Consider the following 44,914-nt stretch of genomic DNA (forward strand, 5'->3'; position numbering starts at 1 on the left):
CCCACCCCCCCCCTCAGCGTGTCCCTGAGCCCGAGCCAGAGCCAGAGCCAGAGCCAGAGCCAGAGCCAGAGCCAGAGCCAGAGCCAGAGCCAGAGCCAGAGCCAGAGAATAAACCTATTACAGCGGCTTTACCTGCAACAGGTGCATGGGCAAGTGATGCATTTACGGCTTTAGTTTGCCAATATGATGCAAGTGCTGAACTACAGGCCCAGCATCTGAGTTTACTCAGTATTATTAGTCACAGTTACAAGTTACGTAAACAAGCTGATTACTGCCAATACGGCGCAGGTTTGACCCAGCGTTATCAGTTAGCTTATCAACAGTATCGCCAGCAAAACGCCACTGCTGCAGATGATAAAGGCATAGGCTTTATGCAATTATCAACCATGCTCAATGATACTAAGCAATTTGATAAAGCCATTGAAGTCTGTCAGCAGGCCATTGATTATCAATTAACAGATGGAACTGTTACCGGTTTTGAAGGTCGAATTAAGCGTATCGAGAAAGCAAAATCTAAAGCGAGTAATTAAGTGAATTGAATAAGACTAGGTAATTGGCTTTAACCATGATTTAGGTTATTAGGTTTTACCATGATCTAGTACAATGGCACTATCGTATGGAAAAGCGGACTTAGGTTCGCTTTTTTATTGCCCTAAAAGTGTTGAAACTGAATGTAGCTACTGGAATCCTGTAGCTAAATATTGAGATTAAAAGTGCAACTTAGGGTGAAAATAAGCATGCTTAAAGAGGTTTAAATGATGAATCGTAAAATGCGTAATACGCTGTTTTTATTCATGGCTATCATGGGGCTAACCGGCTGTATTCGTACCCCAGAATGGACACTGTTTTATTATGCGGATGAAGCCAAAGCGCCGCAGCAACCCATCAACGCCAAATTTATAGCAGGTTATTACGATACGCTTGAACAATGCCAAGCTAAAGCCAAGGGCATGCTGAGATTAAGCGGCAAAAACAGCCATCAACTGGATGCTAACCAGCTAGAGAATGCCACCGCAATACCGGTTGCCATTGATAAAGGCTATCAATGCAAACAGTTATGCCAAGTCAATGATGACAATGTCATTATCTGTCAATAAAACCTTGCCAGTAGTGAGTTATTAGCCTTCGCCATCAGGCTATTGTAGACCCAAGGAACAGGTTAAATGCAGTTTAAACAGGATTATTTTGAACAACTGGAAGGCTTTTATTCGCAGGTCTATCCATTGCCTATCAGTCAACCCCATTGGCTGGCTTGGAGTGATGACGCCGCCAAATTAATTGGCGCGCAAAGAGGCCAACTTAACGCCCAAGGTGATGATGAATTACTGCTGCAACTGTCAGGTAATCACGCTATGCCTGGGGCAAGTTACTATGCGCAAGTTTACAGTGGCCATCAATTTGGTGGTTATAGCCCACGATTAGGGGACGGGCGCTCAATTATTCTCGGCGAAGCGCAGGCAAACCCTAATGCTACAAGTAAAACAGCTAATAACGCGTCAGCTTGGGATGTGGCCTTAAAAGGGGCTGGGCCAACACCTTATTCTCGCAGTGGTGATGGTCGGGCGGTTATGCGTTCCGCGGTAAGGGAGTTTTTAGCATCCGAGGCCTTGGCGGCATTATCGATTCCGACCACCCGAGCATTAGCGGTGATTGGCTCTGACTTACCGGTATGGCGTGAATCACAAGCAACTGCGGCGATTACAGTGCGTTTAGCCAAAAGCCATATTCGTTTTGGTCACTTTGAGTATTTTTGCCATAGCGACCAAGGTGGTAAAGATAAACTAATTCAGTTACTAAACTTCACCATTAAGCAGCATTACCCGCATTTAACTCAAGATTATCAAGGCTATAAAGCCTGGTTTACCCAAGTAGTAAAAGATACTGCTATTTTAATCGGCCACTGGCAAGCGGTAGGCTTTGCTCATGGGGTACTTAATACTGATAACATGTCGATTCTTGGTGACAGCTTTGATTTTGGCCCATTTGCCTTTTTAGATACTTTTAAAGAAGACTTTATTTGTAATCACTCCGATCCCCAGGGCCGTTATGCCTTTGGTCAGCAACCTGGCATTGGCCTGTGGAACCTGCAACGTTTAGCCCAAGCATTAACGCCCGTCATTGAGTCAGATGATTTAGTGGCTGTGCTGAATACTTATCAAGCTGAGTTAGTGCAGCAATATTTACTGCTCATGCGCGCTAAAATGGGCTTGAGTGTCAGTGAGCAAACCACGGCGCAAGCCCAAGAGCAAGATAAAACCGACTTAGATCTCATTGGCCGATTTTGCCATGTGTTACAGCATAATTTATTGGACTATACCAATACTTTCAGGGCGTTTGGTCAGTTAGACATAACCAGTGTCCACGCCAATATTAGTGATGAGATAATCGATAGACCCAAATTTGACGACTGGTATAAAAGTTATCAGCAGCGGGTTGGAAAGGTTGATGATATTGACCAATGGCAAGCACAGCGTAATAGTGTGAATCCCAAGTATATTTTACGCAACTACTTAGCCCAAGAAGCCATAGTGGCGGTGGAAGAAGGCGACAATAGTAAATTGTTAGAGCTGCATACTCTGTTAACTCAGCCCTATGCTGAGCAACCAGAATTAGACCATTATGCCAATAGACCACCCCAATGGGGACAAGGCTTAATCATGTCTTGTAGTAGCTAGTCAGTCATAGTAACAAGGTATTTAAGCAACTTATTTAAAGGAACATCATGTTATTGCGTTCGGTGCAATTAGATAAAGCCTCGCTGAGCATTTTAATTTCAGCAGAAATAGATTTTGAGCAGTTTGAAGCGTTTGCTGAGCCCTTAGCCTTGGCAATGGATTGTGATATTCGCGATCGCTTATGGGGCGCAGATAGGCACCAATGGCAGCTTAATTTTGAAGGCAGTCAGCTGTGGCTTAACTATGAGTTTTACGGCGATATTTGTTGGATATCAACGGAAGTAGAAGCCGATCTTGAAGTGCTAGAATATTTAATCACCTTGCTACAACCGCTGATCACTGCCAATGCGGTAAAGGATACACATGAATAATGACAATGCTGACAACGACTATCTAGATAATGACGAAGATATCGATAGTCAGGAAAAGTCGGGTAATGTAATAGAACCGGAATCACATCTTAACGATTTCGCGCCAAAGGCTTGTGCTGACGAGGCTTGCTTTCATTATCAAGCCTTAACGCCTGATTTAATTCTCGATGCCATTGAGAGTGTTAACATCTATCCTGAAACGGGGTTGCTGGCGTTAAATAGTTACGAAAATCGGGTGTATCAATTTCGCTGCGATCGCGGTAATCGTTATGTGGTGAAGTTTTATCGCCCCCATCGCTGGAGTGATAATCAAATTCAAGAGGAGCATGATTACGCACTCGCGTTAGCTGCTGAAGATATCCCCATTGCAGTACCTGTGATTGTTGAGGGTAAAACCCTGCATGAATTTAAAGGTTATCGTTTTACATTATTTCCCTCTATTGGTGGCCGCGCATTTGAGGTGGATAACCTTGATCAACTTGAAGCAGTTGGTCGCTTTATTGGCCGGATACATCAATATGCTAGTAAAGAGAGCTTTCAATATCGTGAGCCCTTAAGCTGCCAAATTTTAGGGGATGATGCGCTGCAATATTTACAGCAGTCAGGGCAAGTGCCTGAGGCCATTAGTCAGCAGTTTTTCACTGTCACGCAGCAAGTGTTGGCCAAGGCCAAGTCTGTATTGGCGCAGCATCAATTTCCGACATTACGGCTTCATGGTGATTTGCATCCAGGCAATATTTTATGGACCCCAGATGGCCCAGGTTTTGTTGACTTAGATGATGCTCGCCAAGGCCCTGCGGTGCAAGATATTTGGATGATGCTCACTGGTGATAGAGCCCAACGGTTATTACAGCTAGATGTATTACTTGAAGGCTATGAGGAGTTTTGTGATTTTGACCACAAGCAACTTAAGCTGATTGAGCCGCTGCGGGCATTGAGAATGATCCATTACAATGCCTGGCTAACAAAACGCTGGCAAGATCCTGCTTTTCCAAGGAACTTTCCATGGTTTGGTGATATCAAATACTGGGAACAGCAAACATTAGCGTTTAAAGAGCAACTTTCAGCGCTGGATGAAGAGCCATTAAGCTTGATGAGTTTTTAATTGAGTAATTGGCAAACCATAACGTAGATTGTTACAAATGATCCTGATAAGGTCTTGAGCATAAGAGATAATCTACATTATTATAGATTTAGATAAATTAGCGTTAACTATGCTACGGCATAATTGAGATTGCATACTAAAGGAAACAAGATGAAAAAAGCATTATTAATGGCTGCAGCGTTACTATTAGCCCCAATGGCGGCAACCGCAGCAGACTATAAAGAAGGTGTGCACTACACTGTGATTAACGAAGGCCCAGCCACATCAAAGCCTGAAATTACTGAGTTTTTCTCATTCTTTTGCGGGCATTGTTACAACTTCTCAAAAACTGTAGTACCAAAAATTGAAGCGACCCTTCCAGAAGGTGTGGCTTTTAATCAGGCACACGTTGAGTTTATTGGCGCAGATATGGGCGTAGAAATGTCACGTGCTTTCGCTATTGCTCATCAGCTCAATGTTGAAAAGAAAGTTGAACCAGCTATTTTTGCTGCAATCCATGACAAAAAGCAACGCTTCACCAACTTAAATGATATCCGTATGGTGTTTATTGCTAACGGTGTTGACGGTAAAGATTTTGATGCAGCAGCTAAGTCTTTCATGGTGAATGCGCAAATGTCTAAAATGAAGCGTGATACTCAGAATGCAAAAATTTCTGGTGTGCCTTCGTTAGTGGTTAACGGTAAATACCGTGTTGAGACAGGTGCGATTAAGTCTTACGATGAGCTATTAGACATCGCTTATTACTTAGCGACAGCTGACAAGTAACATGAGGGTTTAACCTCCCACGTGACAAAAGGAGCCAATGGCTCCTTTTTTTGTATCTTTAATTTATTAGTGGCTGAAAAAGAGCAAAAAAAAACCGCATGTTTTAAAATTTGCATTTTAAAACAGTGCGGTGTTGAGCCAATTGGCTCGTTATTTACCCTGAGTAACGAAGTCACTTTACCAAGGTGTCAAAAAAATGGCAAGCGTCATTTTACTGGCTTGTTACGTTTTGTTTACATTGAGTTATTTTGAAGCGGAAAAAGATCGATTTTAATGAAACTCTTTTGCGGTTTTTTTGTCCAAATTTGAGTTGTAAAATGAAATATAGCCAAAGGAGTCTCCATGAGAAGGTTTCCGGTATATGCACCTAAACTCATCGTTAAACATGCGCGAATTTTTTTAACTGGGGTGATTTGGGTAAAAGACTTAGGGTGTTTAGAGTTTAGAAAGGGGCGTTTTTTAATGCCGAAAAAAAGCCTGCCAAAAGTAAAGCAGGCTGTTTCTGAGCTTAACCAAATGCTAGTAGCTCAGCATGTTGAAACTAACACAGTTTAGCTTTCGCTATTGAGTAAGCCGACAAGGCCATTCACTTTATCGTTCCAAGAGTTTAGGTCTTGTTGCAATTGCTGATTAGTCTCAGTCAATTGAGCATTCTTTTGCTTCTCTTCTTCAAGCTCCATTTTTAGTAGCTCTGCATTTTCAAGAGTTGCCTGGATTTTGGCTTCCAGTTGGGACAGTAATTCAAGGCTCATATCGGGAGTCCTAATAGTTTCTGGATGGAATGCTGATTCTAGCAGTGACTGGGGTTTAAGGAATAGCCAAATTCGTTAAGTGGTTAAAAAAAGAACGACTTTGGCTACTATTTTGTAAGCTTTATCCATCTGTCAGTGTGAGTGGCTTGTTTTAAGCTAAAAACCGCCACATCCTGTGCTTTTTCAGTGAAATGATAAAACTTTATTTGTTGCGGTTTACCATGCTTTAACGGCTAATTTTATGGTTTTAATTATTGTGAACTTCGATTGACGCTTAATTGTGCTCCACTTTATCCATTTGCTTGACATTACATCTGATGATTCATAGTCTGCTAGCATTGTTTTTAAGGTGGTAGCAAATGGACATCAAATATAATTTAAAAGCGGCATCGTCGCGTCGTACTGAGCAGTTTAAACCAGAAGGCAATGTAGGCTTTGGTAATCTCAGAACCGATCATATGTTTTTAATGGATTATCGAGATGGCCAGTGGTGTGACCCTCGCATTGAGCCTTATGCGCCGTTTGAAATGGCCCCGGGCGCCATTGCGCTTCATTATGGTCAGTCCATCTTTGAAGGTGCTAAAGCGTTTAAGCATGACGATGGTGAAATCTACACCTTTAGACTGGATAAGAATGCCCAACGTTTAAATACCTCTGCAGATATCTTATGTATTCCTAACCTTGCTGAAGACATTCAACTGCAAGCCATTAATGCGCTTATTGATGTCGATAGGCTGTGGTTTCCAATGCAAGATGGCGCATGTTTATATATTCGGCCTTTTATTTTTGCTACCGAAGATCGTTTATCAGTGAGCCCAAGCTTGAACTTTACTTTCTGCGTGATCTTAAGCCCAAGTGGTGCTTATTACGCTGATGGGGTGAATAAAGCGATTCGATTACTGATCAGTAAAAAATTCCACCGCGCGGTATCAGGCGGCACGGGGGCATCAAAAGCGGCCGGTAATTACGCAGCATCGTTAAGAGCGGGGCAAGCCGCTGCTGAATATGGCGCTGCCCAAGTGTTATATCTTGATGCGAACAACAAGCAGATTGAGGAAGTGGGCGCAATGAACCACTTCCATATCCTCAAAGATGGCACTGTAATTATCCCGACGTTTACTGACACTATCTTAAAGTCCATTACCTCGCAATCTATGCTAGAAATTGGCCATTTATTGGGATGTGAAGTGCGCCAAGAAACCATTATGCTGGACAAATTTATCGCAGATATCGAAGCCGGTGAAATTGTTGAAGCGGGCGGATTTGGTACTGCAGCCGTGGTATCGCCAGTGGGCTCGTACATCTTTGAAGATGGCCGTATTGTTACAGTTGGTGATGGTGAAGTTGGCCCTTGCATCAAGCGTATTTATCAAATATTTACCCAACTGCAAAAAGGTGAGCTTGAAGGACCTGAAGGCTGGGTTAAGCGTGTTGAGCGTGTCGCGCCATAGCTAAACTGAATAAATTCAGACAATAAAAAAGGCTCATTTGAGCCTTTTTTATTGCTTGGAGTATAGGGTTTAGCTGTGTCGATTTTTATTGAATCGCTTTAATGCTATGCTAGTTTTTCCTGCTGGTTATCTAATCTTAGCCTTGCTAAACAGTTCTCAGCAGTCAGTGGTTTACTGAGTAAAAAGCCCTGCACTTGATCGCAGCCTTCATGCTTTAAGAAGTCAAATTGCGCCTCAGTTTCAACGCCTTCTGCCACGACATTGAGTTCAAGGCTGTGGGCCAGAGTAATAATGGCGCTGGTAATAGCGGCATCATCAGGATCATCAATAATATCGCGGACAAATTCTCTATCAACTTTCAAGGTATCGATAGGGAAGCGCTTTAAGTAACTTAAACTTGAGTAACCAGTACCAAAGTCATCAATGGCAATGGTAAGGCCTAGGGCTTTTAGCTGGGCTAATACTGTGACTGAGTCTTGCGGATTACCCATGATCATCGACTCTGTCAGCTCTAACTCCAGAGCGCTGGCGGGTAACCCTGATACCGCAAGGGCCACTTCAATAGTGGAAATAATATCGGCTTTAAGTTGTCTTGCTGATAAGTTAACAGCCACAGAAATATGCTCAAAGCCTTGTTGATGCCATTCAGCTAATTGATTGCAGGCCTGATCAATGGCCCAATGGCCAATGCCGTTAATCATCCCGGTTTCTTCCGCTAACGGAATAAATTCCACTGGTGAGATAAATCCAAGGGTTTTACTTTCCCAGCGCAGTAGGGCTTCAACGCCAATAATCCGCTTGGTTTTAATGTCAAACTTGGGCTGATATACCAGATACATTTCATTATTTTGAATCGCCTGTTTAAGGCCTGCCTCAAGCTCTACATGACGGGTGGCATATTGGTTTAAATCTTCAGTGTAAAACTGGAAGTTATTACGCCCTAAAGATTTAGCATGGTACATGGCAGTATCTGCATATTTAATTAATGAGGTACTGTCGCTGGCATCATTAGGGTACAAACTAATGCCGATAGAAGGTGATACGGTAATATTTTTATCATCCAATAAGAACGGACTCTTAAAGGCGTTTAATACTTTTTCTGCCACAACAGCAGCAGATTTTATTTTGCTGAGCCCTTCAAGAATAATGGTAAATTCATCGCCACCGAGACGAGCAACAGTATCGCCATCGCGCACCGAGTTTTGCAATCGAATCGCCACCGCTTTTAATAATAAATCCCCCACATGATGACCCATGGAGTCATTAATGTGCTTAAAGCGGTCTAAATCCAAAAAGAATAACGCCACAATGTCTTTTGAACGATGGGCTTTGGTTATGGCTTGATTAAGCCTATCTTGGAATAAAGTCCGGTTTGGTAACCCTGTTAGTGGATCGAAATTGGCTAATATGCGTAAATCTTCTTCGGCCTTTTTACGGGAAGTGATATCAGTAAATACCGCAACAAAGTGGCTAGTCTCACCTTTGTTGTCGATAACCTGATTGATCTCCAGCCATGCCAGAATGCTTTTTTTATTTTTAGTGCGGATATTAATCTCACCCGCCCAATGTTTTTTTCGTAACAGCTGTAATTCAACGTTATGATAAAAGGATCGAGACTGTTTACCATAAGCTAAATACAGGAAGTGTTTACCTACAATGGCTTTATGGTCAAAGCCGGTAATACGGCTAAACGCGGGGTTGACCGTGCGAATACGGTAATCCAGTTCGCCAACCACTACGGCTTCATTCATGCTGTGTAACACTTGGCTAGAAAGTTTTAACTCATTTTCAGTTTCTTTTCTGACGGTGATATCTTTATGAGTTCCCGCCATGCGAACCGGTTTATCTTGTTGATCCCACTCAACGACTTTGCCGCGATCCATTAACCATATCCATTTACCTGGCTGCTTCTCTACTCGGTATTCTGCCTCAAAAAATTCTGCTTTCCCGGCTAAATGGTCATTTAGCTGTTGAGTCACGCGGGCTTTATCTTCTGGGTGGATATGAGTGATCAGTGCTTGATCGTCATCTGCTACTACCCGTTGTGAGGGCACGGTATTGGTGCGGTAAACTTTATTGTCGCGGATATTCCAGTCCCACATACCGTCGCCAGAAGCCCATAATGCTAGCTTTAAACGTTCTTCTGAAGCGCGGATACTGATTTCAAACTCACGTTGTTTTTCACGCTTTAATTGCTTTAGGTATATGAAAAACGTCATTAGCAACATCATCGCAATGCCATAAACTACGTAAGCGCCTTTACTTAGGTAAAAGGGCGGCACCACAGTAAATTTGATGCTAAAAGGCGGCTCTGTATAGGGATTATCCTCGAGGGTAAAACGCACTAATAGTTCAAATTCTTTGGGGGGTAAGTTGCTAAAGCTGATCTCATTTAATTGATTTAACTCAACCCAATCGTCATTTTGGCCGACTAACTTGTAACTTAACTGCTGTAATCCTGGGTAGTCAAAATTGAGTGCACTGACAGTAAAACTAATGGTTTTATCAGAGAAGGGCATTTGTAATGCTGGCGGCTGTTGCAAATTTAATAATGGAAAATGCTGCTGCCCCAAATGATAACTGGTTAAGGCTATTTTAGTGTGAGGTCTTTTAGCTGGTACCAATAGTGGATTAAATTGATTTATGCCATTAACGCCGCCAAACCACAGCTGGCCATCAGTATCGTTAAATTTAACCCCGCCGTTAAACTCCGCAGCTTGCACTCCATCAAATGGGTTGAAGAACATATACTCTAAACTAGTCGATACTCTGGCGATACCAGAATTGGTACTAAGCCACAGGTTTTGAGCATCGTCTTCTAACATGGCATAAACCGTGTGCTGCTTTAACGGTTCACTTAAGGGCTCAAATTGCAGTTGGTTATTAGTGGTTTCGATAACTTTATCGACGCCGCTATGGGTTGCCATTAATAAGTCACCAGCGGCAGTGACAATAAAATCTCGAATACGATTATCACTGAGTGTGCTAGTGTCGGCTGCTTGGCGACTTTTGAGAATGAGTTCTTGTGTGTCAGGTTTTAGTCTGACTAAGCCTGCCATTGTGCCGAGCCACAGGCTGTTGTTATGGTAAGTAAGGGACAATATTGGGCGCTTACTGGGGGCAAATTCAGTCTGAAAATCAAAATTGTATTGATGAATAACCTCTTCACCTGGCAATACAAAATATAAGCCGTAGTTACTAGCAATCCAAAGTCGGCCGCTATCATCTTGAGCAAATTTACGGATCAGCAGCGAGTCTGAAGCGCTATTATCAGCTAAAGGCACAAATGACAGCTGCTGATCTGGCGTTAATTGTGCCAGCCCGTGATTAGTACCAAACCACAGATTACCGTCTTGGGTTTGGGTGATGGCATGTACAGTTAACGGGTACTCTGCTTCATGTACATTAAGGGCCTGAGCAAATAGGTCGTTGTAGTAATAAAAACTACCTTGCTGCTCATCAAATAGTTTTAAGCCTGCGCTTTCAGTGCCAATCCATAAACGCTGCTGATCATCACGAAAAATCGCCCGGATCATATTGGCCATTTTAGGCTTGCTAGGATGGAGTTCGTAAATATGGTTAAAATACACTTGATTGAGGTTAAGCTTATTAATTCCTGAGTAGCGAGTGCCTAACCATAGGTTACCGTCTTCTGCGAGCATGATGCTTTGTAGATTGTCTTCGCTAATAGATTGGCGACTATTGGGATCGTATTTATGGATGCGGCTGCGCCATGTATCACCAATTAAATCCAATTGAATTAACCCAGCGTTTGCGCCAATGGCCCATATTTGTTTATCACCATTGATGACAAAGTCTTTTATTTGATTGTATTTTTTAGTTTGGTTATTGATCCAAATTGTGGTTTGTTCGCCGCTAATCAGATCGTAGCTGATCAGTCGATTGCTAATCGCTAACCACACTGCGCTTTTATCATGACTGGTTTTTATACTATTGACCCGCAGGTTGGGTGGGATATCTAAGCGGATAATGTTGTTGCTATCAATGGCGTAAGTGCCACTGGCTTGGGTGCCAACAAAAATATATTTGTCATCGATATTGGCGATACTGGTGATATGAGGATCGATAGCATTATTTAAGCTTATTTTTGCTATTTTATTGGTATGCAGTGATAGGGTGAATAAACCTGATTGAGTCCCTATCCACAAACTATTATCAATTAACGTGAGTTTAGTTAGCTTTAAGTCTGTTAACCCTTGGGCACTCCCCAAATGAGTAAACTCACCATTACTGAGGTTTAAACGGCTGAGTCCTTGGGAAAAGGTTGCCACCCATAAGTCACTATCAGATGATTGCAATATATCGGTAATGTAATTGCCGGCAATACTGGTGGGATTATTACTGTCGTTAACAAACACATCAAATTGAATGCCGTTATAACTGTGTAAGCCATCTTGAGTGCCAACCCATAACATGCCTGAGCTATCTTTGAACAGTTTAGTGACAGAGTTTTGATTTAAGTCGTTAGAGGCTTCAAATTGTTCAAACGCTAACAGGTGATTGTCATTAAGTGGGCTAATTGCATAGACGGAAGCTGACATTGAGGTGAAGAGCACCAAAATGCATAAGCATGTTTTCAAGGCTAAGGAAAAACGTAAATTCAATCTGCACCTGTAATAATTATAATGGGTAAAGAATGATGCCAAATTGCACATTGTTAATTAATATCTAATTTATAAACATGCTTACAACAGGGCGTACCGCTAGTTTATTTGTATATGTTGCCAGCGATTTAAAGTTTTTATTGTTGAATTATAACCATATTACGCGAGTAATATAGTTTTTTTCAAATTACATTTAAGTTTGCTGATTTTATGCTTGTTGAGAAACTGTTGTTGGCTTAACTGTTTTGATGAAGCTTGTTGGTTTAAAAACAAAAAACACGCAATTAAGCGTGTTTTTAGGCTGATTTTAAACAGTACTATTTGGGCGTAGATGTGTCATTAAGGTATTTTTTATAAATACCATCTAACTGCTGATCCTTCTCGAACCAAACTTGGTTTAACCAGCGCTGAAATTCAACTCGGGTTTCAGGATTAGAGAAATAATCTTCAGCATCCACTTTAGGTACTGGCATTTGCTCAATTCTGACCACAATTTTTTTAACACGCCCAGACATGACCTCATACAAAGCGCCTTTCTCTGTGTCAGCATCAGGATAAGCTAAGGTCATGTTAAGTAACCCAGTAAATTGCTCGCCCATTGCCGAAAGGGTAAAGGCAATGCCGCCAGCCTTTGGCCTTAACAAATGTTTATAAGGCGACTGTTGGCGCTTGTGTTTATCTGCAGTAAAACGGCTGCCTTCCACATAATTAATAATTGATGTTGGGAAATGCTTAAATTTTTCACATGCCTTGCGGGTGGTTTGTAAATCTTTACCCTTAAGTTTTGGATTCTTCTTGAGCTTAGCAGGGCTAGTTCGGTTCATGAACGGCATATCTAATGCCCAGCAGCCTAAACCCAGAAAGGGCACAAAGATTAGCTCTTTTTTAAGGAAAAACTTCAACATAGGAATATGGTTACGCAAGATATAGGTTTGCGCTGCAATATCAAAGCCACTGACATGGTTACTGATCAACAAATACCAGCCGCGTTCATCCAGGCCTTCAAGCCCCTCAATATCCCACTCTATTTTAGCAATGAGAAATAAAATACCGCCATTACAGCTTGCCCATGCCCACATAAAGCGGTTCATTAAGCGAGTAAGTGCGTTTCTTGCTGCAACTACAGGAACGACCAGCTTAATGACGCCACCAATACTAATGAGACCTGCCCATAGTGTGGTATTGATGATCAATAAACTGCTACTAATAAAAAAGATGACTGGACCTGGTAAAAAACCTAGCATGTAGCTAAATACCTCTTATTTGTTTTCTTCAGCCATAATGCTGATTTTTTTATCTTTTTCTTGCCAAAGTTGATTTAACTGAGACTGAAAATCAATTTTAAACTGCCTATCATTACTATAGTCACCTTTTAAGGTCGCTGGGATATCAGAGATGTGAATATCGACATAAACCTCAGTTAACTCGCCGCAAATATACTCCCAGTAGCTTGGCACTTTATTAGGGTAGTAAATGGTGACATTAACTAACTTGTTGATGTGTTCACCCATAGCATCTAAAGCAAAGGCCATTCCACCGGCTTTGGGCTTCAGCAAGTGCTGAAAAGGCGAAGCTTGCTTTTGGTGTTTTTGCGGATGAAAACGGGTGCCTTCAACGAAATTCATCACGCTGACAGGCTTATGCTTAAATTTGTTGCACGACTTACGGGTAATCTCAATGTCTTTACCTTTAAGTTTTGGGTTCTTTTTCAATTGTGCTGTCGAATAACGACGCATAAAGGGAAAGTCTAACGCCCACCAAGCAAGCCCTAATATGGGAACAAATATGAGCTCTTGTTTTAAAAAAAACTTTAAAAATGGGATCTTACGATTAAAAACACGCTGAAGTACTAAAATATCGACCCATGACTGGTGGTTAGCTATAACCATGTACCATTCTTTTTCAGAAAACTGATCATCACCGCTTAGTTTTATGGTAACGGGATGAAAAATGGCTTCGATAACACCATTAACACTGATCCACGCACTGGCACAGTTATCTAAAATATAACTGCAAATTTTGCGAATAACATTAATAGGTAATAGTTTGAAAATACTGAAAATTAGTATGGGTGTAACCCAAACGACAGTATTTATTACATAGCAAATAAATGCTATTGAACCTTTAATTTTTGCTAACAGCGGCATCTAGCTCTCCTGTAAATGGAGGCTTATGTTACTCCGTGATAGCCTTGGGCTCAATCTGTTGGACAATAATATCCAATGTTTTGTTGTTTTATTACACTTAATTCAATATGTAACGACAACAGTGAATCATTTTAGTATTGCTGGCTTAATCTATTCATTAACCTATCCATGGCTCTATAACCCAAAGCCTGAGCAATGTGTCTTCTTTCTGTTGTATTGGATTGTTGTAAATCAGCAATGGTTCTAGAGACCCGTTGGATTCGATGGAAACTTCTCACTGATAGTCCTAATTTTTGAATGCTTTGCTCAAGAAACTCTAAATCACTTTGGCTCATGGCTAAATGTTGCTTTAGCAGTGCTGGTGATAATTCACAATTAATGACTCCGGCGCGGCTAAGTTGTTTTTCCCGCGCTAGCTGCACTCGCTTAGCAATGGATTGGCTACTTTCGCCTATTTCTTGGGTTTGAGTTAAGGTGCCTGCAGGCAGTTTAGGGACTTCTATCGTGAGATCGAATCTATCTAAAAATGGACCTGATAAACGGGATAAGTAACGTTGAATTTGGTCTGGCGTTGCGCGAGAGTTTTCAACATCACCGCAAGGGCTGGGATTCATCGCCGCAATTAATTGAAAGCGACTAGAAAAGGTTACTTTAGCTGCAGCCCGTGAAATGACCACTTCACCAGACTCCATTGGCTCACGCAGGCAATCTAATACTTTACGCGGGAACTCCGCAATTTCATCAAGAAATAAAATGCCTCTATGGGCTAAGGATATTTCCCCAGGTTTTGGCACGCTGCCTCCGCCCACTAAGGATATTGATGAACACGTATGATGTGGCGCTCGAAAAGGCCGCTCTAAAAAGGCTTGGGGTTTAATATTAAGTCCTGCAACCGAATGAATCGCAGCAACATCAATGGCCTCTTCATAGGTAAGCTTGGGCAGTAGCGGGATTATCCGATTGGCCAGCATACTTTTACCTGTACCGGGCGGACCAATAAATAGGGTGTTGTGACCACCTGCCGCTGCGATTTCCAGCCCTTGCTTAGCTTGGTATTGACCAATCACTTCGCTGAGGCAGAGTGCGTTTTCTGCTAAAGGTTCTTCAAACCATTCCAATTGCTGATCAACCAGTGGTAATTTTGCTTGGCCGTGCATAAAGGCTGCGAGGTTTTGCAAGTGAGCGACTAAGTGGGTTTGCGGGTAACCCACTAACTCTGCTTCATGGCGGTTATCTAAAGGGATGAATAATTCATGCTGTTGATTTTTAGCGGCAATAATAGCGGGCAGAATACCAATGCAGGGCCTTACTTGTCCTGACAAGGCTAGCTCACCAATAAACTCACATTGGGCTAACTGGGTATTAGGAATTTGCCCCGAGGCGGCCAAAATACCAATGGCGATAGGCAAATCATAACGGCCACCTTGCTTGGGTAAATCAGCTGGAGCCAAATTGACCGTTATTCGCTGCATGGGGAATTCAAAACCAGCGTTTATTAAGGCACTACGAACTCGCTCTCTGGCTTCTTTTACTGAGGTTTCAGGTAACCCCACTAAATTAAACGCAGGCAAACCATTACTAAGATGTACTTCGACAGTGACTTTAGGCGCTTCTACGCCGCAACAAGCGCGGGTGTTTACACAGGCAATAGCCATTAACAAATCCTTTTGTTTTGTGTGCTGGAATTTAGTAACTATTTAGTTAGTTTTTAAGCTTTCTAAGTGTAGCAGCTAAAATCAACAGTGCGATTTTAGCTGCTGTTGTTATTTGAGAGGCTTAAATCACTTCAAGAAAAGCTTTTAAAATAGGCTCTTGAGTGCGTTTTTCTTTGCAGCAACAACCTAATTGAAATGGGGCGATATCTTGTGGTGATTCAAGCCGCTGTAAGCGTTCTCGCACTGGGCTATTTTCGACTACCACATCAGGACTAATACTGACGCCACAGCCCAAGGCCACCATGGAGGTTATGGCTTCTTGCCCCGAGACTTGCGCATAAATATTGGGCTTGAAGCCCATGGCTTTAAACCAATTATCAGCGCGGCGTCTGCCAGGCCCATGGTCGGGGACAATAAAAGGCAGCTGCGCCCAGTCTATGGGTTGTTGCTTAATCATGCTTTGGGCTTGGCATTTTATGGTGGGTGCATATAGATGCAGCGGCACTTGGCCTATTTCTTCAAAATGTAAGCTTGAAGGTAATGAATCAGGTAAAGCTATAATGGCGATATCGGCGCGGTTATGTTGGATCTCTGCTACTGCATTGGCCGCATCCCCCGTGTTCAAGGTAATTTCCACATGAGGGTGCTCACGTCTAAAGCGGTCAAGCAATGCAGGTAGGTGACTGTATGCGGCAGTGACTGAGCAATATAAGTTGATACGACCGTGAAGTAAGGGCTGCTCGGGGTCAATGCGGCTTTTCAAACTTAACCACTCAGCTAAGGTGTGTTCGGCAAATTGCTTAAATTCATTGCCCGCATGGGTAATGCTGACACTGCGATTGTCCCGCTCAAACAATTTACAACCCACTTCTTCTTCAAGGCGCTGCAATGCGCGGCTTAATGTTGACGGGCTCACATGGGTTTGCTGGGCTGTTTTGCCAAAATGCAGGCTGTCGCATAAGTGTAAATACAGTTTTAATGCACGAATATCCATGTTGTAGCCTTAATAAAATCAGTGTCTTGAAATCAATTTGTTCAGATATGCGGGATATATCAATAACGTTGCAAAAAGTGAAACGTAGTGTGCCGAATATATCATTTTGAGCAATCATGAGCTTACGCTATAGTGATCTCAATCACAACTTCTGGATAGTTTGGCTGCCAGAATGGAGTGTCTCAAATTTCTGAATTAAAGGTGGTATCTCAGATGGCTAACTATTTTAACTCTCTGAATTTACGTCAACAATTAGCTCAATTAGCACAATGCCGCTTTATGGATCGTACTGAGTTTAGCGACGGTTGTAGTTTTATTAAAGATTGGAATATCGTGATCTTAGGTTGTGGGGCACAAGGCCTAAACCAAGGTCTGAATATGCGTGACTCAGGCTTGAATATCTCTTTTGCATTACGTCCGCAAGCGATTGCTGAGAAACGTGCATCATGGAAGCAAGCAACTGATAACGGTTTTAAAGTAGGCACTTTCGAAGAGCTTGTTCCTGCTGCAGATTTAGTGCTTAACCTAACACCTGATAAACAGCATTCAAATGTTGTTAATGCAGTAATGCCATTGATGAAAGAAGGTGCCACATTATCTTACTCTCACGGTTTTAATATCGTTGAAGAAGGTATGCAGATTCGTTCTGATATCACTGTTGTTATGGTTGCGCCTAAGTGTCCAGGTACTGAAGTACGTGAAGAATACAAACGCGGTTTTGGTGTCCCAACACTGATTGCGGTTCACCCTGAAAATGACCCGAAAGGTGATGGCCTTGCCATTGCTAAAGCTTATGCAAGTGCAACTGGTGGCGACCGAGCGGGTGTTTTATTGTCATCATTCATTGCAGAAGTTAAGTCTGACTTAATGGGCGAGCAAACAATCCTTTGTGGCATGTTGCAAACCGGCGCCATTCTTGGTTATGAAAAAATGGTCGCTGATGGTGTTGAGCCAGGTTATGCAAGTAAGTTAATTCAGCAAGGATGGGAAACTGTCACTGAAGCACTTAAGCATGGCGGCATCACTAACATGATGGATCGTTTATCAAACCCTGCCAAAGTGAAGGCGTTTGAAGTTGCTGAAGAGTTGAAAGAAATTCTTCAACCATTATTTGAAAAGCACATGGATGACATTATTAGTGGTGAGTTCTCTCGCACTATGATGGCAGATTGGGCCAATGACGATGCAAACTTACTTCGTTGGAGAGCAGAAACCAACGAAACAGCATTCGAAAATTCACCAGTATCAGATGAACACATCGATGAGCAAACGTATTTTGACCAAGGTATCTTCTTAGTTGCCATGATCAAAGCCGGTGTAGAGCTAGCGTTCGATACCATGGTTGCAGCAGGTATTATTGAAGAGTCAGCTTATTACGAATCACTACATGAAACGCCATTGATTGCTAACACCATTGCACGCAAACGTTTATATGAAATGAACGTAGTTATTTCAGATACTGCTGAATACGGTTGTTACTTGTTTAACCATGCAGCAGTGCCGCTATTACGTGACTACGTAAAAGCAATGTCACCAGAGTTATTAGGTGCTGGTTTAGCTGCGGGTTCAAATAGCGTTGATAACAAGCGCTTAATTGAAGTGAATGAAGCGATTCGTCATACCGATGTTGAGTTTATCGGTGCAGAATTACGCGGTTACATGACTGATATGAAAGGTATTGTTGAAGCTAACTAATTTTTGTTGATTGTGTTGTGAAGTACCTGTTCAGCTACGTTTTCGGGCAGGCATCAAACTTTTGTAAAGTTAAAACTTTCATAAAGTAGAAACAATCAATCAAAAGCTTAGGCTGGTTATCACGGATTTGTGTTGACCATCATAGCTTTAGATTTTGTTGTTGTTTGCATTGTCTCGGCAGGGAAGCTGAATTTTTTTTGACAACACAATTTTATGTTGTGTTTATAAATCGCTTTATGGTACTCCTATAAAGGATGAATTATAAACAGTCTGGCAAAGTGCGAGACCTTATAGCAACATTAACAAATATTTTTTAAGACATTTTTAGGATTCAGTCATTTATGTTTAACCAAGCTGCCCAGCTCATTATTGTGATTATTACCGTCGTGATTATTAAATCACCGCGGGGGTGGAGTTTGGCAAAAAGACTGAGTTAGAAAGTCAACATTTGCAAAAACCCCCGCTCCGAAAGGAACGGGGGTTTTTTAGTTTTAGGGCTGCAAATACTGGGCACATTAACAATACAGAGCGTGAGAGATGCATATGGAATCAGGGCAAAAAATGAGAGGCGCGGACGCAGTCATTAAAGTATTGGCCGCACATGGTGCAACCACAGTATTTGGTTACCCAGGTGGCGCTATTATGCCAATTTATGATGCTCTGTATGGTAGCCCTGTTACCCACCTGCTGAGTCGCCATGAGCAAGGCGCTGCATTTGCCGCTGTGGGTTATGCTAGAGCCAGCGGTAAAACGGGAGTCTGTTTTGCCACATCAGGCCCAGGTGCGACTAATTTAATCACCTCGCTTGCTGATGCATTACTGGATTCTGTGCCTTTGGTGGCGATTACAGGCCAAGTTTCAACGGCAGTGATTGGCACCGATGCTTTTCAAGAAATTGATGTTCTTGGTATGTCATTATCGTGCACCAAACACAGCTTTATGGTGACGGATATCAATGAGCTTATCCCGACGCTTTATAAAGCCTTTGAAATTGCCGCATCTGGCAGACCCGGCCCTGTGTTAGTTGATATTCCCAAAGATATCCAAATAGCTGAGCTTGAATACAAAACTCCAATACTCAGCTTTACTGAAGAACCCGCAGCTGAGCTAAGCGCGATAGATGCTGCTAAAGCTTTAATACAACAAGCTAAAAAGCCTATTTTGTATGTTGGCGGCGGGGTAGGTATGGCGGGAGCAGTTGATCATTTACGTCAATTTATCAATGAAACGGGTATGCCTTCAGTGGCGACCTTAAAAGGTCTTGGCAGTATTGAACATGGCTGCAAAGGTTACTTAGGTATGCTCGGTATGCATGGTGGTAAAGCGGCAAACTTAGCCGTGCAAGCCTGTGATTTATTGATTGTCGTTGGCGCAAGATTTGATGATCGGGTCACCGGGCGATTAGCCACCTTCGCTCAAGATGCCAAAGTGCTGCACCTTGATATCGATATCGCAGAAATCAATAAGCTCCGCCAAGCTGATGTATCTATTTCAGCAGATTTAAGACAGGTATTACCCGCGTTATCGATGTCGCTTTCATTAGCGCCATGGCAGCAAGAAATTGAAGATTTATTTCAGCAACACCAATGGGATTATCAACATCCGGGTGAATTGATTTATGCTCCAGCAATGTTACGTCGACTAGCAAACAAATTACCAGAAGACAGTGTTGTCAGCTGCGATGTGGGCCAACACCAAATGTGGGTGGCACAGCATATGTGGTTTCGCCGTCCTGAAGATCATTTATCCAGTGCAGGTCTTGGCACTATGGGCTTTGGTTTACCCGCGGCTATTGGCGCACAAGTGGCGCGTCCAAATGCCACAGTGGTGACGGTATCTGGTGATGGTTCATTTATGATGAACGTTCAAGAGCTCACCACAATTAAGCGCCGCAAATTGCCGGTAAAAATTTTACTGATTGATAATCAAAAATTGGGCATGGTTAAGCAGTGGCAACAACTGTTTTTTGAACAACGTTATAGCGAAACCGATTTATCAGATAACCCAGACTTTGTGTTAATGGCGTCGGCTTTTGATATTCCTGGCAGAACTATTCATCACGCCGATCAAGTCGAAGCCGCACTCGATGAAATGTTAAGTACCCCAGGACCTTTTATGCTGCATGTGTCCATTGATGATGCGTTTAACGTGTGGCCATTGGTTCCGCCAGGGGCATGTAATAGCGACATGATGGATCAAATGGAGAAACAAACATGATGCATTCAGTTGAATTAACCTTACACAACCAACCAGAAGTGCTGGAGCGAGTGCTAAGAGTGACTCGTCATCGGGGCTTTAGCATTATCAATATGAATATGCAGCTCAACGAAGCAGGTACCGTCACGCTGCATTTTGATGTCAAAAGTGAGCGAGTGATTGAATTGCTTACCCATCAATTAAATAAACTCATTGATGTCATCGATTGCCAAGCAGTGACTGTGCCTGCCGCTATCGATGTTAATACACCAATATTCGCAGCAGCTAGTCAAAAGACGACCGCGCAAGCATAAACAATTTCATCGATATAGATTAAGGGACAGACTATGGCAGCGACACAATCAGAACTTATATGGTTTAACGGTGAAATTATGCCTTGGCAAGATGCTAAGGTACACGTGATGACACATGCAATGCATTATGGCTCTTCAGTATTTGAAGGTATTCGCATTTATGATACTCATCTAGGCCCAGCAGGGTTTAGGCTAACCGACCACGTGCAGCGTTTATTTGATTCCGCCAAAATTTATCGAATGAATGTGCCTTTTAGCTTTGAGCAAGTCATGCAAGCTTGCAGTGATTCTGTGCTAAAAAATAACTTACCCAGCGCTTATATTCGTCCATTAATATTTATGGGTGATGTAGGGATGGGGATCACCCCGCCAATTGACGCACAATGTGATATGGTCGTAGCGGCTTTTTCGTGGGGCGCCTACCTTGGCGAAGAGAGCATGGATGCCGGCGTTGATGTCGCAGTGACATCATGGCAGCGCCTAGCACCTAATACCATACCGACAGGGGCAAAGGCCGGCGGTAATTATTTATCATCACAGCTAATTTCTACAGAAGCAAAGCGTAACGGTTTTGATGAAGGTATCGCATTAGATACTAACGGTTTAGTTAGTGAAGGCGCTGGGGCCAATTTGTTTATTGTCAAAAATGGCAAAATATATACCCCGCCTGCAACCGCAGCCATCTTAAAAGGCATTACCCGTGACACGATTATGGTGTTAGCCAAAGAGCTCGGATACGAAGTGATTGAAGAAGCCATGGCGCGGGAATTTTTATATGTTGCTGACGAAATCTTCATGACCGGCACCGCCGCAGAAATAGTGCCAGTAAGAAGCGTTGACCGTATTGAGGTTGGCGCAGGCAAACGTGGCCCAGTGACACAACAAATACAACAAAGTTTCTTTGGTTTATTTAACGGAGAGACAGAAGATAAGTGGGGCTGGCTAGAGCCGCTAACTCAATAGCCTTGAGCTTAATAAGCAGCCTTGAGCTAAATCAAGAGTTATGAGCTAAATAAACAGCTTCAATCCATTTAAAATAATTATAAATTAAACGACTATTACAATTTGAATCAGTTTACTTTCAATGGTTACCGCATCATGTAAATGACTCAAATAAAATGGTTAAAGCAGTATTACAAGGAAAGGATAAGACAATGCCTAAACTACGCTCAGCAACCAGTACCGAAGGTCGTAACATGGCTGGCGCACGTGCCCTTTGGCGTGCAACAGGTGTAAAAGAAACTGACTTTGGTAAGCCAATTATTGCCATCTCGAACTCGTTTACTCAGTTCGTACCAGGCCATGTGCATTTAAAAGATATGGGCCAATTGGTTGCTGGCGCAATTGAAGAAGCAGGTGGTATTGCCAAAGAATTTAACACCATCGCCGTCGATGATGGTATCGCCATGGGTCATGGCGGCATGCTTTATAGCTTGCCATCACGTGAGCTGATTGCTGACAGCGTTGAATACATGGTTAATGCCCATTGTGCAGACGCGCTAGTGTGTATTTCTAACTGCGATAAAATTACTCCTGGCATGTTGATGGCAGCGCTAAGGCTCAATATCCCAGTGATATTTGTCTCTGGCGGGCCAATGGAAGCGGGCAAAACCAAGCTTTCAGATAAAATTATCAAACTTGACTTAGTCGATGCCATGGTCGCTGGCGCTGATACCAATGTCAGTGATGAAGACAGTAAGCAGATTGAACGTAGTGCATGCCCAACATGTGGTTCTTGTTCAGGAATGTTTACCGCCAACTCTATGAACTGCTTAACAGAAGCTTTAGGTTTATCACTACCTGGTAATGGCTCGTTATTAGCGACTCATGCTGCGCGTCGTAACTTATTTTTAGAAGCAGGTACGCGCATCATGGATCTCGCCACCCGCTATTATCGTGATGACGATGCCAGTGTTTTGCCGCGCAATATTGCCTCTTTTAAAGCCTTTGAAAATGCCATGGCGCTAGATATTGCCATGGGTGGTTCATCAAATACCGTATTGCATCTTATTGCTGCAGCACAAGAAGGTGAAGTGGACTTCACTATGGCTGATATCGATAGAATGTCGCGTATGGTGCCGCACCTTTGTAAAGTCGCGCCTTCAACGCCAAAGTACCATATGGAAGATGTTCATCGTGCTGGTGGGGTGATGGGTATTCTAGGTGAGCTAGATAGAGCTGGCTTACTGCATAGTGACGTTCCCCATGTGGCAGCGGATAATGGCGGCAATTTAAAATCAGTATTGGCTAAATATGATATTGCCCAAACACAAGATGCAGCTGTACGACGCTTTTATAGTGCAGGACCTGCAGGTATTCCAACACAAACAGCCTTCAGCCAAGATTGTTATTGGGACAGTGTCGATGATGATCGTAAAGAAGGTTGTATTCGTACCCGTGAAAATGCCTTTAGCCAAGAAGGCGGCTTAGCGGTACTTTCAGGCAATGTGGCTGAAAATGGCTGTATTGTAAAAACGGCCGGTGTGGATGAAGAAAACCTGACCTTTGTGGGTACAGCGCGCATTTATGAAAGCCAAGATGATGCCGTAGCAGGTATTTTAGGTGGTGAAGTGGTTGCTGGTGAAGTGGTGGTTATTCGCTACGAAGGCCCTAAAGGCGGCCCTGGTATGCAAGAAATGCTTTATCCAACGACGTACCTTAAATCTCGCGGTTTAGGTAAGGCATGTGCATTGATTACTGATGGTCGTTTCTCTGGTGGTACCTCAGGATTATCAATCGGTCATATTTCACCAGAAGCAGCTGCTGGTGGCACCATTGCACTGGTTGAAAATGGCGATACCATTGAAATCGATATTCCTTCACGTTCAATCAAATTAGCCGTTGCAGATAGTGAACTTGAGCGTCGCCGCGCTGCTATGGAAGCAAAGGGGCCACTTGCATGGAAGCCAGTATCTCGTGAGCGTTACGTATCTTTGGCACTTAAAGCTTATGCATTATTAGCCACCAGTGCCGATAAAGGTGCTGTGCGCGATCGCAGTAAATTAGAAGGTTAATCCATGCAATCCTTGGCATCAGCAACGCAACTGGAGTTAACGCCCATGCCCTTAGCTCAGCAATATTTACAGAAGATCCTATTGTCGTCTGTGTATGACGTCGCCAAAGTAACGCCGCTATCGAGCATGAAAAAGCTATCGGCACGCTTTGGCTGTGACGTGTATTTAAAACGTGAAGACATGCAGCCAGTGCATTCTTTTAAGTTGCGTGGTGCCTATAATCGTATTGCGCAGCTAACCCCTGAGCAAGCTGCTGCAGGTGTGGTATGCGCCTCTGCAGGTAATCACGCCCAAGGGGTGGCAATGTCGGCGGCAAGCGTTGGCATTAGTGCGGTGATTGTGATGCCGACGACAACCCCCGAAATTAAAATCGATGCGGTAAAGCGCTTAGGTGGCAATGTGGTGCTCCACGGTCAGGCATTTGATCAAGCCAATGATTACGCCAAAGCCTTATCTGAAACCGAAGGCCGAGTGTATATTGCCCCTTTTGATGATGAAGCGGTGATCGCAGGTCAAGGCACCATAGCTCAAGAAATGCTGCAACAGCAGCGTGATATTGATGTGGTGTTTGTGCCTGTAGGCGGCGGTGGTTTAATTGCAGGCATTGCGGCTTATTATAAAGCGGTTATGCCACAGGTTAAAATTATTGGCGTAGAGCCTGAAGATGCTGCTTGTTTAAAAGCGGCATTAGCTGCGGGCGAGCCAGTAACACTAAGTCAAGTGGGTTTATTTGCTGATGGCGTCGCGGTTAAGCGTATCGGTGAAGAGCCATTTAGAGTCGCCAAAGACTATGTTGACCATGTCATTACCGTTACCTCAGACGAAATCTGCGCCGCAGTAAAAGACATTTTTGAAGACACCCGCGCCATTGCTGAACCTGCAGGGGCGTTATCAACCGCGGGGATGAAAAAGTATCTACAGCATGTGGCCAATGACGCAGATAAGCCGTTAAAAGTGGCTTCGATTTTGTCAGGTGCTAATGTCAATTTTCATAGCTTGCGTTATGTCTCTGAGCGCTGCGAGCTAGGCGAGCAAAAAGAAGCTATTTTAGCGGTTAAAGTCCCTGAGCGTCCGGGGATATTTTTACGCTTTTGTGAGCTGTTAGAGAAACGCGCCATGACTGAGTTTAATTATCGTTTCTCCAGCCGTGATAAAGCGGTGGTGTTTGCAGGTATTCGCCTGTCAAATGGCCAAGCTGAGCTTGATGATATTATCGCAAATCTAGAAAGCGATGGCTTTGAAGTACAAGATTTGTCCCATGATGAAACCGCCAAGCTACATGTGCGTTATATGGTCGGTGGTCACCCGCCTGAGCCATTGGATGAACGCTTATTCAGCTTTGAGTTTCCTGAGCATCCAGGGGCGTTATTTAAGTTTTTAACTACCCTGCAAAGCCAATGGAATATCAGTCTATTCCATTATCGTAACCACGGCGCCGCTTACGGTCGTGTGTTAGCAGGTTTTGAAGTGCCCGCCAGTGACGGCGAAGCGTTTCAGCAATTTTTAACTGAGCTTGGTTTTGTTTATCAAGAAGAAACCCAAAGTCCAGCCTATCAGCTGTTTTTAAATACGGCTCAATAATAGCAGTCTGAGCATTTTCAGCCGAGTGTTAGCATATAGCAGAGCATGACAATAAATTTCATGCAGATAGCGATTTTGTGGTTATCTGTGTGTTATTGTCTCAGTCGCCTGTTAACGGTGGCCACAAACGAAATTATATTCGGTGGCATAAAAACAATTAAAAATGTAGGTTTCATTGAGCTATTACTAACTAGACCTCGAGCCAAGGAGACTTTGATGTTATCTGTTTCGTCAAATGCTGTTTCAAAAATTAGTGCCTTTAATCCACCTCGCCGCACCCTTATGGGGCCAGGGCCTTCAGATGTCTATCCTGAAGTGCTTGCTGCGCAAGCAAAACCCACCATTGGTCATTTAGACCCTTTATTCGTCGCCATGATGGATGAGCTAAAAGCGCTGATTCAATATGCATTTCAAACTGAAAATGAAATGACCCTAGCTGTGTCTGCGCCAGGTAGCGCTGGCATGGAAACCTGTTTTGTCAACCTGGTTGAGCCAGGTGAGAAAGTCATCGTCTGTCGTAACGGGGTGTTTGGCGAACGTATGCGCCAAAATGTTGAGCGCGTCGGCGCGACTGCGATTGTGGTTGATAACGAATGGGGCGAACCTGTTTCAGTATCCGCAGTTGAAGCAGCGCTGCAAGCCAACCCTGATGCCAAATTCTTAGCCTTTGTCCATGCTGAAACCTCTACTGGCGCAGTATCTGATGCTAAAAGCTTATGCGCATTAGCGCAGCAACATGATTGCTTAAGCATTGTCGATGCGGTGACATCACTGGGCGGCGTTGAATTACGAGTGGATGATTGGGGCATTGATGCCATCTATTCAGGTAGCCAAAAGTGTTTATCATGCGTGCCTGGGATTTCGCCAGTGTCTTTTTCAGCCAAAGCGGTTGAGAAATTAAAGCAACGTAAAACACCTGTTCAAAGTTGGTTCCTCGATCAAACCTTGGTAATGGGTTATTGGGGTAGTAAAGATAGTGGCGCAAAACGCAGCTATCATCATACCGCGCCTGTAAATGCCCTTTATGCACTGCATGAGTCATTACGTATTTTGGCCAATGAAGGCTTAGAAAACGCATGGCAACGTCATGCTGATATGCATCAGTTACTGCGTGCCGGCCTTGAAAAACTAGGGCTTACTTTTGTTGTTGATGAAGCGTGCCGTTTACCACAACTCAATGCGGTGTTTATCCCTGAAGGTGTTGATGACGCTGCAGTGCGTAAACAGTTGCTGGAAAACTATAACCTAGAAATCGGTGCGGGCCTTGGGGCATTAGCGGGTAAAGCCTGGCGCATTGGTTTGATGGGCTACGGCGCTAGACGCGAAAATGTTGCCTTGTGTTTACGTGCTTTAGAAGAAGCGCTGAACTAAGCAGGTTGATGTAAATGTTATACAAAAATGGCATCCAATTGGATGCCATTTTTATTGCTTTTTAGCCATGGTGATGGCTGAAAATACCAGCGATTTTCTACTCAGCTGAGAACTTTTTCTCTAATTCATCCACTTGGGCTTGCAGTGCTTCAAGCTTTTCACGGGTTTTTAATAACACGTGCTGCTGAACTTCAAACTCTTCGCGAGAGACCACATCTAATTTCATTAATTGGTTTTGTAGAATTTGCTTTGAACGTTCTTCAAATTCACCGGCAAATTGCTTTACGCCACTAGGAAGATTATCACTCAGTTGCTTGGCAACTTCTTCAAGTTTTTTAGGATTAATCATTATCAATTCCATATTAAAATTAGCTGTTTGTTAGCTCGATTGTACCTGAGGCGGAGGCGTTTTCCAAAGCAATCACCATTGTTTGCTCCTTCATTTGTCACTTTTAGTATTACGATCGAAAATACCATAACGATCGATATTTTTAATTGCAGCTTGGCGGTTTCTGGTATGATCACGATCCTTTTATTTTCGTTATTGGTGATCTAGTTAGCATGAAGTTAAATCCTGGGCAAAATGATGCCGTTCACTATGTTTCTGGACCTTGCTTGGTTTTAGCGGGGGCGGGTAGTGGTAAAACTCGGGTAATTATTAACAAAATTGCATACTTAGTTGAAAAGTGTGGCTACAAGGCGCGCAATATTGCCGCGGTGACCTTTACCAATAAAGCCGCCCGTGAGATGAAAGAGCGTGTATCGCAGTCAATGGGGCGTAAAGAAGCTCGCGGTTTGTGGATTTCAACCTTCCATACCTTAGGCTTAGAAATTCTTAAACGTGAATATAAAGTGGTGGGCTTAAAAGCTGGCTTCTCACTGTTTGATGACCAAGACACCTTTGCATTATTAAAAGAGCTCACAGAAGATGAGCTTGAAGAAGATAAAGACCTCATCAAAGCGCTTGCTAGCGCCATTTCAAACTGGAAAGGTGATTTAGTCGTACCTGATCAAGCGCTCAAACGTGGCGGTGACGAACAAACTCAATTATTTGCCAAGCTTTATCAGCGCTATGCCCAGCAAATGAAAGCCTACAATGCGCTGGATTTTGACGATCTGATTTTATTGCCGACGTTATTGTTGCGTCATAATGAAGAAGTAAGAACCCGCTGGCAGACCCGTATTCAATACTTGCTGGTGGATGAGTATCAAGATACTAATACTAGCCAATATGAGCTGGTGAAGCTGTTAGTTGGCGAGCGTGCGCGATTTACCGTGGTAGGTGATGACGATCAATCGATTTATTCATGGCGTGGTGCTAAACCGCAAAATTTGGTGTTACTAGGGAAAGATTTTCCGCAACTGCGCTTGATTAAGCTAGAGCAAAATTATCGCTCTAGCCAACGTATTTTACGTGCGGCCAATATCTTAATTGCTAATAACCCCCATGTGTATGAAAAAACCTTATTCAGTGAGCTAGCCTACGGTGAGCCGCTTAGGGTGCTATTTGCTGCCAATGAAGAGCAAGAAGCAGAGCGGGTGGTAGCGGAGATTATTCGTCACAAATTCGTTGGCCGTACTCAGTTTGGTGATTATGCCATCTTGTATCGGGGTAACCATCAATCGCGGTTATTAGAACGTGCATTAATGACTAACCGCATTCCTTATAAGCTTTCAGGTGGCACTTCGTTTTTTGCACGCGCAGAAATTAAAGACATTATGGCTTACCTGCGCTTGGTGGTGAATCCAGATGATGATAATGCCTTCCTAAGGGTTGTTAACCTTCCTAAACGTGGTATTGGCCCTGCAACACTGGAGCGTTTAGGCAGTTATGCCAATGAAAAGCACATCTCGTTATTTGAAGCGATTTTTCAAGCTGAGCTAAACCATCATCTGTCGCCAGCGGCAATGGGGTCGTTATATCAGTTTGGTAAATTCATAGTCGATACCGGCGAAGTAGCTAGCCGCGGTGAACCGGTAGACGCCATTAAGCAGCTTATTCGTAAAATTAACTACGAAGATTATTTGTATGAAACCAGCACCAGCGCTAAAGCAGCTGAAATGCGGATGAAGAATATTTCAGAGCTGTATAAATGGGTGACTCAAATGCTTGAAGGTGATGATTTGGACGAACCAATGACCTTACCTGAAGTCGTTACCCGTTTGACCTTGCGTGACATGATGGAACGTAACCAAGAGGATGAAGGCGGCGATCAAGTACAGCTGATGACCCTACATGCATCGAAAGGCCTCGAATACCCTTATGTGTTTATGGTGGGCACCGAAGAGCGCATCTTGCCGCATCAGTCGAGTATTGATGAAGACAATGTCGATGAAGAGCGCCGACTCGCTTATGTGGGGATCACCCGAGCACAGAAAGAATTATGGTTTACTATGTGTCGTGAACGGCGCCAGTTTGGTGAAACCATGCGCTGTGAGCCAAGCCGTTTTTTGATGGAACTGCCTCAAGATGACTTGATTTGGGAAAACCGTAAACCAAAGCAAACTGAGCAAGAAAGGCTGCAAACCGGTAAAAGCAATATCGCTAACTTGCGAGATATGTTTAAGAAGTAAGCTTAGCTAACTGACACTCCGCACCTTGTTGGGTGTCAGCTATTTTCTCTAACTGCGTTTTTATACAGATGTCGTTAGCAGAGAATAAGCGCCCTTGACCTTGGTAGTACCCCAGCTGTCGTAACGCTGTGAGTTGTTCGTCAGTATTAACTCCATCAGCAAACATTTCAAACCCCAAGGTCGATGCAATGAGGCAATATGCTTTAGCCAATTGCAATTGTTTGCTATTCAGTAAGTGTTGGCTCGCGTCAGCATCGAGTTTAAGGGCTTTTATTGGCAAGAAGCTGAGGCTGCTTAACGAGCTATAACCTGTGCCATAACCATTAATGCCGATATTAACCTCAAGCTCAGTTAAAGTATCAAAGGCCGTGATATGGTTTTTTCGGTCTTTAACGAAGGCTTTTTCATGGAAAAATACCCATAAATGGCTTGGACTGATTTGGCTATTTTTGATGGTGTTTTTTAAGCTTCGTAAGTCGTATTTCAACTTAATATGCTTGCTTGATAGTGACATGTGAATTTGTGGCGCGTGGCCCAGGGTGTCAGTTAACGCCTTATAGCCACTATCGATATATTTAAATATATAGTCATCAAAAATGGTGATAGTTTGGGTTTTACTCGCCAATGACTGCAGTTGTTGGTGACTGATACTACCATGTGTAGCGTGTTGCCAAGAGGCTATGGGCTCATAAGCCAAAATGCTCAGACCATCAAAATCGACCACGGGGATTAAATTAACATTTATATGGTGATTTTCTAATGCCTGCTGGAAGTCCTGCTCTAATTCCACTCTTTGATTAAAGTGTTGCTCAATGTGCTGATCAAACACCACATAACAACCTTTACCTTTGGCTTTTGCCTGATACATAGCAGTGTCAGCATGACGTAAAATAGACTCGCTGTCATAGGAGGTGTTCTTTGCGCTATAAGCCACGCCAATACTAGCGCCGGAGATTACCTGTTGGCTGGTTAATGTAAACGGCTGAGCGATGGCTTTAAGTATGCGTTCACTGACATCTTCAGCATCTTGTTTACGATGAATTGAGTCTAGCAGTATCACAAATTCATCACCGCCTAAACGTGCAAGGGTATCGTTATCACGGATACACGCTTTTAATCTTTTTGAGGTTTCAATTAAAAATCGATCCCCTTCTAAATGACCTAAAGTATCGTTAATTTGTTTAAAGCCATCTAAGTCGATAAACAATAATGCACATTGTTCATTTTTATTACGCCTAAGATGTTTAATGGTTTGGGATAAGCGCTCCATAAAGAAGCTACGATTGGGTAAGCCGGTTAAATTATCATGTTTGGCATCAAAGACTAATTGGGCTTCGATCTTTTTACGCTGCATAATTTGTCGCTGCAAATTGTCATTCATTTCAGCGATAGCATGGGTGCGCTTTTGGACTTTGTCTTCTAATAATTCATGACTTCTTTTTAGCTGCTCTGCGGCTAATTTCTTTTCTATGGCATTGGCAATGTGTTGTGACACAAAGGTCAGTAACTCAAGATCTTTAACCGCAAAAGAGTCGTTATCGCTTAAGCTGTATATCGTTAACCCACCGGTGACTTCACCGTGGATGAATAATGGAATACCAATCCATTGCACCATTGCGTGAGTGTGGTTTAAGTCTGGATTATGGCCGTAGATGTCACCGGCTTTAATTAATGCTTGAATATCTTGCTGGCGCAGCAGTAGCGGCTTTTTATGCTTAAGAATATATTCTGTTAGCCCATCTTGCATTGGACGAGGCTTAGGCGGCTCTGAAGCCATCTTAGAGACATAAAAGGGGAAAGAAAGCGTATTGCTTGCTTTATTAACTAAAGAGATAAAACAATTTTCTGCAGGAATAAGTTGGCTGATGATTTTGTGGATCTGTGGATAGAATACAGATTGGCTAACATCAGAGGTCGACAGATCTGCAATTTGAAACAGTGCTGATTGCAACTTTTCAGCTTTTACGCGCTCTTGTACCTCTTGTTTTACTTTTTCGTAGGCATCACTGAGCTCTTTAGTTCGCTGCACAATGGCAATTTCGAGCTCTTCATTATGACGCAAACGTTCCATTACCCCAGAGATATGGTGGCAAATAAAGCCCATTAATTCTAATTCTAATTCACCATATATGATGTCATCACTGTAGCTTTGAACAACTAATACGCCAGTGACCTTATCATTATGCTTAATTGGTACCCCTAACCATTGCAGGCAGGCTGAACCTAAGTCATCTATTTCGCCTGCTTTTACCAGTGACTCAAAACCTTGATCATCACACAATAATGGCTCGCCAGTTCTCAGTACGTAGCCAGTAATCCCCCGTTTGAGCAGCGCTGATATTTCTTCATCGGGATAAAGCTCACTTGGATGGGGATCTTTTTCATCGGCAAAAAAAGGCAAGCTAATAATACTGCTGTCGGTATCGAGTTCAGCAATAAAGAAGTTATCAGCGTGGATAAGTTTTTGCAGGTGAGAGTGAACGCCATGATAAAAAGCATCAAGGGAGATGGCGTTAGTGGCAATGTTGGAAATTTCCAGTAATGCATTTTGGATTACTTCAGCACGTTTGTATTTGCTTAGCAAACGCCTTAGTCGTGACACTCTTCTTTTGAGGTGCTCAACATTATCTGAACTAAATATGGGGAAGGTTCCCTTTTCCATAGCACGCCCTTAATTCCTTTAAGACTTTTTACTGACGTTTCAGTATATGAAACTTAACCAATAATGTGAACCAACATGAGTTTATAATTAAAAATGCTCAAAAATATCCCAATTCAGTCAAAACATGAGCAAACAGAAAAAAAATTAAAAACAAAGGTAGACGTGAAGCTGATTTATCCCTATTATGTGCGTCGCTAACCAAGGCGAGCGCCCATAGCTCAGCTGGATAGAGCGTACCCCTCCGGAGGGTAAGGCCGAAGGTTCGAATCCTTCTGGGCGCACCATTCGGTACAGTAGCTTGTTAGCAAAATTGAAAGGTCAGTGGTGATTGTAGCTCAGTTGGTAGAGCCCCGGATTGTGATTCCGGTTGTCGTGGGTTCGAGCCCCATCAGTCACCCCATTCAATTTAACTTCTTTTAGAAGTGTCGTAATTGCAACATCTTCGGTGATTAGCGCAGCCCGGTAGCGCATCTCGTTTGGGACGAGAGGGTCAGAGGTTCGAATCCTCTATCACCGACCAAATTTTAGTATTCCAATTAGTGATTTATTTTGATCCTATCAGATTGGCCTACCGTATAAAAAGTTACATTCAGTGAATAGCGTTGTTGATAACGCGTCACTCACTCTTTTAGAGTGAAGCAAAGGGTTGACCTTATAAGACTTAGAATATCAGTAAAAATTTCGGTGATTAGCGCAGCCCGGTAGCGCATCTCGTTTGGGACGAGAGGGTCAGAGGTTCGAATCCTCTATCACCGACCACATTTAACAAAAAAGCCACTCAATGAGTGGCTTTTTTGTATTTCAAATAAACACCTTGTGCAGCATCATCCCTTTTAGCTACTCCCTTGTTACCTCAATGGTTGGTACGTTTAGTTAGTATCGCTGGGTTTGTTATACATTAATGCAGGTTACAGATAATAAAAAACCACATTTGCATGTGGTTTTTTGGGTATGAATTACCTTATTGGCTGATAAATTAAATGTTGATGGAAACCGGCGGTGAAATAAAGCCTTGGTAAGCATCAAGTCGCATGGAGGCAAAACGTTCTAACTGTGTTTGCTGCTGTATTCCGGTGACTATGACTTGAATATCTAAGCCTTTGGCCACATTCGATAAGGCTCTACATAGCTCAATATTGTGTTGGTCATCTTCCATATAGGCAAAGGATTGATCCAGTTTGACATAACTTGGGCGCAGGCTTTGTAAATAGGCCATTGAACCAAATTGACGGCCGAAATGATCAATACCAAATGTTGCCCCGTTATCACGAATAATATGGCATAACTTTTCACAGTTTTCTAAATCACTATAAACACTGGCTTCAGGTATATCAAAACAGATCCTTTCAGGGAAATTGCAATGACGTAAAAACTGCTGCAACCAAGTGTGAAAATGAATATCACTAATACTTTGAAAGGTGAGGTTAATAGCGAGTGGCTCATAATTTCGCTCTAAAAGTCGGTTTTCTACCACAGTTTCAATTAAACATTGATCCAGCAAGGTGCCTAATGACAATAACTCAACATAAGGCATAAATTGACCTGCGTGTTGCAATTTGTCGTCGACGGTAAGTTGGCAGTAAACTTCCCGCTGGCATACCTCTTTTTTGCGATTGAGCAAAATAGGCTGCCATCTGAACTGGAATTTTTTATTTCGAATCGCATCGGTGAGATTAGTGCGCCATTGCTCACGGCTAAATAATTGTTGTTCGTCGGTTTCAAACCAATGAAACACTTTATTGTCTTTTAGTGACTGCTGCAGTGCATTGTCAGCTTGGGCTAAAATATCACTGACGGTCATTTGACCAATGCGCTCTGCAACACCAATCGCAAAGCCTTCGTTGGGCTTACAACCTGCTTTTGATATTTCCTTATTAAGGGTTCTGAGTAAGGTTTGTAAGTATTTAGTTAGCTGTTCATGTTCAACATCGGCGATCAAAAAAGCAAATTCATAGGCGGCAATACGGCCAATAACAGAAGGTGCTACCTCATCTAAATGGTGCTGCAGCTTTTGTGACAGCAATTTAATGGTTTCATCACGTACTTGATAACCATATTTACTGTGCACTGTTTCTAACCAGTCAAATTTGGCTAAGAATATTGCTCCACTGCTAGGCTCTGCTAACCAGCCATTAATTCGACTGACCATATATTGTCGATTTGGCAGCCCTGAAACCTGGTCGACGAGGTTTTTCTTACGTAGGGCTGAGACTTCTTCATCCAGTGAGTTAAATACCTGTTTAAGTTGTGCCGACATGCTATTAAATGCACTTACTAACTCTTGCAGCTCTTTAGTTTTAGGCATTGGCATATCAGGTCCAAACTGCTGATTAGCCACTTTTTTTGCATGAATTGAAAGGTCGTGTAACGGTTTTAAAATAAAGCCTAAGCCAAAGCGAGCGCAGACGATAGCCAATAAAAATAGAATGGAAAAAATGATAATGGTATTAGAAATAATCCGCCACAGTTCATGGTAGCCAAACCCAGGGTGAGCGGTAATTTCTATTTTAGCTAATTGCAGCCAGCCTGAGGTTAAGACAGTCTCTTTGGTGATGCTTTTAAATAGCTCAAGGTCAATAAACCACTGCGGTACACCGTCGATTCTGATGGCGTTATTCCACACTTGTTGCTTACCATCAACCAGCCAAGTGAGTTTAATTTGCTGGTAATAACCGCCTTCAAATATCACATTGACTAGGGTTTCTGCGCCAACATCATCACCATTTTCAAGGGCAGGGACGAGCATAATACCAAGGGAATGACTGGCATTATTTAAATCTGATTCCATCTGCTTACTCAAGAAACTTTGGGTCTCAGTAAACTGCACGTAACCTAAGCTGATCACCACCAGTAAAAATAAACCAAAAAGTAACGCATAGATTTGACGAAAGAGGGTCATCTTGGTCACTGCTCCATTTTTTGTTTGGGTTGACGCAAGCGGTCGATACCCAATCTAAGTTTTAAATCATTCCATTTTTCAAGACGTGACGAGGAGCCAGCAAGCACACCTCGGCCTTTTTCTTTGTTGAGCCATAACTGTTTACCATTAAAACTATAAACAGGTATTAAATCATTTCTCATTGTCGCGGGTTTTATTATCGGGTCTAGATTGTCTAAAACCAGTGGTACCGCGCCTGGTGTTTCATAGTAAGCTAGCACCATGTGGTACTGGTTTACTGTTTTGGCTTTTACCATGGTAATTCTGAGTTTATCTTCAGGTATACCAACTTGGAGTAAGGTAAAGTATTTAGCGATAGAAAAATCTTCGCAATCACCAGCATTGACCCCAATAAACTCCATCGGAGAAGCCCAATAATTAGACTCGCCCCATAAGGCTTTATCGTCAACAAACTTAAATAAGTTAAAGAAACGGTTAACCTTTTCTAGCCTGGCAAGCTCATCAAGTTGCGGTGCTTCATTGATGATTTTGAACCAAGCTGTGGCGCGTTTTCCAGCTCTTTCACCGTAATGCTCAGTTAAAGCATTAATGGTTTTTTTTGCATCAATTTGCGCTGGTGGCGCGGCAAAAAGCCCCGATACCATCAAAGCAGATGCTAGCAGTGAATAATGACAACATTGTTTTATACGTTCTAACCTCGAACGGCCATTATCAGGCAACTGTTAGCACCTCAATGACAATTTTTACTGATCAACAGTATAAATGTGCCACTTCATATCTGTTTTTGAATCATCGCCAGTCACTTCAGCAATAACCCGGCGGTTAGCCTCATTAGCCTCGGCTGAGTCAGATTCATCAATAGGTCTATCGTAGCTATAGCCAATGGCATTGAGCCTTGACGGATTAATAGCAAAAGTGTCAGCTAATATTTGGGTAACGTTTTGTGCTCTGGCTTGAGATAAGTGTAGATTATGCTCATAGCTACCGGTTTTACTGCAATGGCCTTCAATGGTGACATTGGTGCTAGGGTACAGCTTCATTAATTGCGCAATTTGTTCAATTTGCTGATAAAAGCGTGGGTTAATGTCTGCTGAGTCATTTTCAAACAGAATGTGTAACTCCTGGCGCTCATTAATTTTGCTTACGGTGGCGCAGCCATAATTGTCGATATCAGCACCAATGACCGTTTCTAAGCAGCGCTCACGGGCCATAATCACACCGTCATTATCATTATCATTAAGATCAAACTCTTGTTGCGTGGCCGTATCCATAGTGACAATGTCTCGCATCGAACAGCCAGTCGCTAAGCTTATTACAAGTAGCAAAAACAAATATTTCATCATCTTACTCCACCTTCATAATCACGTTCACCTTGCCAAATATCTGGACGTGTGACCCGCAACGAGTCAAGCAATCTACCCGTTGCATTTAGCAGCCGATATTTTGCCGCCGTTTCGTCAAACTCAGTTTGCAGGTAATCTTTACGGGCTTGAAACAGCTCATTTTCAGTATCGAGTAAATCCAGCAAGCTACGTTGGCCTAAATTAAACTGTTGAGAATAAGCTACTTGGGTATCTTTAGAGGCAATCACATGGTCGCGAATATAGCGTTTTTGCGGTGCTAGCATCTCATAAGCATTCCAAGATAAATGCACCCCTTCAATAACTTGGCGATGTGCCCGTTGACGAATTTCTTTGGCCTCATTGATTTTGTAAGCAGCTTCCTTTTCCCGTGCGAGATCTTTACCACCTGAGAAAAGGTTGTATTTAACTCGTACCATGCCGACTAAATCGTTATTATGGCCGCCGACATTAGGGTTGAGAGCACTGCCAGTGCCGTAACCATCTTCACCATCTACATCATTATTCCAATTACCATTTAATTCTAATGAGAACTTTGGATAGTAATTTGACTGCGCTGATTTTCGTTCTTTATCTGCGGCGTTAATATCGCTATTGGCAGATTTAAGGATCGGATGATTTTCTTGGGCCATCAGCACGCTTTCAGCGATATTATCAGGCATCAAATCCATATCTGGCACTGGTGCAACTAAGTTATCAGGTTCTTTTTCGACAATACGAATATACTGTGCTTTCGCATCTAATAGGTTATTTTTAGCTGCCATAACATTAGCGTTAGCACGAGCTAATCGACCTGATATTTGCGATAAATCAGCAATGGAGCCTAAGCCTGATTCGGTGCGCTGCTTAATTTGGTCGTATATTTCTTCATGACTTCTGAGGTTTTTTTCCGATAACACTAATAGCTGCTCAGCTTTAATGTAATTGGTGTAAACCTTACTTACTTCTAAAGCGATATCTTCAGCAGCGGCAAATAATGCCCACTGTTCAGCACTGGCTTCAAATGAGTAGCGATCAACTTCACTGCTGGTATAGAAGCCGTCAAATAACATCTGTTTGATGCTAAAACCTGCTTCACCACGTTCGAGCTCCATAACGCCATCATCTAAATTATCGTTACCAGGCTGGCTTTTACGTCGGGTTGAGGGGCTGTCCGTTTGCTCCCAACCATAGGCGCCGGTTAAATCAACTGTTGGCATATAACCTGCCACAGCTTGATTAACTTGCTCCTCACGGGCTTTAAAGCGATTAAAGGCAATACGCAACTCTGGATTAGTATCCAAAGTATGGGCGACAGCTTGTTCTAACGATTGCGCGTTTAGAGTAGGTACTGCAAAAAATGCAGACATTGCCAATGCCAAAATACTTAACTTACGACACTGGGTTATATTCAATTTCATGTAAAAAACCCTCCAGGTTTTTTGTTTAATTCTCTCGAAGTGCAGTTTCTTTAGCCCTTAAAATAGGGTTTAAAATATACTCAAGGATTGTTCTTTGTCCGGTTATTACGTCTACTGAGGTAAGCATTCCCGGAATAATTGGCATCTGTGTGCCATCTTTTTTTATCAAATTTGATTCTTTGGTTCGTACTCGGATGGTATAAAAGCTGTTGCCTTCTTCATCTAAACTGGTATCGGCACTAATGTGCTCTACGGTGCCTTTGAGGCCGCCGTAGCGGGTAAAGTCATAAGCGGTCACTTTGACGATTGCGGGTAATCCTGGGTGTAAAAATGCAATATCTTGTGGGGTTATCTTAGTCTCAATCAGTAGCTGATCTTCTGATGGCACAATTTCAATAATCTCTTCACCTGGTTGTACCACACCCCCTAAGGTATTCATGTGTAGGGTTTTAATGGTGCCGTTAACGGGTGAGGTAATAATGGCTTTGCTGATCTTATCGAACGCGCCTATTTGCGCTTGGTTCATCCTAGATAGCTTAGTTTGCATTTCATTTAATTGGGCGCGTAAATCAGCAGCGTAAACAAATACCGCCTCACGGCGTTTAAGGATAGCTTCATCCATAGTGGCTTTTAATTTAGGCCGCAGTAGACGTAAGGTTTTAAGCTCACCTTGAATGTCATTAACAGTACGTTCAAGTTTTAATAGCTCAACTTCTGGAACGATACCTTTTTGTGCTAGGGGTTTAGTGAGTTCTAATTCCCGTGAAATCAGCTGATAGCTTTTGGTTAGGGTGATAATTTTAGAGCTTAACTCTTCAGTTTCTTGTTGGCGCTGCTGAATTTGGCGCACCAAAATTTCTAACTGATTGCTGAGATTATCTAAACGGCCGCTGTATTCAGCTTGTTGGTTTTTAACTAAGTTAGGCTCATCATTGATAATCTCATCAGGAAAAACTAATGGCTGCTTCGTGATTTTAACTTGCTCGCGCCAGTTTGAAGACATGTCAGAAATAACAATACTATCTAGCTCGGTTCGCAGGCGGATCACATTAGTTTGTAAGCTATAAACCTCTTGTTCTTGTTGAGCGAAATCTGAGCGGAAGCGAATGTCATCAATTTTGACTAATGGCTGACCTTTGGTGACTATCATGCCTTCTTGGACATAGATTTCTTGTAGTACGCCACCATCCAAACTATCAATGAGTTGCACTTGGGAAGAGGGGATAACTTTGCCCATTCCTGAAGTTACCTGATCTAATTCAGAAAAATAGGCCCAAATAAAGAAGCAGATAAACATGGCCGCAATTGACCAAATGATTAGGTGATGACCACGTGGTGACTCGGTCATCATGGCACCATAAACATCATCGACCATGTCTAAATCATGGTTAGAGAGCTTGTTAGTCATTAACTGCGCCCTCCTGCAAGTAAGCCATTATTGAGTTTTTCAAGCACGCGATCTTTGGGGCCATCGGCAACAATATGGCCCTTATCAAGTACGATAATGCGATCAACTAAACGTAATAAGTGCATCTTATGGGTGATCAGTAATAAAGTGCGGTCTTTACTGACATGCTCCATTGAGCGAATAAACTGTTTTTCAGCGCGAGCATCTAAACTGGCTGTTGGTTCATCCATTAATAAGATGGGCGGATCATTTAAGGTTGCTCTTGCTAATGCAACGGTTTGACGTTGCCCTCGGCTTAATGACAAGCCGCCTTCACCTACTTGCTGATCTAAACCTTCAGACTCAAGGTTAGTAAACATACTGACCCCAGAAAGCTGCACTGCACGAATAAGTTGATGCTCTGTCACCTGACGGGTGCCAAAAAGAATATTATCTTTAATAGAACCATGAAAAAGGGTCACATCTTGGGGCAAATAGCCGAAATTTTTACGTAAATCACTGGGGTGAATTTGACCCGCATCTAAGCCATCGTAACGCAGGCTGCCTTGAGTGGGTTTATACAAGCCAACTAACAGTTTTGCTAAGGTACTTTTGCCTGAGCCATTACGGCCGATAATAGCAATACGCTCACCGGGTTTTATGTGGACGGAAAGCGGATGTAGCACAGGTCTTTCGGCTTCAGGAAAGCTAAAAGCGATGTTATCAGCATCAATTTTACCTTGTAAGCGCTGTTTACTAACCAAGTGGCCCCTGTTTTCAAACTCTTCTTCTTGATTCATCACCTCGTCAAGTTGACGTAGCGAGCTTGCGGTTTGGTTGCCACGGGTAATAAGACCTGCAAGCTGCGCCATTGGTGAGATTGCGCGGCTTGATAGCATTACAGCGGCAATAATGCCGCCCATTGAGATAGCGTTATCTGCCACTCGATATACCCCAAGGATTACCACACAGACGACGGTAAGCTGCACCACAAAGTTAGCCACATTACTGACGGCATTAGTAAGTTTTTTAGATTTAAGCTGCCAGTTGGCGGTGTGGCCTATCATCTGCTGCCAACTTTTTTGCACTAAGCCTTCAGCGCCATTGGCTTTAATAGACTCTAATGCGGTTAAGCTTTCAATCAAATGGCCGTGTTTAAGGCTTGAAAAGCGGTTACTTTCTTCAATTGCGGCTTTAAGTTTGGGTTGGATGTAGAGCGTAAAGCCAATAATGATTATGCCACCAAGCACTGGGATCACCGCTAAGTCGCCGGCAACAATATAAATAATGGTGACAAACAGTAGGGCAAAAGGAAGATCCACTAAGGTGGTGATGGTCGCTGAGGTTAAAATCTCTCGAATACTATCAAATTCACTTAATTGCCTTGCCATGCCGCCGACGCTGGGGGAGCGCTTTGACAAAGGAATGCCTATCGCTTTGGCAAATAACTTTGATGAGACAATAATATCGACTTTTTTACCTGCAACATCAATTAAATAGCTGCGTAATTGGCGTAAAATAAGATCAAATAAATACGCTATACCAGCACCTATAGCCAGTACCCATAATGACTCGAAGGCTAAATTAGGCACCACTTTATCGTACACATTCATGATAAACAGCGGTGACACTAAGGCAAATAAATTGACCAGTACTGAGGCGATTAAGGCATCGCGGTAAATAGGCGCTGAGTCTTTAATGCTTTGCAGTAACCAATGGGTACTATTATCGTGAATGTGTACATCAAAACTGTTATCGCCACGAAACTCTTGTTTAACCAGAAATAGATAACCCACATAAAGGGTTTCTAGTTCTTCAATGGTGAGAACTTCTTCTCCACCGGTTTCGGGTAATTGAATGGTTGCTTTGTCAGCATCGATATCAAGGCTATGTAATATGCAGGCTTTTTTGTCTTTAAGCAGTAAAATACAAGGCAGTAAAATAGCTGATATTTGATTAAGGTCTTTACGGGTTAATTTCGCCGATAAACCGCCGCGCGAGGCGGCTTGAGGTAATAAATCAGGGGTGATGTTAGCGCCAGTTAATGGCAAGCCTGCCGCAAGTGAGTCACTTGAGCATGGCGAACCAAAATGTTCGGTCATTAAAACGAGACAATCTAGCAATGGATCGACCGTGGTACGTTGTGAGGCCGAAATTGTCCATTGCTCTTGATTGTTTGATGCAGTTGCTGGCACCTAATATAGATCCTTCATATTTATAATTATTAACAATCTCTTTAGTTGACGCTTACATATTACTACGTAGCGTCAACAAAGTGTTGTATTTAAGGAATAATATTACCATCTGGATTATGATCTAAAGGATCAATAATAGTATTTGGAGCCGGAGCTTCATTTGTGGTATCGACAATTAAAGCGCCATCATTAATTAATCCGTTAATAATGACCCCATCTTCATTGCTGCTATATATTGATGATAGTTCGATTCCATCGAGAATAATTTGTTGTTCAAAGACATCATCACCATTTGCATCAATACTAATAGTGGTAGATCCATTAGCTTCAGTAATGTTTAGCAAATCTTCTAAAGATGAGTACTCTTCGTTCACGAGTATGTCACTTAAATCAAGCTTATCTTCGCTTACGTTGAAGTCGGTAATATGGTCAGCACCAAATTCACCTTGTTGCCAGACGAAGGTGTCATTGCCACTATCGCCACGCATGATGTCATCACCTAGACCTCCTATTAGGGTGTCATTGCCTTCACCGCCTCTAAGCCCATCATTATGGCTGCCACCATCGATATTATCGTCTCCTGTATGACCATAAAGAATATCGGAGCCTGATTGACCGAATATAGAATCATTGCCACTACCTCCATTGACCGCATCTACTTGTGCTGAAGTAACGTCCTCTGTAAGTAATAATCCATTAGTATCTATTATGCTATCGGCGCCCGAAAGTGTGCCTGTCATGATGTGATGAGTATCAATTTCTTCGGAAGTTAACTCAAGTTCATCATCTGATTGATAATTAGTTGATCCTGTTGCACCCGCATAAATAGTGTCATTTCCTTTACCTGTTTCGATATGGTCATGACCCTCACTACTGCTTATAATTTGCTTATTATTCTGACTAAAGCTAGTAAGGTTGCTGCCATTGTCTGTAATCAAATTACCATCAGAGTTAGTTATTTGTCCGAATAATCCTCCACCGAAACTAACATTGAGCTGTTTCTGAGTGCCATTTTCTCCATCTAATACAATAATTTCATCGGCTAAGTTTGAACCTTCTACGTTGAGATTATCAGACGTGGAAGTAGGAACTCCTTGTACATTAACCAAGCTAACGTCTATAGAAAGTGTTGCACTTGATTCATCGCCGTCGGAATCTCTAATTGTATAAGTAAAAGTTTCTACGGCATTGTCAGGGATAAGGTTATTATCCATGGTGACATCGTAACGATAGCTACCATCGGTATTGATAACCAAGTTACCGTATGTGCCTGTGATCACAGTACCTATATTTCCAACGATGCTCGTATCACTTTGATCCCCAGTCTCCACACCAACCACAACCGTATCAACATCTGCTCCTGTAATATCATTATCAATGACATTACCTTCGATATACGGTAACTCGTATCCATTACCTGCAACCATTCTTATAACTAAATCGTAGCTTGTTGCGGCATTTTCTTCAGTATAAATGGAAGTTACCACATCACCATTTTCATCTATAAAACCAATTACTTGAATAGTATAAAGTTCGCCTTCATAGTTAAACGTTACATTAGTTTGTTCGATAGTTACAATATCATCAGGATTTGGTCCGTCATTTGGCGTTTCATTGTGAGCTAAATTCAGGGTTAATGTTACAGGTGTGACAACACCAAAGGCGTCTATGACATTAAATACCACATCCATTGAAGCCCCTGTTATGGAGCTTCCTGAGTATATGGGATAGTTATAATGAGTAAAGGTTCCTAAAACAATATCCTGATTAAGAGCAAGTTCGCCGTTTAAAGCTGTGTCATTATCAATGAAGCCATATCCAGATTTCAGACCTGCAGTTACAGGATTACCCCAACGTATTTGATCGAATTCACTATCGTTATCTTCTCCGCCATTACCGATATCACCGTCATAACGGACAATATTAGCGCCACCAATTGTCGAGAGCCAAGTTGCTTGCACACCACCTATAATAGCGAATGAATCTTCAAGTACCTCAATAGTGACGTTATCATTTGTTGCTTTTGAAAAGTCATCAATAATTCCGGCAGATAATGTTGCTGAGGCACTATCACCATCTATATCGTAAGCAGTTATTTGGAAATTATCAGATAGTGACTCACTATTTGATCCAGTATGATTTTGTGCGCTATTTATGGAGTAATTATAATCAAGTAAACCATCGTTATAACCAGTAATCGTTAACGTTCCATACTCCCCTGCAATCACAATTGGGTTAGCTACAGAAGCTACGAGCAATGAAGCGAGTGTTAATGTGCTCGTATTAAGCCCATTTCGAATTTCAAGACGGTCTAAGCCATCATTAACTTCTATATTTGTTGAACCACTTGCTAATGTTTGCCCGTTATTTACAAAGCCAGTACCATCAGCTAAGGCAGATTCATCGACTAGAAGCACATCGGGGGTATTGATGATGACGTCTTCATCAAGTCCAATAACATTGATAGTTACAGTAGCGGTATCTATTGCTCCATATTCATCGGTAATCGTATAAGTGAAACTGTCAGTTGTGACTTCACCTGCAGATAAATTACGGAATGCATTATTGGCATTATAGCTATAGGTACCATCGCCATTAATTGTCAATAACGCGCCACTTGGGAGAGTTATTACTTCCCCATCAACTAAATTGTCGCCATTGACATGACTTATTGTGAACGTATGACCTTGAGCATCAATATCATTTGCTAATAAGCCTTCAGAGATTTCTGTGATGCTTAATGTTGCGTTTTCATTGACAACATAAGCATCAACTAGTGCAGGTCCTGTGACAGTGACAGAGTCTAAGTAGTAGTCTGAGGAGTCAGTGAGCTGTGGCCCTCCATTTGCTTCACTAATAGTTGGTGCAGCTTCAAATACCAGCTGGTCAAATACAAGGCTGCCAGTATTAATTGTAAATGTGCCGGTTGTGCCACTAGTTGTTGAAAAGGTTTCGGTTGCGACCAATTGACCATTGTAATAAGCGTACCAAGTACCTTGCTCACCACTATTTTCATCAGCAAACATTCTAGAAACACTAAAGGTTGCTTCATTAACTAGGCCATTGAAATCAATGACAATCGCTTCTGATGTTCCTGATGCAGAATCATATTCAATTTGATTCTCTACTTGATCTGTAGACCTTGGCGAGCCCCCGACACCTAATTGATTGGTTCCATCGTTATAAGTCAGTGTTCCGGTGCTGCCGTCAGCATTTCTGGCGCTAATCACAAAGTCTGCTTCGCCATCAGCATTTGTAGGACTTACCCAACCGTTGGATGAGTCTGCAGTGGTTGAGAAAGTACTTCCAACAGCATCATCGACAGCATCGACAGTGTTTAAATCGATAGTCACAATTGCAGTATCACTTAAACTACCATCAGAGGTTTTCACTGTTAAATTAAATTGAGAAGACTGCTCAGAATTAATCTGGTTAGTGTCATTTACTGAGATTACACCAGTATTTTGATCAATGATAAATGCACTATTCTCACTGGTTAAGCTTTCTGAACCATTAGATAAAACAAAGGTATAGGTCAGTGAATCACCATCGATATCAGTGTCGTTAGATGTTGTCGCTTCATCAACATCATAAATCACAGTGCCATTTGCAACAGATTCATTGATTTGAGTTTGATAATTGTTAATCACAGGGGCATCGTTCACTTCGCCCACATTGATGGTGAGCAGGCCGATGTCGCTGAGACTGCCGTCAGAGACGGTGTA

At 42.6% G+C, this 44,914-nt stretch carries 30 protein-coding genes, 4 tRNA genes and 1 pseudogene; 20 read left to right on the forward strand and 15 right to left on the reverse strand.

What is annotated here, in order from left to right; translation table 11 throughout:
• From Q4533_RS17510 to Q4533_RS17540, 7 genes and pseudogenes are all read left to right on the forward strand, one after another.
• A pseudogene (locus tag Q4533_RS17510) lies at positions 1 to 530 on the forward strand (hypothetical protein); the annotation flags it as partial.
• Positions 531 to 755: 225 nt separating this feature from the next.
• Complete coding sequence (locus Q4533_RS17515) at positions 756 to 1,097, forward strand: hypothetical protein (RefSeq protein ID WP_102440083.1); 342 nt, start codon at positions 756 to 758, stop codon at positions 1,095 to 1,097.
• Between the two features lie 66 nt (positions 1,098 to 1,163).
• On the forward strand, positions 1,164 to 2,675 hold the full coding sequence (locus Q4533_RS17520) for a YdiU family protein (protein WP_303503552.1): 1,512 nt from the start codon (positions 1,164 to 1,166) through the stop codon (positions 2,673 to 2,675).
• Between the two features lie 47 nt (positions 2,676 to 2,722).
• Entirely contained in the window at positions 2,723 to 3,046 is a 324-nt protein-coding gene (locus tag Q4533_RS17525; protein ID WP_102440081.1) for a DUF3630 family protein, read from the forward strand.
• On the forward strand, positions 3,039 to 4,151 hold the full coding sequence (locus Q4533_RS17530; protein ID WP_303503554.1) for a serine/threonine protein kinase: 1,113 nt from the start codon (positions 3,039 to 3,041) through the stop codon (positions 4,149 to 4,151). The genes Q4533_RS17525 and Q4533_RS17530 overlap by 8 nt, the downstream gene beginning before the upstream one ends.
• 150 nt (positions 4,152 to 4,301) lie before the next feature.
• Positions 4,302 to 4,916, forward strand: a complete 615-nt coding sequence (locus tag Q4533_RS17535; protein ID WP_102440079.1) for a thiol:disulfide interchange protein DsbA/DsbL — start codon at positions 4,302 to 4,304, stop codon at positions 4,914 to 4,916.
• A gap of 342 nt (positions 4,917 to 5,258) precedes the next feature.
• Positions 5,259 to 5,471, forward strand: coding sequence for a DUF1107 domain-containing protein (locus tag Q4533_RS17540; protein WP_102440077.1), 213 nt, complete (start codon positions 5,259 to 5,261; stop codon positions 5,469 to 5,471).
• Here Q4533_RS17540 and zapB read toward each other — a convergent pair.
• A complete protein-coding gene (zapB, locus tag Q4533_RS17545; RefSeq protein ID WP_055026159.1) occupies positions 5,468 to 5,668 on the reverse strand; it encodes a cell division protein ZapB in 201 nt (66 codons plus the stop codon). The two genes, Q4533_RS17540 and zapB, sit on opposite strands and share 4 nt — an antisense overlap.
• A 359-nt stretch (positions 5,669 to 6,027) precedes the next feature.
• Here zapB and Q4533_RS17550 point away from each other — a divergent pair, with 359 nt between their 5' ends.
• Positions 6,028 to 7,119, forward strand: coding sequence for a branched-chain amino acid aminotransferase (locus Q4533_RS17550; RefSeq protein ID WP_102440076.1), 1,092 nt, complete (start codon positions 6,028 to 6,030; stop codon positions 7,117 to 7,119).
• Between the two features lie 104 nt (positions 7,120 to 7,223).
• Here the strand turns inward: Q4533_RS17550 and Q4533_RS17555 are convergent, their stop codons facing one another.
• The 5 genes from Q4533_RS17555 to ilvY form a co-directional block, all read right to left on the reverse strand.
• The gene (locus Q4533_RS17555; RefSeq protein WP_303503556.1) at positions 7,224 to 11,681 is read right to left on the reverse strand and encodes an EAL domain-containing protein; all 4,458 of its coding nucleotides are present in this window, start codon (positions 11,679 to 11,681) and stop codon (positions 7,224 to 7,226) included.
• Between the two features lie 380 nt (positions 11,682 to 12,061).
• Entirely contained in the window at positions 12,062 to 12,988 is a 927-nt protein-coding gene (locus Q4533_RS17560; protein WP_102440074.1) for an acyltransferase, read from the reverse strand.
• A gap of 15 nt (positions 12,989 to 13,003) precedes the next feature.
• Positions 13,004 to 13,891 (reverse strand): acyltransferase, encoded by an 888-nt coding sequence (locus tag Q4533_RS17565; RefSeq protein WP_303503559.1) that lies wholly within the window; start codon positions 13,889 to 13,891, stop codon positions 13,004 to 13,006.
• 131 nt (positions 13,892 to 14,022) lie between these two features.
• The gene (locus Q4533_RS17570; RefSeq protein WP_303503561.1) at positions 14,023 to 15,546 is read right to left on the reverse strand and encodes a YifB family Mg chelatase-like AAA ATPase; all 1,524 of its coding nucleotides are present in this window, start codon (positions 15,544 to 15,546) and stop codon (positions 14,023 to 14,025) included.
• Positions 15,547 to 15,667: 121 nt separating this feature from the next.
• Positions 15,668 to 16,540, reverse strand: coding sequence for an HTH-type transcriptional activator IlvY (gene ilvY, locus Q4533_RS17575; RefSeq protein WP_303503563.1), 873 nt, complete (start codon positions 16,538 to 16,540; stop codon positions 15,668 to 15,670).
• Positions 16,541 to 16,753: 213 nt separating this feature from the next.
• Between ilvY and ilvC the strand changes: the two genes are divergently transcribed.
• The 7 genes from ilvC to Q4533_RS17610 all read left to right on the forward strand — a co-directional run bounded on the left by ilvC (position 16,754) and on the right by Q4533_RS17610 (position 26,711).
• Complete coding sequence (ilvC, locus tag Q4533_RS17580) at positions 16,754 to 18,235, forward strand: ketol-acid reductoisomerase (protein WP_102475781.1); 1,482 nt, start codon at positions 16,754 to 16,756, stop codon at positions 18,233 to 18,235.
• 543 nt (positions 18,236 to 18,778) lie between these two features.
• Positions 18,779 to 20,452: an acetolactate synthase 2 catalytic subunit gene (gene ilvG / locus Q4533_RS17585; RefSeq protein WP_303503565.1), complete on the forward strand. Its 1,674-nt coding sequence runs from the start codon at positions 18,779 to 18,781 to the stop codon at positions 20,450 to 20,452.
• Positions 20,449 to 20,745, forward strand: a complete 297-nt coding sequence (gene ilvM / locus Q4533_RS17590; protein ID WP_076541898.1) for an acetolactate synthase 2 small subunit — start codon at positions 20,449 to 20,451, stop codon at positions 20,743 to 20,745. Before ilvG ends, ilvM begins: the two co-directional genes overlap by 4 nt.
• 33 nt (positions 20,746 to 20,778) lie before the next feature.
• Positions 20,779 to 21,708 (forward strand): branched-chain amino acid transaminase, encoded by a 930-nt coding sequence (locus Q4533_RS17595; RefSeq protein ID WP_102440068.1) that lies wholly within the window; start codon positions 20,779 to 20,781, stop codon positions 21,706 to 21,708.
• Positions 21,709 to 21,899: 191 nt separating this feature from the next.
• Positions 21,900 to 23,759, forward strand: coding sequence for a dihydroxy-acid dehydratase (gene ilvD / locus Q4533_RS17600; RefSeq protein WP_303503568.1), 1,860 nt, complete (start codon positions 21,900 to 21,902; stop codon positions 23,757 to 23,759).
• 3 nt (positions 23,760 to 23,762) lie between these two features.
• Positions 23,763 to 25,340: a threonine ammonia-lyase, biosynthetic gene (gene ilvA / locus Q4533_RS17605; RefSeq protein ID WP_303503571.1), complete on the forward strand. Its 1,578-nt coding sequence runs from the start codon at positions 23,763 to 23,765 to the stop codon at positions 25,338 to 25,340.
• A 216-nt stretch (positions 25,341 to 25,556) separates the two neighbouring features.
• Positions 25,557 to 26,711: an alanine--glyoxylate aminotransferase family protein gene (locus Q4533_RS17610; protein ID WP_102475776.1), complete on the forward strand. Its 1,155-nt coding sequence runs from the start codon at positions 25,557 to 25,559 to the stop codon at positions 26,709 to 26,711.
• Positions 26,712 to 26,808: 97 nt separating this feature from the next.
• Here the strand turns inward: Q4533_RS17610 and Q4533_RS17615 are convergent, their stop codons facing one another.
• Positions 26,809 to 27,060: an accessory factor UbiK family protein gene (locus Q4533_RS17615; RefSeq protein WP_076541888.1), complete on the reverse strand. Its 252-nt coding sequence runs from the start codon at positions 27,058 to 27,060 to the stop codon at positions 26,809 to 26,811.
• A 212-nt stretch (positions 27,061 to 27,272) separates the two neighbouring features.
• Here Q4533_RS17615 and rep point away from each other — a divergent pair, with 212 nt between their 5' ends.
• Positions 27,273 to 29,285: a DNA helicase Rep gene (gene rep, locus Q4533_RS17620; RefSeq protein ID WP_102439733.1), complete on the forward strand. Its 2,013-nt coding sequence runs from the start codon at positions 27,273 to 27,275 to the stop codon at positions 29,283 to 29,285.
• Here rep and Q4533_RS17625 read toward each other — a convergent pair.
• Positions 29,275 to 31,947 carry a diguanylate cyclase gene (locus tag Q4533_RS17625; RefSeq protein WP_102439732.1) on the reverse strand — a complete coding sequence of 891 codons (2,673 nt, stop codon included), beginning with the start codon at positions 31,945 to 31,947 and terminating at the stop codon, positions 29,275 to 29,277. The two genes, rep and Q4533_RS17625, sit on opposite strands and share 11 nt — an antisense overlap.
• 207 nt (positions 31,948 to 32,154) lie before the next feature.
• Here Q4533_RS17625 and Q4533_RS17630 point away from each other — a divergent pair.
• The 4 genes from Q4533_RS17630 (at position 32,155) to Q4533_RS17645 (ending at position 32,706) form a co-directional block, all read left to right on the forward strand.
• A tRNA-Arg gene (locus Q4533_RS17630) sits at positions 32,155 to 32,231 on the forward strand.
• Between the two features lie 40 nt (positions 32,232 to 32,271).
• Positions 32,272 to 32,347 (forward strand) — tRNA-His (locus Q4533_RS17635).
• Between the two features lie 43 nt (positions 32,348 to 32,390).
• Positions 32,391 to 32,467 (forward strand) — tRNA-Pro (locus tag Q4533_RS17640).
• 162 nt (positions 32,468 to 32,629) lie between these two features.
• Positions 32,630 to 32,706 (forward strand) — tRNA-Pro (locus tag Q4533_RS17645).
• A gap of 217 nt (positions 32,707 to 32,923) precedes the next feature.
• Here the strand turns inward: Q4533_RS17645 and Q4533_RS17650 are convergent.
• From Q4533_RS17650 to Q4533_RS17680, 7 genes are all read right to left on the reverse strand, one after another.
• Positions 32,924 to 34,846, reverse strand: coding sequence for an EAL domain-containing protein (locus tag Q4533_RS17650; RefSeq protein ID WP_102439731.1), 1,923 nt, complete (start codon positions 34,844 to 34,846; stop codon positions 32,924 to 32,926).
• Positions 34,847 to 34,851: 5 nt separating this feature from the next.
• Positions 34,852 to 35,490 carry a transglutaminase-like cysteine peptidase gene (locus tag Q4533_RS17655; protein WP_102475774.1) on the reverse strand — a complete coding sequence of 213 codons (639 nt, stop codon included), beginning with the start codon at positions 35,488 to 35,490 and terminating at the stop codon, positions 34,852 to 34,854.
• 99 nt (positions 35,491 to 35,589) lie between these two features.
• The gene (locus tag Q4533_RS17660; protein WP_102439735.1) at positions 35,590 to 36,186 is read right to left on the reverse strand and encodes an OmpA family protein; all 597 of its coding nucleotides are present in this window, start codon (positions 36,184 to 36,186) and stop codon (positions 35,590 to 35,592) included.
• Positions 36,186 to 37,607 carry a TolC family outer membrane protein gene (locus Q4533_RS17665; RefSeq protein ID WP_102439729.1) on the reverse strand — a complete coding sequence of 474 codons (1,422 nt, stop codon included), beginning with the start codon at positions 37,605 to 37,607 and terminating at the stop codon, positions 36,186 to 36,188. The genes Q4533_RS17660 and Q4533_RS17665 overlap by 1 nt, the downstream gene beginning before the upstream one ends.
• Before the next feature lie 25 nt (positions 37,608 to 37,632).
• Positions 37,633 to 39,015 carry an HlyD family type I secretion periplasmic adaptor subunit gene (locus Q4533_RS17670; RefSeq protein ID WP_102439728.1) on the reverse strand — a complete coding sequence of 461 codons (1,383 nt, stop codon included), beginning with the start codon at positions 39,013 to 39,015 and terminating at the stop codon, positions 37,633 to 37,635.
• The gene (locus Q4533_RS17675; protein ID WP_303503573.1) at positions 39,015 to 41,189 is read right to left on the reverse strand and encodes a type I secretion system permease/ATPase; all 2,175 of its coding nucleotides are present in this window, start codon (positions 41,187 to 41,189) and stop codon (positions 39,015 to 39,017) included. The genes Q4533_RS17670 and Q4533_RS17675 overlap by 1 nt, the downstream gene beginning before the upstream one ends.
• An 89-nt stretch (positions 41,190 to 41,278) precedes the next feature.
• Positions 41,279 to 44,854, reverse strand: coding sequence for a choice-of-anchor K domain-containing protein (locus Q4533_RS17680; protein WP_368389907.1), 3,576 nt, complete (start codon positions 44,852 to 44,854; stop codon positions 41,279 to 41,281).
• Positions 44,855 to 44,914 lie beyond the last annotated feature (60 nt).

The sequence above is a fragment of the Shewanella sp. 6_MG-2023 genome (assembly GCF_030547195.1).
Taxonomy (GTDB): Bacteria; Pseudomonadota; Gammaproteobacteria; order Enterobacterales; family Shewanellaceae; genus Shewanella.

Coding starts and splice junctions, on each gene's coding strand:
- Q4533_RS17515 (WP_102440083.1), top strand. CDS start 756: ATGATGAATCGTAAAATGCGTAATACGCTGTTTTTATTCATGGCTATC.
- Q4533_RS17520 (WP_303503552.1), top strand. CDS start 1,164: ATGCAGTTTAAACAGGATTATTTTGAACAACTGGAAGGCTTTTATTCG.
- Q4533_RS17525 (WP_102440081.1), top strand. CDS start 2,723: ATGTTATTGCGTTCGGTGCAATTAGATAAAGCCTCGCTGAGCATTTTA.
- Q4533_RS17530 (WP_303503554.1), top strand. CDS start 3,039: ATGAATAATGACAATGCTGACAACGACTATCTAGATAATGACGAAGAT.
- Q4533_RS17535 (WP_102440079.1), top strand. CDS start 4,302: ATGAAAAAAGCATTATTAATGGCTGCAGCGTTACTATTAGCCCCAATG.
- Q4533_RS17540 (WP_102440077.1), top strand. CDS start 5,259: ATGAGAAGGTTTCCGGTATATGCACCTAAACTCATCGTTAAACATGCG.
- zapB (WP_055026159.1), bottom strand. CDS start 5,668: ATGAGCCTTGAATTACTGTCCCAACTGGAAGCCAAAATCCAGGCAACT.
- Q4533_RS17550 (WP_102440076.1), top strand. CDS start 6,028: ATGGACATCAAATATAATTTAAAAGCGGCATCGTCGCGTCGTACTGAG.
- Q4533_RS17555 (WP_303503556.1), bottom strand. CDS start 11,681: ATGTCAGCTTCCGTCTATGCAATTAGCCCACTTAATGACAATCACCTG.
- Q4533_RS17560 (WP_102440074.1), bottom strand. CDS start 12,988: ATGCTAGGTTTTTTACCAGGTCCAGTCATCTTTTTTATTAGTAGCAGT.
- Q4533_RS17565 (WP_303503559.1), bottom strand. CDS start 13,891: ATGCCGCTGTTAGCAAAAATTAAAGGTTCAATAGCATTTATTTGCTAT.
- Q4533_RS17570 (WP_303503561.1), bottom strand. CDS start 15,546: ATGGCTATTGCCTGTGTAAACACCCGCGCTTGTTGCGGCGTAGAAGCG.
- ilvY (WP_303503563.1), bottom strand. CDS start 16,540: ATGGATATTCGTGCATTAAAACTGTATTTACACTTATGCGACAGCCTG.
- ilvC (WP_102475781.1), top strand. CDS start 16,754: ATGGCTAACTATTTTAACTCTCTGAATTTACGTCAACAATTAGCTCAA.
- ilvG (WP_303503565.1), top strand. CDS start 18,779: ATGGAATCAGGGCAAAAAATGAGAGGCGCGGACGCAGTCATTAAAGTA.
- ilvM (WP_076541898.1), top strand. CDS start 20,449: ATGATGCATTCAGTTGAATTAACCTTACACAACCAACCAGAAGTGCTG.
- Q4533_RS17595 (WP_102440068.1), top strand. CDS start 20,779: ATGGCAGCGACACAATCAGAACTTATATGGTTTAACGGTGAAATTATG.
- ilvD (WP_303503568.1), top strand. CDS start 21,900: ATGCCTAAACTACGCTCAGCAACCAGTACCGAAGGTCGTAACATGGCT.
- ilvA (WP_303503571.1), top strand. CDS start 23,763: ATGCAATCCTTGGCATCAGCAACGCAACTGGAGTTAACGCCCATGCCC.
- Q4533_RS17610 (WP_102475776.1), top strand. CDS start 25,557: ATGTTATCTGTTTCGTCAAATGCTGTTTCAAAAATTAGTGCCTTTAAT.
- Q4533_RS17615 (WP_076541888.1), bottom strand. CDS start 27,060: ATGATTAATCCTAAAAAACTTGAAGAAGTTGCCAAGCAACTGAGTGAT.
- rep (WP_102439733.1), top strand. CDS start 27,273: ATGAAGTTAAATCCTGGGCAAAATGATGCCGTTCACTATGTTTCTGGA.
- Q4533_RS17625 (WP_102439732.1), bottom strand. CDS start 31,947: ATGGAAAAGGGAACCTTCCCCATATTTAGTTCAGATAATGTTGAGCAC.
- Q4533_RS17650 (WP_102439731.1), bottom strand. CDS start 34,846: ATGACCCTCTTTCGTCAAATCTATGCGTTACTTTTTGGTTTATTTTTA.
- Q4533_RS17655 (WP_102475774.1), bottom strand. CDS start 35,490: ATGGTATCGGGGCTTTTTGCCGCGCCACCAGCGCAAATTGATGCAAAA.
- Q4533_RS17660 (WP_102439735.1), bottom strand. CDS start 36,186: ATGAAATATTTGTTTTTGCTACTTGTAATAAGCTTAGCGACTGGCTGT.
- Q4533_RS17665 (WP_102439729.1), bottom strand. CDS start 37,607: ATGAAATTGAATATAACCCAGTGTCGTAAGTTAAGTATTTTGGCATTG.
- Q4533_RS17670 (WP_102439728.1), bottom strand. CDS start 39,015: ATGACTAACAAGCTCTCTAACCATGATTTAGACATGGTCGATGATGTT.